Source organism: [Clostridium] celerecrescens 18A, from assembly GCF_002797975.1.
Classification (GTDB): domain Bacteria; phylum Bacillota; class Clostridia; order Lachnospirales; family Lachnospiraceae; genus Lacrimispora; species Lacrimispora celerecrescens.
On the sequence record NZ_PGET01000001.1, the window covers coordinates 4137044 to 4194714 of the forward strand.

The following is a 57671-nucleotide window of genomic DNA, read 5'->3' on the forward strand; positions in this document are numbered from 1 at the left end:
CCTTGCGGCTTGGCATAGCAATAAATAGCCCCTTCTCCCCTTCGATTACCTTGATATCATGAATTACAAATTCATTATCAAGAGTAATCGATACAATTGCTTTCATCTTTCCTTCTTTTTCGATACGTCTAACCCTCACGTCTGTAATCTGCATGTCAAGCTTTCCCCCGCATTTCCTTATAATGTGTATCTTTCGTTTTTCTCTAAGACAATTTTTATATTGTCTGGTGTTCCAATATGAGTGGTATTCGCCCGGATTGTATCCCGGCTTTCCACGATACAATTTTCAATAACCGTATTATCACCTATGTAAACGTCATTTAAAATGATAGAATTTTTAATGACACAGTTATTGCCTACATACGCCTTTTTAAACAGAACAGAATTTTCGACCACACCATTGACAATGCTGCCGCTGGATATCAAACTGTTCTTAACTGAGGCTCCAGGATTATACTTCGCCGGAGGCAAATCATCTATTTTAGAATAAACATCCGGGTACTGGCGGAAGAAATAATCCCTTACTTCAGATTTCAGAAAATCCATGTTGGTCTTGTAGTAAGATTCAACAGAAGCGATATTCCTCCAGTAAGTGTTCATCTTATAAGCATAAATCCTCTTTAAGTTCCGGTAACGTATCAGAATATCGCTAACAAAATCATAACGGTCTTCCATCGCACAGCGCTCAATGAGCTCAATCAGCTGCCGTCTGCGGATGACATAAATACCGCAGGATACGATATTAGAAGATGCGACCATAGGCTTTTCTTCAAAGTCCGTAATCCTTCCGTCTTCATTGGTTCTCACCAGACCGAATCGTGTGATATCCTCTCCCTCGGGAAGTTCCGTGCATACGACGGTGATATCAGCCTTCTTCTCAATATGATATTCCAGAACTTTACCATAATCCAGCTTATAGATGCCGTCACCTGCTGCGATGACCACATAGGGTTCATGGCTGTTCTTTAAGAATGTAAGGTTCTGGAAAAGCGCATCTGCAGTTCCCCGGTACCAGTCACTGCTTTCTGCGGTTATGGTTGGAGTGAATACAAACAATCCCCCCTGCTTTCTTCCAAAATCCCACCATTTGGAAGAGCTCAAATGCAGATGAAGCGATCTGGAATTATACTGAGTTAAAACCGCTACGTTCTGAATATGGGAATTCGTCATATTGCTGAGGGCAAAGTCAATGCTGCGGTAATTCCCTGCAATGGGCATGGCCGAGATCGCCCTTTTATTTGATAATTCCCGCATTCTCTTACTGTTTCCGCCTGCTAATACAATTCCTATCGCTCTCATCGTATGCCACCTGCCTTTATGATGTAGTCTCCGCCAGCCAGCTCACCGTCAGCATAATCCTCTGCTGTTGTTACACCGACAATTGCTGTATTCTTACCTACCTTCACATTTTCCGGTATGGTTGAATTCTCACCGACTGTTACCAGATCGGACTGATAGACCTTGGGATCATATTTGCTGGGGGCAAATTCCCCGAAACCCAGCTCAGAGTTCGCTCCTATCTTTACATTTTCAGCGATTATGGCCTTCTGGATCTTAACATTCTCTCCCAGTATGCATTCCCTCATGATAATGGAATCCCTGACCACAGCTCCCTTTTTAATGGTAACACCTGCACCTATAACGGAATTGTGGATTTCTCCGCAGATTTCTGACCCTTCTCCGATGATGCTTCTGTCTATAACAGCATCTTCCGACACATATTGAGGCGGAATGATGTCGCTCTTTGTATAGATCTTCCAGTACTCCTCGTAAAGGTTAAATTCCGGAATGATATCAATCAGCTCCATGTTGGCTTCCCAGTAAGAGCTTAAGGTTCCCACATCCTTCCAATAACCATTGTATTCGTAGGCAAATACCCGGTCCCCTGCCTCGAAGCAGTATGGAATGATATGTTTGCCAAAATCACAGCCCGGTACTTCAGACATCTTGATAAGTGCCTCTCTTAATACTTTCCAGCTGAATATGTAGATACCCATGGATGCCAGGTTGCTTCTTGGATTTACCGGTTTTTCCTCAAACTCCGTGATACGGTTGCCCTCATCGGTTATAAGGATACCAAAACGGCTGGCTTCCTCAATCGGCACCGGCATAGCAGCAATGGTGATATCAGCATTATTCGCCTTATGGTATTCCAGCATGACCTCATAATCCATCTTATAGATATGGTCCCCTGACAATATGAGGACATAGTCCGGATTGTAAGTTTCCATATATTCGAGGTTCTGATATATGGCATTTGCCGTTCCAGTATACCAATCACTGCCCTTGCTCTTTTCATAGGGAGGAAGGATCGTGACGCCGCCAACGTTCCGGTCCAGATCCCATGGGATGCCGATCCCGATATGGGTATTTAAGCGCAATGGCTGATACTGAGTCAGAACTCCCACTGTATCTACTCCTGAGTTGATGCAGTTACTGAGTGGGAAATCAATTATACGGTACTTGCCGCCAAATGATACTGCTGGTTTGGCCACTTTTTGCGTTAACACGCCTAACCGGCTTCCCTGCCCGCCTGCCAAAAGCATGGCAATCATTTCTTTCTTGATCACGTTATCACCTCTCGCTGTTGTAATTTTATTGTACTAGCATTATAACACATATTCAGAAAATAGTGAACAAAATTTTGAATTATTAGGATAATTTTTTGTGCATTTTCCGACATTTTTCATGCTTTTTTCGATTCTTTTACATTTTAAGCCATATCTTGCGTTTTTACACCCTTCCCCCTTGAATCAATGCTCGAAATACAGTATAATCTTACTAAGTATGCGAACATGTAAAAGGAGAAGCCACTATGGATTTAATCACTGTAAGACAAATATATAAAGACAAAGAATCACTTCTTAACACTCAGGTTACGATCGGAGGCTGGGTGAGAAGTTTACGGGATTCCAAATCATTTGGATTCATTGTTTTAAATGACGGAACTTATTTTGATACACTTCAGGTCGTCTATCATGACACTATGGAAAATTTCTCTGAGATATCCAAACTAAATGTAGGAACTGCTGTTATCGTAACCGGTACCCTGGTGCCCACTCCTGAGGCAAAACAGCCATTTGAGATCCAGGCAGATAAGATTATTGTTGAAGGAACTTCTACACCCGACTATCCCCTTCAGAAAAAGCGCCATTCCTTTGAATATTTAAGAACCATTTCCCATCTGCGTCCCAGAACCAATACCTTCCAGGCCGTTTTCCGTGTGCGATCTCTGATTGCTTATGCCATTCACCAGTTCTTCCAGGAAAGGGACTTTGTGTATGTACACACCCCCATCATCACCGGAAGCGACTGTGAGGGCGCCGGAGAGATGTTCCAGGTTACTACCATGGATTTAAACGATATACCAAAGACTAAGGAAGGTTCTGTGGATTTCAGCCAGGACTTCTTTGGAAAGCCTACCAACTTAACCGTAAGCGGCCAGCTCAATGCGGAGACCTATGCCATGGCATTCCGCAATGTTTATACCTTTGGACCTACATTCCGTGCAGAAAACTCCAATACTACCCGCCATGCGGCAGAGTTCTGGATGATCGAGCCGGAGATGGCCTTTGCCGATCTCGATGACAATATGGAGCTGGCGGAAGCCATGCTTAAATATGTGATCCGTTTCGTCCTGGAGCATGCACCGGAAGAGATGAACTTCTTCAATCAGTTTGTGGACAAGGAGCTGCTTAACCGCTTAAACCATGTTCTTAACTCTGAATTTGCCCATGTGACTTATACCGAGGCCATAGAGCTTCTGGAAAAGCACAATGAGGAATTCGACTATAAGGTATTCTGGGGCTGTGACTTACAGACCGAGCATGAGCGCTATTTAACTGAGCAGCTCTATAAGAAGCCTGTATTCGTAACAGATTATCCAAAGGAGATCAAGGCCTTCTACATGAAGCTTAATCCGGATAACAAGACCGTGGCTGCCGTAGACTGCCTGGTACCCGGAATCGGCGAGATCATCGGAGGGAGCCAGAGAGAGGATAATTATGACAAGCTTGTGGCACGTATGGACGAGCTTGGCCTTGAGAAAGAGGATTACGAATTCTACCTTGACTTAAGAAAATACGGATCTACCCGCCATGCAGGCTTTGGCCTTGGCTTTGAGCGCTGCGTGATGTATCTTACCGGAATGGGCAACATCCGTGATGTGGTTCCATTCCCAAGAACTGTCAACAACTGCGAGCTTTAAGCCTGTACCGCAAATTCCCTTCCCAAACGGCAGGGAATTTGTGGTTTCAGTTCAGCCATGCAGAGGACCAGCGAGGTAATGATAATGAAATTCATACATATTGCAGATGTTCACTGGGGCATGAGCCCGGACAGCGACAAGCCCTGGAGCAAGGAGCGGTATCAGGACATCAAGGACACCTTTGCAAAGGCGGTCAGCCAGGCAAAGGCCCTGGAAGCCAACTGCCTCTTTATTTCCGGAGACTTATTTCACCGCCAGCCCCTGGCCAGAGATTTGAAAGAAGTAAATTTTCTATTTACTACCATACCGGATATCCATGTGATCATCATTGCCGGAAACCATGACCGCATCCGGAACAACTCTGCCCTTCTAAGCTTCACCTGGGCTCCCAATGTATCTTATCTCATGGGAGGGGAGCTGGAAAGCGTTTACTTTAAGGACATCAATACCGAAGTTTACGGTTTCAGTTACCACTCAGCAGAAATCCCGGAAAACCGCCTTGATCATTTAAAGGTGCCCAACAACGGACGAATCCATGTCCTGCTTGGTCATGGGGGTGATGCCAACCACATCCCCTTTGACAAGGGCGCCATGGCCAATCTGGACTTTTCCTACATCGCCATGGGGCACATCCACCGGCCGGAGATCTTACTGGAAAACCGTATGGCATTTGCCGGTTCCTTAGAGCCGCTTGATAAGACGGAATCCGGACAGCACGGCATGATGGTGGGGGAGATCAATGAGGTGACCCGTATGGTGACTTCCTTAAAGTTCATTCCCCTTGCAAGGCTTCAGTATATCTCCCTGGCAGTTAATGTAACAACTGCCACTACCAATACGGAACTTGCCATGAAAATTACCCAGGAAATCCAGAACCGGGGATCGGAAAACATATTCCGGTTTCGAATCCGCGGCATGAGGGACCCTGACATTTCCTTTGACTTAGAGATGCTTTCCACCCGTTTTAAGATCATGGAAATCATTGACGAATCTGAACCTCAGTATGATTTTCCCGCATTGTTTGCCGAACATCCCAGCGACATGATCGGTTTCTTTATCCAGGCCCTTCAGAAACCAGAGATGAGCCCTGTGGAAAAAAAGGCCCTTCATTACGGCATCAACGCATTGCTTCGAACAACGGACGAAAGGAGCTGACCCCATGAAAATAATTGATATCTATATCAATGGCTTTGGGAAATTCCATGGCAGAAACCTTACCTTCCGGGATGGGCTAAACATTGTATATGGGAAAAATGAGGCCGGAAAATCCACCATCCATACGTTCATCCGGGGAATGCTTTTCGGTATTGAACGCCAGAGAGGCCGTGCATCCCGGAATGATCTTTACACAAAATTCGAGCCTTGGGAAAACAGCGGTACTTATGAGGGGCAGATACGGCTGGAGCATAAGGATCACATTTACCGGATCGAACGCACCTTCCAGAAGAATAAAAAAGAGTTTAAGATCGTAGATGAAACTGCCGGACGGGAAATAGAACCGACTAAGGCATTTTTAGATGACTTATTATGCGGTTTAAGCGAATCGGCATACATTAACACCGTCAGTATCGGCCAGCTTAAAAGCGCTACCGATGAGGGCATGGTTTCCGAACTTAAAAATTACATAGCCAACTTAAACACCACGGGAAACCTGGCCCTTAATATCACAAAGGCGGCCGCCTTTTTAAAATCACAGAAAAAGGAGCTGGAATCCCAGATGGTTCCGGAAGCGGCCCGGACTTATACCTCGTTATTAAGCGAAATCCGCAACACAGAAAAGGAAATCTCATCTCCGGAGTATGAAAACCAGATTCAGGAATACCATAAGCTCCGCTCCCATATCAGGGTATCCATGGAGGAACAGCAAAAGGAAAAGGAAGAACTTCTTCAAAAAGCCGCAAGGGGCAGGCAGGTACTGAACAGCAACCAGTTTTCCGACCAGGCATCTATTAACGCCTGTCAGGCAAAGGCCCAGGAAAATTATGATGAATATATGGAAGCCAGGGCGGCCTGCAATAAAAAACCGAGAAAGATCTTTTCTGTCCTTTCCCTGGTCATAGCCACCTTGCTGTTATGCGGCACGGGAGTGCTTTATTATCTGGGAGAAGCAAATTATTTCACCGCTTACTATGGACTTGACCTCCTCCTTTTGCTGGGTGTTTTTATCGGAACCGCCACGATCTTCTACCTGATCGGCCTGATCCTGTTTTTACGGTTAAGGCACAGCCAAAAGGACATGGAAATGAGCGCCAAGATTTTGCAGGAGATCCTGTCCAGGCATTTGGGAAATACTGAGATATCTTCAGATTCGATCCGTGCATTCCAGACAAAGATGGCAGAGTTCACCCGCTTATGCTCAGCGGTAGCCAAATCGGAAGCCGTCATCACTCAAAAAGCGAAAGAAATTGAGGATCTTTCAAAAAAGCAGGAAAATTGCGGGGAATCCATTGAAAAGCAGCAGAAAAGCCAGTGGGAGCTGGAGAAAAAGCTGGAGCACTTATCAAGCTGCAAAACCCAGGCAGAAGGACTTAAGCACATCCTGGCAGAGAACGACCGGATCCGGGAAGAAATATCCGCCATTGACTTAGCACTGGAAACTATGACCAGCCTTTCCTCCTCTATCCGTGATTCCTTTGGCCTGTATTTAAATAAAACAGCCTCTGACCTTATTGCCGGAATCACAGGGGGAATCTATACCAGTATGAGCGTAGATGAGAACCTGAATGTATTTTTGAATACAAAAACCAAACTGGTTCCTTTAGAGCAAGTCAGCAGCGGCACCATGGACCAGGTTTATCTGGCCCTTCGATTGGCAGCTGCCACCTTGATTCAGGATGGCACCCAACGGATGCCATTCATATTTGATGACAGTTTTGTACTATATGATGATGACAGGCTCCGGACTGCTTTAAGATGGCTGGTGAACACTTACTCCGACCAGGTTATTATCTTCACCTGCCATCAGAGAGAGGCCCAGATGCTGACCGCGAACTTAATCCCGTATCACCTGATAGAAATTTAACCTCATGATAATGTTCCAATAAAAAAGACTGTTATGACGGCTTTTAAGCCTCATGACAGTCTTTTTACGATTACTCCTATGATCTGTTCCTATCCCCGGCAAAACCGGCCAAAACGCCAGCCAGAAGCCCTACAATAGCCGGCCCGATCCAGCCAAGTCCCATATCATAAAGGGGAAGCATAGAAAGCCCGGGATTCAAAAAGCTAAGACCTGCCTGTTCCAGGGACAGAAGCACACTGGTGATTCCTGTGAGGCTAATGGAACAGACATAAACAGCCTTCCACTTCCTTCCGTCCGGAAAACCAAAGGACAGCAGAATGAGGACAATGGCTATGGGGTAAATAGCATTTAACACCGGTACAGAGACCTCTAATATCCTGGTAAGGCCAATATTGGAGATTACCAGACTCACCAATGCGAAAATAAATGCCCAGACACGGTATCCCACGTTGGGAACAATGGTGCAGAAATACTTGCTGCAGCAGCTGATAAGGCCGATGCAGGTGTTTAAACAGGCGATGAAAAAAATGGCGGCCAGCATCACAAGCCCCCCATTGCCATACAAAAAACGTACCGCTTGGTTTAAGGTCTGAGCTCCGTTTTCTCCCAGCCCCATTGCGCCGCCGGTGACGGCTCCCACATGGGCCAGAGCACTGTATACCATTAAAAGAACGCCTCCTGCAACGAAACCGGCCTGAATGGTTTCCTTTACGACGGAAGCTTCCTGCCGGATTCCCATTGCCTGAACATTCAATGAGATAATAATTCCAAAGTTCAAAGCAGCGATGGTATCCATGGTCAGATACCCTTCAAGAAATCCTTTTACAAATGGGTTGGACCCATAGGTCTTTGACGGAATCCCGTAAGGGCCTGCCGGATGGACAACACTGCCTGCAAATATCACCACGATCAGGGCCAAAAGGCAGGGAGTCATTATCTTACCCAGACGGTCTGTCAACTTATCCGGCTTCAAAGACACGACAAAGGCAATGGTAAAGAATACGGCGGAATAAAGGAACTGGGTGAGCGCTCCCGAGCTCCCTTCTTTTATAAAGGGGACCACCGCCATCTCAAAGGAGGTGCTGGAAGTTCTGGGAATTGCAAGACACGGCCCAATGGATAAGTAAATGAGCAGTGTAAAAATAAATGCAAATCTGGGATGAACATGGCCAGCCAGCTTATTTAAGCCGCCGGACTTAGCCACTGCAACCACACCAAGAACCGGAAACCCGATGGCTGTCACCGCAAAGCCTGCCATGGCAATCCAGATATTCGTACCTGCGGATGCACCCAAATAGGGCGGAAAAATCAGATTTCCCGCCCCAAAAAACATGGAGAAAAGTGTAAGGCCTACTAAGACCAGTTTCTGCTTCGGTAATCGTTCCATATGCCCGTTTTACCTGTCACCTGCGCGATAACGCTCAAGAAGCCGGTTAATTCTTTTCGTTGGATTTAAAAGCTCGCTTAAAGAGGCGTCATGGTTTAAATTATCTATGATAAGCGCAATATATTTACTCATATCAACATTGATATAGTATGGTCTGGATAAGAGATCAGGGGTCTGATAGACCAGATTGGTTGTAAGGATCCTGTCAATAAATCCATTCTCATAATATTCATCAAACTTTGCAAGACCATTGGTAAAAAGGCCAAAGGTGGAGCAAACGAATACTTTCCTGGCTTTTCTTCTCTTAAGCTCCTTCGCTACATCAAGCATGCTTTCTCCGGAAGAAATCATGTCGTCAACAATGATCACATCCTTGCCTTCTACGCTGCTTCCCAGAAATTCGTGAGCAACAATGGGATTGCGTCCATTCACGATCTGAGTATAATCCCTGCGTTTATAGAACATACCCATGTCAAGGCCAAGAACATTGGCAAAGAATACAGCACGTCCCATGCCTCCCTCATCCGGGCTGATGACCATCATATTGTCACTGTCAATATCCAGCTCTTTCTCTTCCTTCAGCAGGTACTTGATAAACTGGTAAATAGGCTGTACAGTCTCAAAGCCCTTTAAAGGAATCGCATTCTGTACTCTCGGGTCATGAGCATCAAAGGTTATGATGTTCTCAACTCCCATATTCACCAACTCCCGTAGGGCCAGCGCACAGTCTAAGGATTCCCTGCTGGATCTCTTATGCTGTCTGCTTTCGTATAAGAATGGCATGATCACATTGATGCGGCGGGCTTTTCCTGCCGATGCTGCAATAAGGCGCTTCAAATCCTGGAAATGATCATCAGGGGACATATGATTGGTCATTCCGCACAGGGAATAAGTAAGGCTGTAATTACACACATCCACCATGAAATAAAGGTCATCACCCCGTACCGATTCCTGCAGGGTACCCTTTGCTTCGCCGGATCCGAATCTTGGCGTGCTGCCTCCGATAATATAGGAATCTCTCTGATAACCGGAAAAAGCGATGGTTGACTTATGTTCGCTCTCCCGCTCCTGTCTCCATGACACCAGGTAGTCATTGACCTTATCTCCCAGCTCCTTGCAGCTTTTTAACGGTATCAGACCCAGTGGACCTACCGGAATGGTTTCTATCGTCTTTTCTTCGTAAAGCATTCTTCTCTCCTCCAACGTATCCTAATACAACGCAACGGTTCTTTTATAACATTATGTGCGGAAATAGTCAAGTTAATCGATGCATTTAGGACTCTTTATCTCTCATTGTAACCTTTGAAAGAACTTGATGCAACTGTTAATTTCTTACGTTTATAATCCAGTACAATGCTCCAGGATATCCTCATAATAGATGTTATTCCGCATAAAATGTATTATGTACCCAATAAATACAGGGAGGATTTATCTTGTTAAAAATTTTGGATAATAATTATTATGACTTAATAATTAGTAATACCCTGGTTCCTTCCTATGATACTGGAAATAATATCACCTTTTTAGATATAAGGGATTCTCTTCTGCACGTACCTGTCACTACCGTTGATCCCTGTGATTTAGGCCGTCATCCCTATAACAGTTTTCCCTTCCTCTACACACCGACCGCTACGACCAGCCTGGAAAAATCAGGCATCACAACCGTACAGAGAAATCCTTTTCTGGCTCTGTTTGGAAGAGGCGTTCTGGTGGCTGTCGTTGATACCGGAATTGACTATACTCATCCTGCATTTAAATATAATGATGGAACCTCGCGCATCTTCTCCATATGGGACCAGACAGTGCAGACAGGTACGGTCCCCGATACCTTTACATTTGGTTCTGAATACAGCAGGGATCAAATCAACGCCGCATTGAGTTCAGAGGATCCCCTGGCCCTTGTCCCCACAACGGACCCCGTCGGACATGGAACGGCCATAGCCAGTGTTTTAGCCGGTACCCCGAATGAGGCCGAATCCTTCAGTGGTGTCGTACCTCAAGCTGATCTAGTAATCATCAAATTGAAGGAAGCAAAACAAAACTTAAAAAATATCTTTTTTGTTCCGGAAAGCACTCTCTGCTATCAGGAATCCGATATCATACTTGGCATCCGTTATGCGTTTTCTATTTCAGAACGGTTTAACCGTCCTCTTGTGGTATGCGTTGCTTTAGGAAGCAGCCAGGGCGGCCATGACGGCAGAGCCTCCATTGACAGCTATATTGATTACCTCACCTTGCTGCCAGGAATCGATATCTGCGTTTCCGCCGGAAACGAAGGAAACAATCAGAGGCACTACTTTAACTCCACTAATGCTGCTCCTTACTATAATGATTTTGAACTAAGAGTAGGGGCCAATGATAAAATGCTCTCCATGGAGATCTGGTCATACGCACCGGCAAGGCTATCCGTAGATATCTCTTCTCCGAACCGAGAATCCACACAGCCTGTTTTTCCTACCTTCAATCAATGCAGAAGGTTCAGTTTTATATTTAACGAGACAGTCATCTATGTCAACAACTTCATATTTGAGGAAGCAAATGGAGATCAACTCATCCTGCTGCGTTTTAACAACCTCATTCCCGGAATCTGGTACCTGCGGGTACAGAATATTGAAAGTGAAGGCTTTGCTTTTCATTCCTGGCTGCCTTCTGGTGATTTGATTTCAAGAGATACATATTTTCTCAATTCAAACCCTGATACTACCATAACCTCTCCTGGAAATGGAAGGCATCAGCTGACGGTGACCGCTTATAACGATGCGACAAACAGCATCCTGCCGGAATCCAGCAGAGGCTACACAAGAATCGGTGAGATCAAGCCTGATCTGGCCGCACCAGGCTTCGAGCTTACCTGTGCGGTTCGCGGAGGCCAATATGGAACGGTAACAGGTACCGGCGCGGCTACGGCGCATGCGGCCGGAATCGTTGCCATGGTGCTTGAATGGGCCATTGTCAGAGGCAATTACCCCCGCATGACCGGAAATAATGTGAACCGTCTCTTAATTAGCGGTGCAGTACGCAGCAGCTCCTCTGTTTATCCAAATAACATTTGGGGATATGGGCAGGTGGAGGTAAACAGACTTTTTGAACGGCTTGCCAGCTTTTAAAGACCTCAGAAAACATAGAAAATCCAGGAGCCCGATAAATAAAAGGGCTTCCTGGTTTTTTATTTATTGATATGTTTCTTTCTGATGCGTATATCGTCTCCATAAAGGGGGATCACCGTATAGCGGCTGATCAGCCTTGATGTCACACGTTCTGTGTACCGGTCCCTCAGCTCATTTATGGGATGGTTTGTAGAAATAATCGTGGACCTGGTAGAATTAAGCCGTTCGTTGATGCAGTAAAACAATTCGGAAGATGTAAAGCTGTTATTAAGCTCTGTGCCCAGATCATCAATGATCAGAAGGTCGCAGTCCAGAATATAATGGTACATCCCTTTCATATCTTCTTCATCCTGGTAATCGAAGCGGTTTTTTGAAAACACCTCAAATAAGTCATTGGCCGATAAGTATATCACGGAATAATACCGGTCAATTAACTCCTTGGCGATGCAGTTTGTTAAGAACGTTTTACCGACTCCTGTAGGGCCTGTAAAAAGCAGATTTTCATGTTCCCCGGAAAATCCCTTTACAAAGCTTTTGCAGGTCTCCACAACCTGTCCCATATACTGTCTGACGGTCCTGTTAAGAACCGGGACTACCCTGGTATCATCAAAGTATTCATAAGAAAATGTATGGAAATTTTCGACGGCAATAATCTGTTCAATGTTTGACTGCGCATAAAGATATTTCATTTCAGATTGGCGGAAACAGTGGCACTTGGTCCCATCTGCGTATCCGGTATCTTTACAATCCGGGCACCGGTAGCGCATCTCCATATAGTCCGCAGAATAACCGGCTGCCTTCAAAAGTACACTTTTCTGTTCTCTTAAGTCTGCAATTTCATTCCTTAAGTCCTTAAGGGCTCCCTTGTCCCCTTCAAGCAGCCTGCGCGCACTGGCCACTGCACTGGTGCTGATGAAATCATCAAGCTCTTTAATAACCGGAATCCTGCGGTATACTTCCGCAATCCGCTCTTCCTGTTCATGTCGGTTTTTAAACTGCTGCTGTCCATATGCCCGCATGATAGCATTGTACTGTGAATTGCTCAGCGCCATAATTACCTCCATTCATCCTGCTGACCTTATGTAATATTACTGCCGTTCCGTTAATTGCTTTAAAACAAGGGCATCATAATCAATCTCTCTTTGAGGGAAATTCTGAAACTGGTTCTGTCCTCTTCTCCCCTTAGTGCCTTGAGCCTGTTTATTATCACCGTTTTTTCCTGTTTTATGTTCTCCGCTTCTCATTCGGTCCGCATACTGTTCGTCCAGCTTTTTGATCTCCTCCATGGAGCGTACACCGGCTTTTTTCCAGCCCTCTAATATTTTGTCCGCATACTGAAAGCTGGGCGCATGAGTGGCCGCCAGTGTCCGGTTACAGGCTTCAACAACCAGCTCCCTGGCAAATCCATAGGCGCGGAACCACCTGTCTATGAAGTCCTTCTCAAGATCTCCGGGTTTCCTGTCATTTAATCCAAAGGCTTTCATAACTGCAAAGGAATCCTTGGTAAAGGTAAGGGCAAAGCTCTTGGCATCCTCCACGGTCCGGAACCCTTTTTCATGCCAGCTGATAGCCACCGTTTCAATATAACGGATGCTGCTGTGACCGCCTTGCACACAGTATTCTACCACGTATTCTAAAAGCTCAGCAGGCATGTGCAGGCCGTCATATAGATAGGCGAACACCTCACACTCCCTTTGGGTGAATACCTTATTCATGTATTTCTGGGCTATATAAAGAAGCTGAGAGAAATCCTCATCTCCGGCCAGACCGCTTATTTTTTCTGGGGAGTAGACCATACGGCGGCCGGATGGTGCCGGTTTCGCTTGTTCCTCTGCGATTATTCCGGAACAGGCTGTTTCTGATGCTGCTGGAGATACCGTCTGTTTTAATGGAACTTCCTCTTTGAGGACTCCGGCATTCTTCCAGTATGATAAGGCCCGCGATACATCTGCTTCTGTATGGTTTAACGCATCCGCGATCATAGAAATGGTGATTTCTTCTCCTTCATGGCGCATTAAATATAAATATTCTTTTATGTATTCCCCATTGGCCGCAGCCATGTATTCGTCAATGAACTCATTGGTAATGACCGTAACGTTGATCTTGAAACTGCTTTTAATATTCAATGTCATAACCCTCACCTTTTTTATATAGCCAGTCCGCAGTGCAGCGAGAGAAGCCTGTGGCTTCTCTCGCTCACGGACTTTCGCCCTATGAAATAGGCCATGGGAAGATTTTCCTATGTGCAAGCACAACGAAAATTTCCCGTGCCCTATTTCGCACTGCTCATTGCTTTCGTGAATATCATACCACAGGTCGTATCAAAAGAAAATAGCCGTAGTTATCCACCATATGAATTGTGGATAATGTGGATAATGTGGAAACCAGGTATACATAAATAGAATTTCTCCTCCGAATCATGTCGATTTGCTGATAAAACCGAGATTTTTTAAATTGTTAGACTATAAATTATGTAAATTAAAAAATCCACATAGCTTCTTAACATAAAATGTTGAAAACTATGTGGATAATGTGGATAACTATAAGCCTAAAAGCTTTTCTCCCACTTTTACGATATCTCCGGCCCCCATAGTTATCAACAAATCACCGTGTATACAATTTTCTAAAATAAATGTCTCAATCTCATCAAACGATGAAAAATAATGGGCTTTAACGCCTCTTTGTTCGATTCTCTCTGCAATATCCCTGGAACTGATTCCTAAATCATCCGCTTCACGGGCCGCATAGATGTCCGCCAGAATCACCTCATCCGCCAGAGACAGTGCCTCTGCAAAATCATCCAGAAATGCTTTTGTCCTGGTATACGTATGAGGCTGGAATGCCACCCACAGCTTTTTATGGGGATAATGCTTTGCCGTTTCCAGAGTTGCCCTGATTTCCTGGGGATGGTGAGCATAATCATCAATAATGGTAATGCCAGACAGTTCTCCCTTTTTTTCAAAACGCCGGTTAGTGCCTGTAAAACGCTTCAGGCCTTTTTTAATCAGCTCCAAACCGATTCCCAGCTCCGTACAAACGGCTGCAGCTGCCAGGGAATTATACACATTATGCTCTCCCGGAACTCCAAGAGTTACGGTTTCCACAATATTTCCGTCCACCTTTAAATCATAAGTAGCCCTTGCTAAATCGTCAAAACGGATGGCTTCGGCCTGATATCTGCTTCCCGGTTCCTTTCCATATGTAATCACATTACATGGAAGTCCCTGGGTAATCTCCTCCCTGCTCTCTATGTCATTGTTTATCACCAGGGAGCCGTTTGGGGGAAGCTTTTCGGCAAACAAGCGAAAAGAGTGGCGGATATCCTTAATATCTTTAAAGAAATCCAGATGATCTGCCTCTATATTCAGGATCACCTCCATGGTAGGGAAAAAAGACAGAAAGCTATTGGTATATTCGCAGGCTTCTGTTACAAACAGACTTGGGCCTCCTACCCGGATATTGCCGCCAATGGAGTTTAAGATTCCGCCTACCGATATGGTGGGGTCTGTCTCAGCTGCCAAAAGAATCTCAGTGATCATAGATGTGGTGGTTGTCTTTCCGTGGGTTCCTGATACGGCTATGGAATTTTCATAATTTTTCATCATCTGTCCAAGGAGTTCTGCTCGGCTTAGTATGGGAAGCCCTTTTTCTTTAGCCCTTGCAAATTCCGGATTATCGGAATGGACCGCAGCGGTATAGACAACCACGTCAATTCCTTCTCTAATATTTTCTGCCCGCTGTCCATATGCGATCGCTGCACCCTTTGTCTCTAAATGGCGTGTCAGCTCTGATTTTTGGGAATCTGACCCAGTAACGGTAAATCCCTCGTCAATGAGAATTTCCGCCAAACCGCTCATGCTGATTCCGCCTATTCCAATAAAATGAATTGCCTCTGGTTTATGAAAATCAATTTGATACATGCTTTTTCCATCCTTAATTTTGTTTTCTGTAATAATGAATGCCTTCCTTTACTGTGTCCTTTCTTATTATATAAGAAAGCACAGAGAAAATCTACAATTTAATTATAATCAAAAAATATGCACCTTACAGATTTTATGTTCTGTAAAGTGCATTTTATGACACAGTCCTTATGATCCCAAGGCAATCTTTGGCATCTCTTCCACCATGTTGCCGCTGCTTACCTGCGGCATTCCTATTGCAGATACCATCAGATAAAGCATCTCCTTATAGCTTCGGAAAGGCTGCTCCACCCTGCCTTCCCGCCAGTAAATAATACCCTGCCATGTAGAATGTTCACGAAACATGACTTTTATTGAAAAAGTTGCAGTTTGCCCGCCTCTTCTGCACATGGAACAGGCTTCATTGGAAATCAGACGTCCATACTTGACTCCATACTTTGGAATTTTTTCCTTAGAAGCCCTAATATCCATAAAACTTCCCAGGGTTCCTGCCAGATCAGCCAGAACATCGTGCCTTTCTGTCAGGTCAGCAGGAATATTTTGATAATTTCCCATGATCCGTCCGGATTCATAATCATCAATGGCCACATGAAAGGAATTCATTGGTTCCCCTTCTTGTCCCATCAGGAAGTCACCTCTTAACATTTTGTTCATTAAGAGTATTAATTGAAGCATGCTTTCAAATGACTCCTGCCTGTCTCCATCCTCCCAATGGATTAACCCCTGCCAGCTGGCATGGTAACGATACTGTACATATATGCGGAAGGTACTACGTTTTCCCTTTCGTTCTTTCTCTTTGCTGATCCGCGTCACAAAATCTGGAGGATTTGTCCCGGGAAAGTGACGCATTTGAAATGTCTGTTTTGGACAACTCATGGAATCAAATATACGGTCCATATTTAAAATCATCTCCAGCATACTGCCGTATTGGATCCCCTGAGAATCATCACAATGAAACATAACCCCCTTAACGCTCCAATTGTCGCATTCATCCACTGCTACAGTGATATACCGGTCGGTACCGCGAACTACACTCACTCTTCCTTTTGTCATAATTTCCACCATCATCCTTGTGTTATGATATAATTATAAATAAAGGCGGTTACATTTTGGTCACATTTTCCATTTATATAACGATTGTAACCTGCCTTTTATGGAATACTTTTGCTATCGTATAAAAAAGAAAGCTTATTCAGGATGCTTATTACAAAACACCTGAACAAGCTCAAAAGTAGCTCTTAAATGCATGAAGCTAAGCTGCGGCACCGTAAAATTACATGGTCTTTATTTATCCGACTGGAAACGCCCGAATATTACATGCCTATAATTGTTCAGCACACCAAGCAGTATGTTGCCAAGGATTCCAATTACAAGAATTTCTCCTATCCCCACTGTCAGCATCGCATACCAGATAAAATCCTCTGAGCCGTAAGCGTACCGCAGAACCCATGGGATGATAATGGTATTTGCCAAAATCGGCGGAAGGCATACCAGCCACCTGTTTTTCCGAAGCTTATAGGAACCGATAGCTCCGATCAGGGTTGCAAGACTTCCTAATATCACATCCAGGGTTGCAGCTCCGCATAATAAATTTGACAGGAAGCAGCCAATGAACAGTCCAGGAATTGCTGCCGGAGTAAAAAATGGCAGAATACAGAGGATCTCTGAAATTCTAAACTGGATGGGGCCGAAGCTGATTGGTGCGAAAACCATGGTCAGCACAGTGTAGACTGCAGCAATCGCCGCTGAAAAAACCATAAAATAGGTTTTTTCTGAAGTTTTGTAATGCATATTCATTTCTCCTTTAGTTTTGTTTTAGGTGTGGAAGGTCTCGAACACACCGGTCGTTGAATGCAGTGGGCCTTGATATGTAGGAAAATCAAGGGGTCTGCGACCTTATTGCATAAAAAAGTGTAGCACAAAATACGTTAAAAGGCAAGTAATGACCCAAAATTTGTAACGGAAATTGTCCATTTTGCGAAGAATGTATTGAAGCAATTATGGATGATATAAAAAAGTTAAATTATATTGACATATTTTAATTTAAGGCATATGATAATATATAGAAAATATTCTATGTGAGGTTGTACTATGGAAGAAAAATACATTCAGAACGCTAAAGTTCTAAAGGCGTTGTCCGATCCAAAACGATTACGCATTGTTGATATGCTTTCTTGCGGAGAGCTTTGTGCCTGCAAGATTTTAGAAAAGTTTCATATCACCCAACCGACCCTATCCCATGATATGAGAGTCTTAATAGACTCTGGTTTGGTAAAAGCAAGGCCGGAAGGCAAATGGATATATTATTCATTAAATGAGGAACGCCTAAACGCTTTTTATCAGCAGTTAGGAGAGATATTCACTTCAGACCCTGATTGCATATGCTATCGTAAAGGTGGTGATATATAGATGCATTACTGTCACCGCACTGTCGGTGTCATATTCCCTAGTGGAAATTTGGCACCGATAAAAAAATTGTCGTAATATAGAAAAAATTCAATATGACAGGAGCATAATTATATGAAATCTGAAAAACAAACAGATATAGGCTTTTTTCAAAAATATCTTACCGTATGGGTTATTCTCTGTATGGTGATAGGCGTATTAACAGGAAAGTTTCTGCCAGCTATTCCCGCCTTTATGAATCAGTTTGAGTATGCAAAAGTTTCTATACCCATGGCCATTTTAATCTGGCTAATGATTTACCCTATGATGATGAAAGTAGATTTTCAAAGTATTAAAAATGTTGGCAAAAATCCCAAAGGACTGTTTGTCACATGGGTTACTAACTGGTTTATTAAGCCATTTACCATGTATGCAATCGCTTCACTGTTTTTCTTTGTGATTTTCAGAGCATTCATCTCGCCGGATTTGGCAACGGAATATCTGGCAGGCGCAGTACTTTTAGGAGCTGCGCCTTGTACTGCGATGGTTTTTGTGTGGAGCAGTTTAACGAAAGGGAATCCCGCTTATACCGTGGTACAGGTAGCAACCAACGACCTTATTATTTTAGTAGCCTTTGTTCCTATTGTAAAATTCTTGCTTGGCGTTTCCAATGTCGCTGTGCCGTGGGATACACTGATTTTATCAGTGGTGCTGTTTGTTGTAATTCCACTGGCAGGTGGAATGCTGACTCGAACATTGGTAATTAAAAAGAAAGGTTCCGTTTATTTCGACAATACATTTATCAAAAAATTTGATGGCGTTACAATGGTGGGACTATTATTAACATTGATACTGGTTTTTGCATTTCAAGGCGAAACCATAATCCGCAATCCTCTCCACATTGTTTTAATCGCTGTTCCTCTGATTATTCAGACGTTCCTTATTTTCTTTATCGCTTACTTTGCCGCCCGACTGCTGAAACTGCCCTACTCCATTTCCGCACCAGCCGGTATGATCGGCGCATCTAACTTCTTTGAACTCGCTGTTGCTGTGGCAATCGCCCTGTTCGGCACCAGCTCTGCCGCTGCGCTTGCTACTACCGTTGGGGTCTTGACCGAAGTGCCCGTCATGTTAATATTAGTAAAAATAGCAAACAGTACACAAACATGGTTTCCAAAGGAGAAAAGAAACAGAGACTCCCAGTGATAGACTCTCCTGCACGCTGCCTGTTAATCCGGAACGCTTCTTCACGAGACGCGATTCTAAAATAAATTCAATGAAAGAAGGTAACTTTATGAAAACAATGCAAATTTTTGAACCTGCTATGTGCTGCTCGACTGGACTTTGCGGAGTAGGGGTTGACCCCGAACTGCTTCGTATCTCTACTGTACTTGATACGTTGAAAAAGCATGGCGTAACCGTTGATCGTTTTAATCTTAACAGTGCACCAATGGAGTTTGTGAATAATAAGGCGGTGAATGACTTCATCAACGAAAAAGGGCCAGACGAATTGCCCGTTACCGTGATGGACGGAAAAATCGTTTTGACCGGCAAATACCCCACAAATGCGGAATTTACAGAGTGGTTGGGCCTGCCTGCCAATCTGCTGGGAAAACCAGCGGAAAAAGCGCAGGGAAACGAAGGCTGCTGCTGCAAAGGAGGCTGCTGCTAAAGTGAATTTATTTGACCCTTGTACTATCAAGCTTACAAAGTATCTCTTCTATACAGGCAAGGGCGGCGTGGGAAAAACCAGCGTTGCCTGCGCCACCGCTGTATCACTGGCAGACAACGGAAAACGAGTGATGTTAATCAGTACCGACCCGGCATCTAATTTGCAGGACGTCTTTTCCATGGAGTTAACAAATAAGGGGACTCCGATTCCCGACGTGCCTAATTTGGTAGTGGCGAATCTCGACCCAATTAAGGCGGCTGCTGAATATCGGGAAAGCGTCATTGCCCCCTTTCGCGGCAAACTTCCTGGAGCGGTTCTCGCCAACATGGAGGAACAGCTTTCTGGCTCCTGCACCGTGGAGATTGCGGCGTTTAATGAATTTTCAAATTTTATCACAGATGATAAGATACAGCAGGAATATGACCATATTATTTTTGACACCGCACCCACGGGCCACACTCTGCGCATGCTCCAGCTCCCGTCCGCATGGAGTAACTTTATCAGCGAGAGCACTCATGGTGCGTCCTGTTTGGGTCAGCTTTCCGGTTTGGAAAGCAAAAAGGCGATTTACAAGCAGGCTGTGGAAACTCTGGCAGATGGGAACCTGACCACATTAATCCTTGTTACACGCCCCGAGACAGCACCGTTTAAAGAAGCAGCACGGGCTTTTGGAGAACTTTCTTCACTAGGGGTTCTCAATCAAATGCTGGTTATCAATGGTGTACTGACGGAACACAGCGACTCACTTTCTTCCAACCTGTATGAGAAGCAGCAGACCGCACTTCATGCAATGCCGGAAAGTCTGCAAACGCTTCCGCTCCATATGGTGCCCTTACGTGCCTATAACGTCACAGGACTTGAAAATGTGCGTGCCTTACTGAATACTGACTATGTAACTGTACACAATGAAACGCTGAACTCAGTTCATGTTCCTGCGTTAAATCATGTGATCGACGAACTGGCAGCAAGCGGCAAGCGCGTTATTTTCACGATGGGCAAAGGCGGCGTTGGAAAAACTACTGTTGCCGCGGCTGTGGCGTTGGGCCTTGCAAAGCGTGGGAAAAAAGTTCATCTTACAACAACCGACCCCGCCGCACATCTGAAATTTGTACTGGACGAAAACTTCGGCGTTTCTATGAGCCATATCGATGAAGCCGAAGAACTGAAAAAATACCAGTCTGAAGTGCTTCATAAAGCTCGTTCGTCTGGTATGAGCGATGGGGATATTGCCTATGTTGAGGAAGATTTGCGTTCTCCCTGTACACAGGAAATTGCTGTGTTTCGTGCCTTTGCAGAAATAGTAGATAAAGCTGACAATCAGGTAGTTGTAATTGATACAGCACCTACCGGTCATACCCTGCTTTTGCTGGAATCCACTCAAAGTTACAATCATGAGATTCAGCGAACAAAAGGTGAAATCCCCGAATCAGTGAAGAAGCTTCTGCCAAGGCTGAAGTCTGATGAAACCGAAGTTCTAATTGTGACCCTGCCCGAAGCGACACCTGTTTATGAGGCATTGCGTTTGGAAGACGATCTGAAGCGGGCAGGTATATCCGCTCAGTGGTGGATTATTAATCAATCCCTGTACGGTACGGATACCACCAATCCCATGTTGGCAGCAAAGGCAGCAAATGAGGTCGAATGGCTTAATCGTGTTGATAAACATGCTGGCGGTAAATTTGCATTAATTGGATGGAGTGCTGATGAAATCAAAGGTGACCGTTTGTTAATGCTTTGAAAGGACGGATGATATGGTAAAGGCAGCATTTATTTGTGTTCATAATTCTTGCCGCAGTCAAATTGCAGAGGCATTAGGCCGCCATCTTGCAGGTGATGTTATGGAGTGCTATTCGGCAGGGACAGAAACCAAGCCTCAAATCAACCAGGACGCAGTGCGCCTAATGAAACAGCTTTACAATATTGATATGGAGGCAATGCAATATAGCAAACTCTTATCAGAAATTCCGCCCGTGGATATTGTGGTGACGATGGGATGCAACGTACAATGCCCATTCCTGCCATGTAAGCGTCGTGAGGATTGGGGACTAAGCGACCCAACAGGCAAGAGCGATCAGGATTTTATCGAAACAATCTGTGTTATTGAATCAAAAATCAGAGATTTGGCAAATGAATTAAGACGATAGGTAATACCGCCGTTGACTATAATCAACGGCGGTATTTAACGTATATTAAATAAGAAAAGGCATTAAACCCGTAAATACTTTTCTGCCGGGACCAGCCTTACTGATGATATCAAGTAATCTTTATTGTCTAATGACAATTTGCATCATATCGTAGAAAAGGAATTAGACATTTTTCCCAACATAAAGTATACTTAAATTCGCAGCCTTAAGCGAATTACAAAGGAGAAGTGATTATGAAAAGTATAAAAACAAAAATACTGCTTAGCATGGCTTTGACAGTATTTATTTCCCTGGGTGCAGTGGGTGGTACCAGTATTTATCTAAACTATTCCAGCATGATCGGAACCATGAACCAGACCATGACGGAACTGGCACGCACCGCCTCACAGCGAGTTTCCAAAGAACTGGATATTTATAAAAATATCGCCAATGAGGTCGGCAGCATTGACCGTCTTTCAAGCCCGGGAACCAGCGTGGCAGATAAAAAAGCCATCATGGACCAGAAGGCAAAAACCTATGACTTTCAGCGGGGAAACATACTGGGAGCAGACGGAGTCAGCTTATTTGATGGAAAAGACTATTCTGACCGGGACTATTTCCAAAAATCCCTAAAGGGCGAGACAGTGGTATCCGATCCCTTAATCAGTAAGATCACAGGACAGCTTACCATTATAATTTCCGCCCCATTGTGGGATAAGGGAATTCCGGATTCCAAAGTAGTAGGCGTCGTGTACTTTGTCCCTACTGAGACTTTTTTAAATGACATCGTTGGCAGCATAAAGATAAGCAAAGGAAGCAGTTCGTACATACTGAACAGAAGCGGCGGTATCATTGCCGATGTGGATATGGAGAAAGTAACCAATGTGACAAATACCCAGGAGCTCGCAAAGACAGATCCCGGTTTGGCCGCCCTTGCTGCTCTTGAAAAAGGAATGACTGAAGGAAATAGTGGCTTTGGCCGTTACAACAAGGGTGGTGTAAACGAATTCCTGGCTTATGCACCCATTGAAGGGACTGACGGCTGGAGCTTCGGCCTCAAAGCTCCCATGACGGACTTTATGGGAGCGACCATAACCGGAATCATCATTTCGGTAATACTGCTCATCACAGCATTGACTGTGTCCGGAATCATATCCGTTGTCCTAGCTGGAAAAATCGGAAATCCAGTAAATGCCTGTGCCGAACGCTTAAAAAGACTGGTACAGGGTGATCTGGAATCTCCGGTTCCTGTAATCAACAACCAGGATGAAACCGGTGTGCTGGCAGGAGCTACCCGGGAACTGGTGGACAGTTTAAAAATGATTATCGGAGATGTGGATCATATTCTCAATGAGATGGCAGAAGGCAGCTTAACGGTTTCTTCCAGCTGCGAATCCGCCTATGTAGGAGGATTTGGCGGGATTCTTCAGGCCATGACCCAGTTACAGTACAGGCTCAGAGATACTCTTTTAAGGATCAGCCAGTCCTCTGAGGAGGTAGCCTCCGGTGCGGAACAGGTATCCGCAGGGGCGCAGGCGCTCTCCCAGGGAGCAACTGAGCAAGCCAGTTCCGTAGAAGAGCTGGTGGCTACCATAAGCCTTATTTCTTCTCATGTGGATTTAAATGCCAAGAATGCAGAAGAAGCCACTCTCCAGGCAAAGGAGACTTCAGCCCAGCTGGAAAACGGAAAAGAACAGATGAAGAGAATGACCGATGCGATGAACGAAATCAATCATACCTCCAGTGAAATCGGTAAAATCATAAAAACCATCGAAGACATCGCCTACCAGACCAATATCCTGGCTTTAAATGCAGCGGTTGAAGCCGCCCGTGCCGGAGAGGCCGGAAAGGGCTTTGCCGTCGTTGCCGATGAAGTGCGTAGTCTTGCATCAAAAAGCGCAGAAGCCTCAAGAAACACCGCTTTCCTCATAGAAAGCTCTGCCCAGTCGGTAGAGAAGGGAACGGGAATCGCTGGTGAAACAGCGGATTCTCTGGAACGGATCGCAGCTTCTTCCGAAAAGATGGCTTCCTTGATATATGATATCGCCGAAGCCTCCCAGGAACAGGCAAGCTCCATTGCCCATGTAGCACTGGGAATCGACCAGATATCCGGCGTTGTGCAGACCAACTCCGCTACGGCGGAAGAGAGTGCGGCCACCAGCGAAGAGCTCTCCAGCCAGGCCCAGATTTTAAATGGCCTGATGGATCAGTTCCGGTTCTAATTCATATAAAACCGCTTCATAATGAATGATGAATGGCAAATTAATAATCATCATTCATTATGAAGCGGTATTATTTTATACAGATTATTCTTCCAGCTCAAGGGCCATCCCTTTATCAGAAAGAATGATCCTATATATTCCTTCCTGTCCGGAATTGATGACTTTTCATTAACCTCCTTTTTTTCTTTATCCTTATTGAAGTAAATTTTGCACGTAACCATCTACTATATTGACTAAAACGGGAAAGATAACTATAATTATTAGTAATTCCATATTCAGGAAATTTAAGAAAAGATATAATATTAAATTATTATGAAATATTATGTCAAATCCGACATTTATCCAAAAATTCATGGAACAAACGTATTATGGCAAAATAAATTCAAACCATGGAGGAACATTGTATGTTAAAAAAACGAAAGGTTGGAAACCGGCTGCTTGCTGCATTTCTCATCGTTGTATTGTTTTCAGGTTTAGCCGGAACCATCGGAATTCTGCTCATTCGGACCGTTAATGAGAAATATCATACTGAATTGCAGGATTATGGATTTGCCCAGGGTGATATCGGAAGCCTGGGACAGGCGTTTCAGGCTCACCGCGCAACAATTTTATACATAATTTTTTCGGAAGATCCTACTGAAACTGCCAATCAGAAGGAGAACCTAAACAAACAGATTGAAGTGATAAACGAGAAAATGGAACTGGTACAGGGGCTGATGAAGACATCCTCGGAAAAGGAACTTTACAACAAGCTAACAGAAAAGATGATATCCTATGAGGCGGTCCGAAGCCATACCATTGAGCTTGCAGCAACTTCTCCCAAGGAGGCCATGACTACGTTTCGAAGCCAGGCAGCTCCCCTGGCAGCGGAGATTGCTGATACGATCAATACCATGCTGTCAGATAAGTCAACAACCGGTGATTCAAGGTCTGTCGATCTCTCCCGTCTGACCTCCATATTCATCGCAATTATGGGCATCATTATACTCATTTCCATTGTTACATCCGTTATCATTGCAATCGCCATTACAAGAGGGATCACCCGCCCCATTGACGAACTGAAAGCGGTTGCAGACCGGATGGCCCAGGGAGATTTAAAATGCCTTCTGGAATATCGATCAGAAGATGAACTTGGACATCTCGCAGACAGCATGAGGACGATGATGGGGCGTTTATCCTACTATATGGATTATATCTCTTCCACCACAAGCCAGATGGCTCAGGGAAATTTTGATATTCCTCATGACCCTGAGGAATTTAAAGGGGAGTTCCGTTCCATACAGCTCGCCATACAGAATCTTACTGATTCCTTAAATGATGTCATGGCTAAAATAACCCAGTCCTCAGACCAGGTGGCCTCAGGAGCTGAACAGGTGGCAAGCAGCGCTCAGGCGTTAAGCCAGGGTGCGACCGAACAGGCATCCTCTATTGAAGAGCTGGCTGCTACCATCAATGATATTTCCAATAACATAAACCATAATGCAGAGAATGCAAAGGAAACAAACCAGCATGTGAGCAATACCGCATCAGAGCTGGAATATGGTAAAACTCAGATGCAGGATCTGACAAATGCCATGGAGGATATCAGCAATGCATCCTCAGAAATCGGAAAGGTAATCAAAACCATAGAGGACATTGCCTTCCAGACCAATATCCTGGCTCTTAATGCAGCCGTAGAAGCAGCAAGAGCAGGAGAGGCCGGAAAGGGTTTTGCAGTTGTGGCAGACGAAGTCCGCAACCTGGCCAATAAAAGCCAGGAAGCTTCAAAAAATACTACAGCATTAATTGAGCATACCCTGGCTTCCATTGAGGCTGGAAATCATATTGCCAAGGAGACTGCAAAATCCATAGAACGCATTGTCCAGTCTTCCAAAACAGCAGCAGACTTAGCATACCAGATATCCTCGGCATCAAAGGATCAGGCATATGCAGTTGCCCAGGTAACTCAGGGAATCGATCAGATATCAAGCGTGATTCAAACAAATTCCGCCACATCAGAGGAAAGTGCCGCAGCAAGTCAGGAAATGGCCGGACAGGCTCAGATACTTAAGCTTTTAATTGGAAAGTTTCAGTTAAAAGTCTAAAATAAAAAAAGGTGTCCAGAAGTCGAAATTATACTTTTGAGACACCTTTTAAATTTTCGTAAATATTCAGGCTGATTCAAAAACGACAATTATGTAGTCAGACCGAACCGTTCCTCCATAATCGCTCTTAGCCTGTCAACCGTCATTCCTGCATCAAGGCCGTTTTCATCAATGGTTATGTCGGCATATTTTTCATAATAAGGAACCCGTTCCTCATATAAGTCTCTTAAGGTCATTCCATCCTTTAAGACGACACCCCGGTCTACCAGATTTCCCAGCCGTTCTTCCACGCTTTCATAGCTAAGCTTTAAATAAACCACTGTACTGATCTCTTTTAAATGCTCCATAGCCTCTTTTCCATAGATCACGCTTCCGCCCGGTGCTATGACGCTATGACGGACATTAAGGCCGGCATTGATCCTGTTTTCCACAGCCAGGAACCCGTCCTGGCCCTCTTTTTCAATAATTTCCTTTAAAAGGCGGCCTTCCTGCTCCTGGATTACAATGTCCACGTCCACAAAAGAATATCCTAGGCGTTTTGCCAGCAAAACGCCTACTGTGCTTTTACCGGAAGCCGGCATACCGATCAGCGTAATGTTATTAAGCTTACTCGTCATTTGTTTTTCCTCCTGCCCATCGGCTTTTTTCCTGCCTTTTTCACAGAATAACCGAAACTTCCAAGCTTTTTCCCCAGTTCAAAATATTCCCCATGAGAATAGGAGATAAGTCCTGCCTCATTAAGGTGGAACTTCCCTTTTTCATCCATGTACCGGCTGTTTACGGTCACGCCAACCACCTCAGCCAAAAACAGGTCATGGCTTCCCAGGGGCTTGATTTCCACAACTCTGCAGGCTAAATTCACCGGGCATTCCTCTATTCCGGGTGCATTTACATGTTCCAGGGAACAAGGTGTCAGCCTCATTTGTGCAAATTTATCCACCTCCCTGCCGGACTTCACCCCGCAGTAATCGGCAGCCCGCACCAGATCCTTTGTCACCAGATTTACCACAAACTCTCTGGTTTCTTTTATGATCTTATAGGAATGCCGTTCCGGGCGGATGGATATGGACAGCATGGCCGGGGTGGAGCATATGGTTCCCGCCCATGCCACAGTAATGATATTGGGTTTTTCCCCTTCCCTCTGGCAGCTCACCATAACCGCAGGAACCGGGTAAAGCATGTTACCAGGCTTCCAGGTAACCCTGCTGTTTTTTATGGTCTTTATATTTTCATTTGCTTTTCTATATTCATTGGTTTCTTTTTTCTTCATTGATGACAGCCTCCTATTCCTGAACCGCAAGCATAATGCCAGGAATCAGCTGTTTCTTTCTGGATACCACGCCTGGAAGACTTACGATATGGTCTTCTGCCGTCCCTTCCTCTTCCTCTGCACGGAAAGCACCGAGAACCATCTGCTTTGCTCCCTGACCCTCACATAACAATACCGTAGATTCTGTCAGAATGTTGGTAAGCATGAAAAACATCATGTCTACGCCATGCTCTTTTCTTGCTTTTTTCATGTAAGGAGGCATCCGGTCCTTCAGTTCTTCCAGTTCGCTGGCGTTTAAGGAGCTGATCTGTCCGACTCCAAAGGACACTTTGCCAAGTGTGAATTTTTTAAAATCCTGATAAAAGATCTCTCCATCCGTCTTACCCTTTAGGTTACTTCCTGCCGCGAACATGGAGGAAGCGTATTTCTCCACCTGGATCCCTGCGATATCCGCAAGGACAAGAGCTGCCTTTTTATCAGACTCCGTACAGGTAGGGGAACGGAATAAAAGAGTATCCGAGATAATGGCGCTGCACAGAAGGCCCGCAATCTTCGGTTCGATTTCTATGTTATTTTCCATAAACATCTGATATACGATGGTAGCTGTACAGCCTACCGGCTGATTACGGAAGAATACAGGAGAAATAGTTTCTACGGTTCCGAGCCTGTGATGATCAATGATCTCCAGGATTTCCGCACTTTCCATGCCTTCCACTGCCTGGGTTTTCTCATTATGGTCTACCAGAATCAGGCGTTTTCCCTTTGCACCGAGCAAATTCCGGCGGGAAATCATTCCCATGTATTTTCCATCCTTATCAAGAATCGGGAAATCCCGGTGGCGCTTACTTGCCATGACATCTTTTATTTCATCAATATAATCGTCTTCATCAAAGGAAATCAACCCTTCGGTGGTCATGAAATAGCTGATAGGAATGCTCTGATTTACCAGACGGGCTGCCGTATATGTGTCATAAGGGGTGGTCATGACTGTGCAGCCACGCTCCTGAGCCAGCTTTTTGATCGTCATGGATACCGCTGCACCTTCGCATACAATGATGCAGGCCGCTTCCATCTCGATAGCACATAGCTGGGATTCATAACGGTTCCCCAGGATCACTAAGTCACCCTTGGAAATGTAATATTCCATCATATCAGGATTGGCCGCTGCGATAAGGACCTTGCCATGATTGAAATATTCGCTCTTTCCACCAACTACCATGGCTCCTTCTAAGGTTTCCACAATATTTTCATACTGGGTATTTGCCTTTGATAAAATGCTGCTGTCATAAACGTTCATATAGGACTTGGCAATATCACCTACCGTGATCAGTCCTTCCAGCATCCCATCCTCAGTTACCGTAGGAATGGTGACAACATTTGCTTCCTGCATCAGTTTCCAGGCCTTTTTTAAGGACAGGTTTTTCTTTACACCCTTTGTTTTACGAATATCGATATCACGGACCTGTGTCTTCACATTTTCCACAAGCTCCGGCGCTTCCACTTCAAAGTAATGGAGCACGAATTGTGTCTCCTCGTTGACGTGACCAGCCCTACCTGGCTGATATTCTTCTCCGGTCAGCTTTCTTTTTAAATTTGCATAACAGATGGCAGAACAGATGGAATCTGTATCTGGATTTTTATGGCCTATTACGATAGTTTTTCTGTTCTTATAATTCTCTCCCATACTTTCCTCCTTTTTTCATAATGTGTTTACAGGTCGTTCATATTCCGTTCATATATATTTTTTATACTAAATACATAGAAAATATATGAGTCAAATTGATTTAATCGTCAAATTGCACATAGATTTTTCATAATTGCCCCGATTGCCTGTCAATCGGGGTCTCCTCATTTTATGAGGCTTTTTCTTTGTGAAGTATTCCCATTATATCATAATTTAGTAAATTGTAAATAAGAGGGCGGGGCGTTATAGCCATTGACGAACTTAAAAACCAGAAAACAAAAGAAAGAGGGAGGAAGAGATGTTATAAAAACATCCTTCCTCCCATTGCTTTTCTGTCTCCATCTTATATCATATTTATATACCGGATTGCGTTTAAATGGGCATTATCCAGCTTTATAGTCTCCATGAAAGCTTCCTTCGCCCCCTTTCTATCTCCAAGCCCCATTTTTCCAAGCCCTATAAGATAGTTGCAATGGGCCTTGTTTTTCTTATCCAGGTCATCTTCATAAATCAGGAAATCGGGCAGGGATACTGCGAAATATTCGATCTTCATGTTATCAAACATATGCTGCTCTCCGTAATCCAGCAGTTTATAGAACCTGGACCTGGCCTCCACCGGTTTTCCCAGCTTTTCCTTAGCCAGACCCTGGTAATAAATCATATCCGCAGGCTGGTCATTGTAATACATCATGCCTGCCGGTTCCTCCGTTCCTACACTGGCCGCCTCATAACAGGCTCTTGCTGCCTCAGTCTTTCCCAGATTCTCCATGACCGCACCCAGATAATAATTGATATGATTGTCCTTTGTTCCTTCTAACTTTCCTTCTCCCAGATTCTCCGGATATTTCAGGGCCTTTGTCAGGTATTCTTCTGCCCTGCCCCATTCCTTTGCATCCATGGCCTGCCTGGCCAGCTCCACAAGAGAGACTACATACTGGGCAGTTACCTTCCCTTCCCCGCCTTCCCAAGGATGGAATTTATAGCTCATAATGAATTCATAAGCCTCTCCGTAATGTCCCAATAGATTTAAAAGTGTTGCATATTCAATCATCAGATCGTCACGCTTCATAAATACATCTCTGGCAGCTTCATATTTTTCCAGACGTTCTGCTGCAGGCATATCCAGCTTTTTATAAAGCTGATCCAATTCCAGAAAGATCCTTGCATCGGCCGGATTCAGACGATAGGCCTTTTCCATGGCCTCTTTTGCCCTTTCCCTGTCCTTTTCCTTGTTGTAATAAGCCAGTGATAAATTTCTCCACACAGTTGGGAACCGGGGATTTAACCGGGCGGACTGCTCCCAATAAGAAAGGGCAGTACGGTACTGAAGCTTATCATAATATAAATTTCCCAGATAATAATTGGCGTTGGCTCCTTCCGGATTCCTTTCCGCCGCAAACCTAAGCACTGAGATGTCCTCCAGCTTATTGGGGAAACAGTAATCCGTGCTGCACCCCTCCGCCTGCTTTAAAGCCTCTTTTAAAGTTTCTGATCCGTCTTTTCCCATAAGCATCAGATAGTAGGCTTTATAGTAATAGAGCATGGGCCATTTGCCGGAACACTGGTCCAGGGTCTGGACGGCAGCTTCGTATGCACCGAATTCCGCATAATGTCTGGCTGCCATTAAGTAGTTTTCGTGATAGCCTCTGGCCAGCCGGCTTATCTCCAGACGGATTTCCTCCTGACGTCCTGGCTCCAGATATGCTGCTTCCAAACGGGATATATAGTCAAAGGAGTCCACCTTCAAATTCTCCACAATAAGAGCTCTGGCTTCTGCCGTCCTGGTCAGCCGGCGCAGGAGATAGACGTTTAAGGCTCTGGCCTTTACATTATGTGAATTTCTCACCAGTCCCTTTTCTACAAATTCCAGTGCACTTTCATAATTTCCTCTCATGGATTCGATGCAGGAAAGATAATAAAAGCTCATTTCCTGCTGCTCACCTGACCACGTTGCCTTATAAAAAGCATCAAAGGCTTTCTCAATCTTTCCCTGATACAAAAGTGCCAGGCCCAGATTGTAATAAGGCTCAGAGTCATAAGGGTTGGGATTTTTCCGCACAGCCCGTTTTAACGCCATCCTGAAATACTCCTCCGCCTCCTCAAAGCAGCCTCTGCGCATAAGCAGGGAGCCATAGGCATTATTGATGCGGATATCTTCAGGATCCCTTTTTAAGCCCTCTATGTAATAAGGATCCGGTCTGTAAGTCGCATGGCGGTACTGCTCGATATGAAGCCCGGTAAGATACAACTCTTCATTTGTCATGATCTTTTCCGGATCATCGGCTGCTTTTGCAGGGCTTGGAAGCTTTGGAACCTCCTTCTTTAAGGGGGTATAGGAAACCAGCTCTCTATCGCCGGAAAGCACTTTAAAAGTCAGCCTTGTCTCATCCTCCACTCCGGTATGCAGCGTCTTTTCATAAGTATGGACAGGAGAAAGAAGGGTGGTTTCATCTAGAAGTGTCTCCTTGCCGTAAGTCAGCAGAATCCTCGCATCAGGATACTCCTGGGTTCCGTATGCAGCAATATGGATCTCACTTTCCCTTGTCTCTAAGTTTATGACGGCGTGAATGGAGGCGTTTTTCACGGGGCCAACGGCTTTATAAGGCATGAAATACTGGGTAAAGGTTTTTTCCTCCATTGGCTTTAACCAAGTGAAATCCGGCTGATTATCCGTGTAAACACCGGTCATCAGCTCAATGTAAGGTCCGTCCTCATCGGTAAGATTCCGGTCCCAGGCCTTTCCGAAATCCCCGCAGCCCCAGGTCCACTGCTTTTTTCCTGGCGAAATGTGATGGTCTGCCACATGAAGGATTCCCGCTCCCACCTGGTAATCATAGCCGCCTACAAAATTAAATTCACTTTTTTCAGCCATGTAAGAGGTCGGTACCGGAATATTCTTATAACGGGAAATATCAATGCCTTCACTGTAGTCATGCTTATAATAGACTCCCGTTGCAATGGGAAAACGGGATACATCCCTTTTTCCGTGATCCATAACAGCATGGACATCCGGCGGGAAGATGGACTGAGTGTGATCATTGACCGGAACCGCCGGGTTTGCCCACCATAAAAAGGTCTGGGGCATTGGCGTGGGGTTGTAAAGCTGGCCCTTTATCTCGATATAAGCTTTTCCGGGATGCAGGGTGAAGCTGGCCTCCCCCTTGGTTCCGTACATCTGGTCCACATCGCAGATCCGGCAGGTTTTAGAACCATCCTCATGTTCTATCAGCATATAGTCCACAGGAGAATAAGTGGTCGGCCGGTGGTGCTGGGGCCAGTTAAATTCAATCCCGCCGCTGATCCAAGGTCCGCAGAGCCCTACCAGGGCAGGCTTTATGACGTGGTTGTAATAGACGAAATCATATTGATTCGTTTTGTCAAAGGCCCGCTGGATTCTTCCTCCAAGCTCCGGGAGTATCATTACCTTCAAGTATTCATTTTCCAGCCAGACTGCCTGATAGGCTTTGTCCGTCCTGGTATCATGGATCTTCTCAATGGTAGGGTAAGGGTAGATTTTTCCCGAGCTTCCCTGATAAACACGGCTTTCCAGGAACATCGGATTTTTATCTGCTTCCCCCACCTCATAAGTGGGTATGACAATGGACTCCTCCCATATTTTTACTGCTTCCATTCTTAGACCTCCTTTTAAGTTCTTGCCTATACTATATAATCTTTTATCATGGTTTTCATTAGCTTTAGTTGCTTACTAGTTTATAAAAATTGCTCTAATTAAATTGACGAATTTCCGTTTATTCTCTATAATGGTTTCATAAAAGAAAGGAGGGCCCATATATGCTGTCTACAGAACGAGGGGTCATCTCAGGGTCAGACTATTATGTTTATACGCCCAGTGCCCAGGCTGAAAGAATTTTCTTATATCCCGTTAACATGGGACTTTTCCGGTACGAACCCGGATATTCCCTTCACCGGAATTCTTATGACAGCTTCCTCATCATGTTCATCCGGAGAGGAGAATGCCAGGTCGAGACAGGCGGACGAGTCTTTCATGCCGTTGAAGGGCAGGTAGTGATACTAAACTGCTTTGAGCCACACGCCTACTGGACGACAACGGGCTGGGAAGCAGAATGGATCCATTTTGACGGCTTAGGTGCGGCAGGATATTATGAGGCAATCCTGGATGGCGGCCCTCCGGTCATTACCCTGAGGGATACCTACCGCCTGGAAAAATATCTGCATAAAATTTATCTGCAGTTTCGGGAGTGTTATTCCATCAAAGAGGCCTGGCTGAACAATTACATTGTTAATATTCTAACGGAGCTTTTGGTCAACAGGGACTTTGAGCATTCAGAAAACGTCTCTTCCAGCATCATTGAGGACACCATTGCTTACATCAACGAACATCTAACCGATCCCCTTACTCTGAAGGACCTGGCGGATCAGGCTTCCTTAAGTCCCTTTTACTTCAGCCGGCTGTTTAAAAAGGAATCCGGATTTTCGCCTCATGAATATGTGATCGCAGCCAGGGTCAACAATGCCAAGTTCCTTTTAAAGTCCCTGGACATCTCCATCAAGGACATCTGCTTCAGCACAGGCTTTACCAGTGAAAGCAGCTTTTGCACCACCTTTAAAAAAGTCACGGGAATCACGCCTTCCGAATACCGTTTCTCTATCAGGAACTGAAAAAAAGAGCCCCTGCATTGCAGAGGCTGCTTTTTTTCATCACCGGGCAATCGGTTTATTCCGCTGCTTTCCCCATCACTTCCTTGTAATTTTCAGGGGTAACGATCACCGCGTCTACGGCTGTCTCTATAGGAACCTCTTTTCCGCTGATAACATCGTATAAAACATTGACCGAGCCTGCTCCTACCGAATCAGAGGAGAAATAGGCTGCTGCCTTCATGCAGGTTCCGTCGGCTCCCTTGTTGTTCCACTCATCCTTTGCCATATAAGCTCCAAGGCCTACTGCAGTTGCATTGGCATCTAATCCTGCGCTTTCCAAAGCACGGACAGCACCGATCGTACCTTCCTCATTGGCTCCTGTCACCAGCCACTTCTTGATTTCCGGATGGGCAGTGATGACTGATGTAGCAGCTACATTTCCCTTATCTGTAGTCCCGTCATGATCAGCTTTGAAAATCCTCTCTTCCGGAAAATCAGGGCAAACTTCCGTAAACTTGTCGAGTTCTCCTTCTGCCCTGGGAACGCAGGAGGAAACCGTATCCATGGTCAGAATCATCAACCCACATTCCGGATCTCCTGCCAGATTATTTTTATTTGCATAATCCGCCAGCCACTGGCCATTGGCCTGTCCGATCACATAAGCATTAATGCCCACCCATGGAGCGATCTTTTCTCCAGAATCCGTCTGGAGCGCATCATCGGCCGATACAATTGGGATGCCAGCTTCCTTGCATTTATCAACTACGGCCTGAGACATGGTCTGGTCTGGGATACAGGTAACGATTCCCTTTGCCTTATTTGCGATGGCATTGTCAATGGCCTTTAAGTATTCTTCCGGATTCATTTTTGCATCCACATAGATAAATTCATCGCCCTTTTCTTCCACTGCCTTCTGGGCCGCTGCCCCTTCGTCAATGAACCATGTCTGATCCCCGGCTTTGTAGATTCCATAAACGACACCCTTTGCCCCTGCTTCCGTCTGGGTCCCGCCTGTTGTTGTCTCTGCCGTACCTGCTGTCGTGGTCTCCGCCGGCTTTTCATCGTCAAATCCACTGCAGGCTGTTAACCCCATTGCCATTGCTGCTGCCAAAATAATCGCTGCTGTTTTTTTCATGATTTAAACCCTCCTGTTTTAATTTTTGCTCTATCTTCAGAAAACCTGACGGTTTCCCTTGGAACGTTATAAATTCTTCATGGATGCTGCCAGTAAATCCCGCTCTCTTTTCTGCTTTCTTAAATAGTCTGTTGCCAGGGCGAATAAGAGAAGCCCTCCCTTTGCCACAAACTGCCAGAAGCTGGGGACATTTACCATAGTTAGACCTGTATTAAAGGACTGGATCAGTATGATACCAAGGATGGTTCCTCCCATATTTCCAACTCCGCCGATGAACGATACTCCGCCCAGGATAACCGCCGTAATTGCGTCAAATTCCAGGTTCACATTAGCCGCCGGCTGGCCGGAATTCATACGGGCCGCGAAGATGACTCCGCCGATGGAGCAGAGGATTCCCATCATTACATAGCAGGTGGTAATGATCCGTTTGGGGTTTAATCCTGCTAGTCTGGCAGCTTCCATGCTGCCGCCGATGGCATATACGCTTCTTCCGAATTTCGTTTTGGAAAGAATGATGCCAAAGATAATGATACAGACTACCATGATCCATACGGAAAGGGGAATGTTTAAGATCCTTGCTTTTCCCAGGATTAGAAAGGTCCTGTTGCTGATGGAAACCGGCTTTCCGCCGCATATGATATAGGCAAAGCCTCTGATAATGGACTGGGTCACCAGGGTTGCAATAAAGGCCTCCAGATGAATCCGGTTCACCATAAAGGAATTGAAAAATCCGATGAGGATCCCGCAGCCAATGGTAAGAATCAGCGCAACCCCGAAAGGAACTCCCTTGCCTACTAAAAGAGCCGCCATAACACCGGAAAACGCAGCCACAGAGCCGGGGGACAAGTCATTCTGCCCTGCAATGATTAAATATGTATGGCCCACAGCCACCAGCCCTACAAGGGAAGCTGCCACCAGAATATTAATTAAGTTCGTAACCGAAAGAAAGTTCTTATTCAGAGAGGTAAAAAGCCCAAATACCACCACGATTGCCGCAAGCAGTACGATCTTGTCACCATTTATTTTGATTCTGCTTTTCTTATTTGTTCCCATTATTCCTGTACCTCCCCAATCATACCCAGACTCAGAAGCTTGCTTTCGGTCGCTTCCTCCGCCGCTATTTCTCCTGTGATTCTCAGTGATTTCATGACAATGATCCGGTCCGACAGACCGATCACCTCAGGAAGCTCGGAGGATATCAGAATGATCCCCAGCCCTTCCTTGGCAAACTTACAGATCATATGATAGAATTCTGATTTGGCGCCTACGTCAATTCCCTTGGTTGGCTCATCCAGGATGAGCACCTTTGGATTCGTGCTGATCCAGCGGGCCACAATACATTTCTGTTGGTTTCCGCCGGAAAGCTCCACGATCTTTTTGTCAGGAGACGGAGTCTTGATCTTAAAATCCTGGATTCCCTTTTGTGCCAGCTCCTCTTCCTTCTCCCCGTTTACAAACCCAAGCCTGTTGGAATTGGTATCCAGCATGGCGATGTTCATATTATCGCTGACGCTTAAATTCGAAAGGATCCCCTGAAGCTTCCGGTCCTCCGGAACGAGAACAATCCCATGCTCCATTGCTTCGTGAGGAGAGCGGTTGCGTATTTTCTTCCCTTCCAGATAAATCTCACCGCCTTTTACCTCGTCAGCTCCAATGATGGCTCTCATAAGCTCCGTCCTTCCAGCCCCTACAAGGCCGGAAAAGCCTAACACCTCTCCTTTTCGCAGTACAAAGGAATTCTCTTTCACATAGTCCGAGGATAAGTTTTTCACCTCCAGAAGTACATCTCCAATCACTTTATTCCTGTCTAAGCTTCTATAAATATCTCCCAGGTCACGGCCCACCATCATGAGGATCAACTCCGCTTCCGGCACCGTTCCAGTCTCCACCGTGGCCACGTAGCGTCCGTCTTTAAAAATCGCCACCTTATCCGTAATCCTCCGAAGCTCGTCCATGCGGTGGGATACATAGATGATGATCTTCCCCTCTTCCTTTAACTTCCCGATGATCCTGAATAGAGATTCGATCTCCGAATCCGACAGGGAGGCCGTAGGCTCGTCAAAGCAGATCACCTTTAGATTTTCTCTGGAATAGGCCTTCATAATCTCCACCATCTGCTGATAGGCAATACTTAAATCCTTTACCTTAGTGGCTGGACTGATGGGAAGGCCAAAATCCTCTATGATTTTTGCAGTCATCTCATTCGCCCTGCGGATGTCGATGAATCCCAGCCTGCTCACAGGCATTCTCCCCAGATAAATATTCTCCGCCACGGATAATTCCAATAGGATCTGCCGCTCCTGGTATATGACGGAAATCCCTTCCTCAATGGCCTCATGAGGTGACTGAAAATGCTTTTGGGCTCCATCCAGTAGATATTTTCCTGCGGTAGGCTGGTAATCTCCATTGAGTACCTTTAACAAGGTGGACTTACCAGCCCCGTTTTCCCCTAAAAATGCCAGAACCTCCCCGGAATACGCCTGAAAGGATACCTGGTCCAACGCCTTTACTCCGGGAAAATATTTGGATATATTCTGGAATTCCAATACGCTCCCCATGTCTTACCTCCTCTTTTTTATTCCAGCTTTATGTTTTAATAAGTTCATTATATCATCGAACCAAAATTCATCATTATGTAGGTTTGCTCTATCATTGCGAAAAATTGCTCTCATTTATTACTGACCCTCCTTTCAATCTGACGAAACGGCTTACCTGCGTTCAAAATTTTGCCATCAATCCTCTTTTTTACCACAAATTGCACCGAGGCTCTCTTACCGTATCTGTTCTTACAGCCTGTTAATTATCCGGATCCCATTGCTTTCTCTTGCTCTGTCATTTTGAAAAATTGCTCTCCTGTTTTTTTGCCCTTTCCCTTTCATGGACAAATCTTTATACTGGTTCTATTGGAGGACATGCGTATGAAAATCAAAACCAGAGAATTATGGAATCAGGCGGGAACCGCTTATACGGTTTATGATATGAGCACCAGCCTGGGCATGACGGTTTCCATAACAGCGCTTGGTGCGGCCATTCAACGGATTTCCATAAGAGATGAAAGCGGCAGGGATCAGCCAGTCACCCTGGGCTTTGAGAATATGGAACCATATGAAAGCTGTATCTGCTATGCAGGAGCCACCCTTGGGCCTAATGCCGGAAGAATTGGAGAAGCCTTACTTCCTGTTGGACCACAGATATGCCGGCTTTCAAAAAATGACGGGAAAAACCAGCTCCACGGAGGGTTAAATAACTTATCAGCCAGACTCTGGCAGGTAACTTCTGTGGACTCAGGCCTGGAATCGGCCTCCATCCTATTGACTGCAGTCCAGCCTGACGGCCTGGATGGGTATCCGGGCAACAGGATCTATCACGTCAGATATACCCTGGAAGACACTAACTGGCTTACCATAGAATATACCGCAGTGACGGACGCTCCTACCTATATCAACATGTCCAACCACACCTACTGGAATCTTTCCGGTGATTTTTCTGTCTCCGGATTAGAACAGGAGATCCAGATATTTGCAAATAACGTGTGCATAAATAATAAGGACCATCTGCCGGCCGATATCATTCCCGCCGCGGATACCGTTTTTGATTTCCGGTCCTCCAGGCAGATTCTATCCCTAATCCATTCTGTTAAAAGCCCTGTCTGCAAGGAGCAGCTTTCCATTGAAAAGGGATACAATAACGCCTACATCCTTAATAGAAATCAGTCGTTCCGTCCGCTGCGGTCTGCAAAACGGCATGCAGAGATTAATAAGGCCTGCATCCTGCGGGATCGGAGGACCGGACGAACCATGAAAGTAATGACGGATGCACCCTCCCTGGTTTTGTATTCTGGAGGATTTTTGCCCTATGGAATGACTTTGTGCGGCGGTACACCCTCCTCCGCCTCTTGCGCCATTGCACTGGAGGCACAGGATATTCCTGATGTAATGCATCTGCTGCCCGGCAATTACCGGCTCACTACCCCGGAACAGCCGTTTTTCAGGACCATCCGGTACCATATTTCATAGTTAAAAGCTTCATCCCTCTTGCCATACTCTCTTTGTTTATTATAATATAATTATCCATATAATAGTCAAATACCCGAAAGGAGAATGGCATGGAACTTAAGTGTAGTTGCTGCAATAGATTGTGCACTTCAAAAATCCCTCTTTTTGAGCCCCTTTCTATAGAGGAGCAGAAGGAACTGATATCAAGGGCCCGGCATCTGGATTACAAAAGAGGGGAAACGGTTTTTCATGAGTATGATCCGGCAGATAAAATACTGGTCATTCGTTACGGAAAGGTTAAGATCAGCCGCTATTCCCTGGAAGGAAAAGAATACGTTCTTGATATACTGGCAGAAGGCGATATCTATGGAGAGCAGAACATATTCGGCGGAAAAACCCTTGAAGCAAATGCCATTGCCCTGGGAGAATGCGGAGTATGTCTTATCTCCTTGACGGATATTCAGGAACTTATATTAAAAAAACCTGAAATCGGAGTCAAACTATTGAACGTGGTAGGAAAGAAGCTGTCAATCGCAAATGAGCTGGTGCAGCTATTATCTGTCAACGATGCCAAGGCCCGTATCGCTGGTTTTCTTTTATTCAGAAGCAGCCGGATCAAGGGGGAAACCATCGAATTGACCAGAGACGATATATCCGCTTATATTAATGTCAGAAGAGAAACCATAAGCAGAAAGCTCGGAGAACTCCGCAAAGAGGGCGCCATTGAGTTAGAAGGAAATCGTAAGATCCACGTCAGAAACAAAGATATTTTAAGAGATGTTTTTGAAAATGAAACATAAAAAATAAAAATTATAAAAATAATGATCTAAATCACATTTTTTATTCTCTTTTCCGGATATACTGGCCTTACAAACAAAAACAAATGTTTCTGATAAAACATAGAATTCAGAAAAGAGGAGAAGAACCATGATTACAGGTAAAATGAAAGTAACCGATGTGGTTAAGGCCTATCCGGAAGCAGTTGAGATCTTTAATGATTTTCATATTGATTATTGCTGCGGCGGAAAGGATGTCTTGGAAGAGGCCATACAGAAGCTGGGAATCGAATCAAAGAGCTTTATCGATCTGCTGAATAAAAAAATTGTGAATCAGCCTCAAAAGTCAAATAAGGGACAGGTGCTGGCTGTGGAACGGCTGACGGAAATGGAAGTTCCCGACCTTATTGATTATATTATTGAAACCCATCATTCGAAAGAAAGAATCCTGCTGGCGGAAATCGATGAGCTGATCAACAAGGTCTTACTGGCTCATTACGAACACCATCAAGCACAGCTTGTTCCCTTACACGGGCTATTTTCAGACTTGAGAAAGGAGCTCCAGGAACATTTCGCAAAGGAAGAAAAGCTTATTTTCCCCTATATGAAAAAAAGCTATGCAGGTGATAGGAACGCCGGATATGTGAAGGATTTAGAGGATGAACATGAAGCAGCCGGAACCCTGATAAAAGAAATCACTGCCTGCACCAATGATTTTACCGCGCCGGAAGATGGCTGTGCTTCTTACCGCCTGGCATTTAAAAAGCTTCAGGAGCTGATTAATGATGTGTATATTCACATATTTACTGAAAACTCACTGCTGTTTCCAAAATATGAAGGAGGAAATTGATTATGAAAAAACTTGTGAAAAATAATGTATATTGGGTAGGAATCATGGATTGGGAGCTGGAATCCTTTCATGGAGCGGATTACTCCATTAATCATGGCTCAAGCCAGAACGCCTATTTAATCAGAGAAGAAAAGACAGTACTTATCGACACGGTCTGGAAGCCCCATTCCACGGAATTTATAGATAATCTGGAAAAAGAGATTGATTTAAAGGAAATTGATTTTATTGTTGCCAACCACGGAGAAGTGGATCACAGCGGTTCCCTTCCTGCATTGATGGAGAAGATACCTGGTACACCTATTTACTGTACGGCAAACGGGGTGAAATCACTTACCGGTCAGTATCACCATCCGGAATGGAATTATCAGGTGGTGAAGACCGGGGATTTCATTGACATTGGAAATGGGAAGAAGCTGGTCTTTGTGGAAATGAAAATGCTCCACTGGCCTGACAGCATGGCTACTTACCTGACAGGGGATAATATCCTCTTTTCCAATGACGCTTTTGGCCAGCATTTTGCTGTGGAGGAATTATTTAATGACAAGGCTGACCAGTGCAGGCTTTGGGAGGAGGCTATCAAATATTATGCCAATATTCTGACTCCGTTTTCTCCTCTTGTGAAAAAGAAAATTGAGGAAATACAAGGTTTAAACCTGCCCATCGATATTATTGCTACCAGCCACGGTTCCATCTGGAGGGAGAATCCTTTGCAGATCGTGGAAAAATATTATGAATGGTCACAGAATTATCAGGAGGATCAAATCACCATTGTTTATGATACGATGTGGGATGGGACCAAACAGCTGGCCCACAAGATCAGTGCCGAAATTGCACGGATTTCCCCGGATACCAGGGTGAAGATTTATAATATTTCCAAGGTAAATAAGAACGATATTATGACAGAGGTGTTTAAATCAAAAGCAATTGCACTTGGCTCCCCAACCGTAGGGGGCAGCATCCTTTCTTCTGTGGGCGGATGGCTTGATTTCCTGAAGGAACTTAAGTATAAGGGCAAAAAGGCGGCAGTGTTCGGATGTTATGGCTGGAGCGGAGAGGGAACAAAGGTCCTTCGGGAACGGCTGACTGATGCCGGATTCTCGGTGGTGGATACGGAAGCCAAGTGCCTTTGGAATCCGGAAGAAGAGGACTTTCATAAGGCGGCGGAGGTTGCGAAGGCGCTTTGCCAGTAATGTTTGTTTTAGTGAATATAAAAAGAGGCGGATTCGAAAGAATCCGCCTCTTCACTCTTAATCCAGGATCAGCCTTGCTGCTCCATAAATTCCTGCATCATTTCCCAGCTTCGCCAGGACGATTCCGCTCTTATTTTTAGAAATCGGTGAGTACTTGTCAAAATGTTTATATAGTATATCAATTAAGAAGGATCCGGCTTTTGAAACGCCGCCCCCAATAACAAAGACTTCTGGGTCTGTTACCATGGAAATCTGGGCCAGGGCAAGACCCAGGTAATGGCCCACTACTTCCATAACCTCACAGGCCAGTGCGTCCCCTTCCTTGGCAGCATCCAGCACATCCTTTGCCGTTACGTTGTCTCCATATGTCCTTAAAACGGATGGGGTATCTTTTGCAGCCATTTTTCTCCTGGCTTCTCTTGCTATGCCTGTTGCGCTGGCAATCTGCTCCACGCAGCCTACGCCTCCGCAATTACAGCTTTCTGTTTCATCGTCACGGATATGGACATGACCGATCTCCCCGGCCAGGCCATGCTTTCCGGCAACGATCTTCTGATCGATGATCACGCCGCCGCCTACTCCGGTGCCAAGGGTGACCATAACGATATCATCATAGCCTTTTCCGCCTCCCTGCCACATCTCTCCAAGTGCTGCAACATTGGCATCATTGCCGCTTTTTACTGGGATGCCGTGAAGCATTTCACTCAGTTCTTTTTCTGGATACATATCACGCCAGCCTAAGTTTACGCAGACTTCTACATATCCGCTGGGCATGACTGGGCCTGGGACTCCCATGCCTGCACCTTTTACCTCTTCCAGAGGAATATTTAGCTCTTTAAGGGTTTTAAGTATGGAAGCGGCGGTGTCGCTTAGGATGTGTTTTCCGCCTTCTTCCTGTCTGGTGGGAACTTCCCACTTATGGATGAGCTCTCCTGTTATTTCAAATATTCCGATTTTTACAGATGTACCGCCAACATCTACACCGACACATTTCATTCCCATTTTACATACACTCCTTTTTACTTTCGTAACGTAAGTCCGCAGTGAAGCTGGTAAAACCGCATGTTTTACCAGCTCACGGGCATTCGCCCTATGAAATAGGCCATGAGAAGATTTTCTTATGTGCAGGCACAACGAAAACTTTCTCCTGTCCTATTTCTCACTGCTCATTGTTTAGATGGATTTTGCAGCCTCTGCTACTTTCTCTGCTGTGAATCCGAAATGTTCAAATAAAAGATTTGCAGGACCGCTGGCACCGAAGCCCTTCATGGTCACATACGTTCCATCCAGGCCTACATATTTGCCCCAGCCGAAATCACTTAATGCTTCTACTGCCACTCGCTTGCGGACGGCTTTTGGAAGAACGGATTCCTTATACTCTTCGGTCTGTTCCTCGAACAGATCCATACAAGGCATGGAAACCACACGTACCTTTTTGTCGGCAAGAAGCTTCTTCGCATTGACTGCCAGCTCCACCTCGGAACCGCTTGCAATCAGAATGATCTCAGGTGTGCCTTCACAGTCATCGATTACATAGCCTCCTTTTAAGGCTTCCTTGCTGCTTCCCGGCATAGGTGTTAAGTTCTGTCTTGTAAGAACAAGAGCGGTAGGGGTTTTCTTAGAGGTCAGTGCAGAATACCAGGCTGCTGCTGTCTCTGTCTCATCACAGGGACGGAACACATGGAAATTAGGCATTGCCCTTAACATGGCAAGCTGTTCAATCGGTTCATGGGTTGGTCCATCCTCTCCAACGCCGATGCTGTCATGGGTAAATACAAAGGTCAGCGGAACGCCCATTAACGAGGACAAGCGTGCCATTGGCTTTGTATAATCGCTAAATACGAAAAAGGTTGCTATATAGGTGCGAAGGCCTCCGTGAAGCATCATTCCGTTTCCGATCGCGGTCATGCCAAGCTCTCTTACGCCAAAATGCAGGTTGCGGCCGCCGCCGTTTTCCTTTGAAAAATCACCCATATCGGACATGTTGGTCTTATTGGAAGGAGCAAGGTCTGCAGAACCGCCGATTAAGTTTGGCATATAAGTCTTTAAACGGTTTAAAACCTGTCCGGATAAATTCCTGGTCGCATCTGCCTTTTCAGACCGTTTCCAGAAGTCTCCGCATTTTTCAATGGCCTTTTCTCCTGCATCCGGGTCATGGTATGCATTCCAAAGTTCTTCCATATCAGGATACTCCTGGCAGTATGCTGCAAACATTACATTCCATGCCGCTTCTGTTTCTGCCTTATCCTCTGCGATCTTCTGATAATGGCTGTACACTTCTTCAGGAACATAGAATGGCTCCATGGAAGGCCAGCCTAAGTTTTCCTTCAGAGCTGTCACATTGTCAGCTCCCAGAGGCTCTCCGTGAGCACTGGCTTTTCCCTGCTTAGCAGGACAGCCATAGCCGATCTGGGTCTTGATGGTAATAAAGGAGGGATGTTCCGTATCTGCTTTCGCTTCTTCAAGAGCTCGTCCAATGGCTTCTAGATCGTTTCCATCCTCAACGGTAATGGTCTGGAAATGGAAGGCTTCCATGCGCTTTTTCACATCCTCAGTGAATGCGATGTCCGTGCTCCCTTCAATGGAGATCTGGTTGGAGTCATAAAGAACGATTAATTTTCCCAGGCCAAGGGTACCAGCCAGAGAAAATACCTCAGAGGAAATACCTTCCATCATACATCCATCTCCGCCCAGTACATAGGTGTAATGGTCAACAACCGGATAATTCTCTTTGTTGAATACGGATGACAGATGTTTCTCGGCAATAGCCATACCAACTGCCATACCCATACCTGCACCCAAAGGTCCTGTGGTAGCTTCCACGCCTACGGTATGACCATACTCCGGATGTCCTGGAGTCTTGGAGCCATGCTGGCGGAAATTCATTACATCCTCTTTTGATAAATTCCCATAGCCAAATAAATGGAGCAGGGAATACAAAAGCATGGAACCATGACCTCCGGATAAAATAAAGCGGTCTCTGTTGGCCCAGTCCGGATCTGCCGGATTGTGGTTCATGTGGTTTGCCCATAATTCATACGCTGCTGATGCGCAGCCTAAGGGAAGTCCCGGATGTCCGGAATTGGCTTTTTGGATGGCATCCGCTGATAGGACACGGATTGCATTGACTGACATGGTATCGATGTTGCTCATTGGTATTGTCCTCCTATTTGTAATCTTATTTCTTTCATGTTTTGGGTGCCGGTTACGATCAGAGTATTGGGGAACCTGCCGTTTCGAATCTTAGATATCGGAAAATCAAATGTCCCGGCAAACTTAAGCCTTCCGGACATGTTATAGACTCTGCAAGAATCTTCATTATACAAAATTACATGGTCCCCGTCAATATCCGCATGGGTGTACTGATATTGGAAACCTTTGGAAAATACAAGATTCCCATTGGGCTTGTACACATCCAGCCGGTAGGGATTTTCTCCTTCCGGGTTGTTTACAATAAGCCCAACATATTTTTCCGAATAGAACACACTCCTTATCTCCTCTTCCACAGCTACCTGCCGGATCAGCTCCGGAGAAAGCTCATTCTTAGTGGAATAAAAAGAAACGCTGTTGTCAGCAAAGGCACAGGAGTATGTATCGTCAAGGAACTGGACCTGGGCGACAAGGGAAGAATCATAAGGCTCATCAAAACCGCCCACCAGTCTGTCAGGAACGCTTTTGCCGATTTCCGCAAAATTGTGGAAAGCCACCCTGCCGTTTAACGTTCCGTTTTTCAAATATGCATATGCACCGATCAGCTGGGTGCCATCAGGAGACAGGCTGATATCCACTGGATAACCGGAATCCCCTCCTAAAAGTGCCTTGATCTTTACATCAAGGGCGCTTCCATCCCTCTTAAAGAAATAAATATAATTTGATGTGGAGTCCTCCAGGATCGCGGCCACCACTCCGTAAGAGGACACCGTTGCTTTCACTACAGGAAGCACCGTGGTCGCTATACCAGTATTTCCTGATTTATCAAAGATATAAATGGAATTTCCCTGCTGGTCCGCAATAGCTGCATAATTCCCATTTACACATGCCCTGGGAGATTTCATTTCATAGCTTTGTATCCAGACCTCTTTCCCCTGGGAATCCAGATAGGAGGCACCGTCCTTGCTGTATTTTAACACATTGGAACCAAAGCTAAGATATCCCACATAGCTTCCCTCATTCATATCTTTACTCCAGGATACGCCATATTGGGTATACTGATAATGGGTAAAATATTCATAAACACCTATGGCTCCTGTTATAAGCACCAAAAACAGCACCAGCGCAATTCTGATCCTTCTTTTTTTCACCCTGGCGAGGGCTTTTTTTATGATCTCCTGGCTGTCTGCACCCTCCTGAGGAGAAGATGAAACAATCTGCCGCCGAAGCTGGTTTTTTTTAATCTCTCGATTCATAGAGTTCCTGTCAATCATGCTCTTTTCTCCCAAAAATGCCCATATATACTGGTAGTATACATCATTTCAGGAATAAACGCATTATATTTTTCTATGGAAGAAGTAATTTCTGGCCGGCTACAATCTTATTTTCATCATCCAGCCCGTTAAGCTCACAGATTTCTTTTAATTTATTTACCGTATGGTATTCGGCGATACAGATGCCGTAAAGGGTTTCTCCCTCTTGTACTACATGAACCCGCGGAGTGGCCTTTGCAGACGCCTCTGTTTCCTGAACGGCTGGCTGAGTTGCTGCCTGTGTCGCCGCCTGTGTCGCCGCCGGAGTCTCCTGGGGCATTGTTTCCGCTGCTTTGCTCTCCGCCATGGTCTCCGCCTGGGATTGTTCCGGCATTGTTTCAGACATGGTCTCCTTACTTACTGCAGTGGTAGGATAAACGCCTCCCTCAGCCTCTTCCACGACTACCTTGGATTCGCCGTTACTTCCTTTTTCCGTGCCTTTTTTCCCAATTAAAATCTGTTCCGCCTTTGCCGGGATGGCCGATGCGATCACACTTTCCATACTCCGCATCCGTTCATAGTTGTTAAACATAACAATTCCGCCAGCTAATATGACGATTGACATGGCCATACACATGCCCCGGAGAAGCCCTACCGTCTGATGCCGGTCCGTAACTTCCACCTTATGCTCGTCCATCCGCTTGCGGAATTCTTCGATTACCTTATCATTTGTATCGGTTTCGATACGTTTTACATCCTTTCGCAGCACCATATAGTCCTGCATCATCTGATTACGCTCATAATAAATGCTGTATCCTTTAAGCCTGTAAAATCCGTCCTCCGAAGTTATGTAAACTGTTTCGTCGCCCTCAGCTCCACTGCTTAAATACATCAGCCTGTTGGGTCCCCCAAAATATTGAATATGCTGTTTCCAATAATTGATAGGACTTAGATCATCTCCCGGCCTGCCGCACAAAAACCAGCCCTGTATGGACCGCTTTGGAAAAAGCTGCTCCATATTCCGATAGGCCCTTTTCCAGGACAGCTCTGAAAACACTACCCGGCCTCCGGCCTCCGTCACATCCTCCATTTCCAAAGCTCCGTCAATGAAGATATATGGCGTTCCGTCATTAAATTCCATGCCGCCTAACAGAAGACCAACCCGGAGTTCTTGTCCACCCGCAGGATACAGACGTTTCAAATACGTATTTACATAATCTTCCATATACAATTTTACAATCTGATCCCTTTCCCCGATCTGCCTTATATTCTTCGGCAGCTTCGGGAACGGATTATATAATTCACCCATTGGCTCACCTCGCTATTCTTTTTAATCCAATGAATCATAGCATGTAATGGGTGAAAATCGTGTCAAAGCAGGGCAGTGTTTTCCCATAACTTTTCGACAAGATAAATACTATAGCTGATGCAGTCAGCCATGCGCATAACAACGGAAAGCCGGATGCTCTGCAGCATCAGAGGGTCATAATTTCCACAGCTCCCTACGATCCCGGTAATAAAAATATCTCCTACGGCACGAAGCTCCTTGCTGACACCAAGGCCTGGCTTTAACGCTCCTTTTCCCAGTGTTACATAGCCGATATGCTCCATACTCCCGACAGAAGCATCCACTGCCACCACTACATGATTCGGATAACGAAGCTTTAAAATGGTCTGGTAAGTATCCAGATTCATGGCATGGACCGGACGTTCCAGTGTTCCCAGAATTTCTAAATATTCCAGCTCCTTTTCCTTCAGCTTATAGCCAATGAGCGGTCCAAGACTGTCTCCCGTAGAGCGGTCGGTTCCAATGCACAAAAACAGCACTCCTGCCACCTTTCCGTTTTCCTGCTCCATTCGTATCATGTCGTAAAGCCTGGAAGCAAACTCCTCTGCCTGGAATACCTGCTTTGTATCATAATAAAAAACGTCCCGGTTTCCGCGGATCGCAATTCTTTCCCATAATTTCATAATATCCTGCCTTGCTGTCCATATTTTCTCTGTTCTATTATAAGCCGCCATTTATGGAATTATTCATTTACAGGGACATGAAATATCATTAGAAAATTGCCTTCATGAAGGGGATTATATTAAAAAAGGTGCAGGAAAAAGGCAAACAAACACTTTTATCCTGCACCTTGATTTTATTCTTTAAGACTCTTATAAAGAGTTTTTGCTTCACTGATGGAGGAAGCCTTGCCCATCCGGATTATATCTGCCAGTTCATCAAGCCTATCCGGAACCATAAATTCTTTTCCAATATAAGACGCATAGTTATCATTGATAAACAGGGTCTGCTCCTTTACCCTGATTTCCGCCTCACTGGCATTAGCTGCTGCCGCTTCATATTCTTCCTCAAGCTTTGCAATCTTTTCCCTGCTGTTGCCGGCAATCTCATCGGACAGGATGGTCTTTGTCACTTTATCAAAGGTATTTAAGGCTTCCCGCTTCTTATCGGCAATATTGGATAAGTCCTGATCGATCCGTGCGATCTCATCATCGTATTTCTCCAGATTGTATACAGCTTCATCACGGTCTCTTTTTATGGAGTGGACGATAACCTTGATCTTTCGTTTGTTGGACTTCATAAGGTCTCTGATGGACCTTCCTTTTCTTAATGCGCTCTGATGCCTTACCTTGGTAAGATTATTGATGAGGATGTAAATGCCCCCAAAAAACAAGATGGCCGCAAAGTAAATCCCCATGAGATAAAAAGGAGATTTCTCCGGAAGCAGCAGATAGATCCCGCAGGGGATTGCAAGAAAGAACAAGAAAATATTTAAAAGCAGCACAAGGAACTCAGAAAATCCCCTGGGAAGATACAGAGCATAATACCAGCCGCTTTTACAAAGACCTGGAACCCGGTCCTGCTGGAAAACTGACTTCATCTGCAGCATTAGCTCCCGGTTGTTTGCCTTAAGCTCTGCCGTTTCCTCTTGGATCCGTTCCCTGACTCCCTGGGTTTTCGCCTTCTCCCGCTTACCTCTCATCCGTTTTAAGCGGTCCTGTTCCCTGGCTATTTCCTTGTCATAGGTGTCGTTAATTTCCTCGATCCGTTTCTTAACCGTAAGGCTGATGGTATCTGTCACAGCCTTCCTTTCTGCATCCAGTTCCTTCTCCAGACGTTTCTCCTCCAGCCGGAACTTTTCCAATAAACTCCTGCTTGCAGATAGCTCCTGAACGGCCCTGCAGGCCTCTCCAAGAAAACCAACCTGATCTGTTATGGGTTGCGCCATCTTAAGTCTTCCTCCTTCGGTTTTTCCTACAAAGATTCTATCATATTTTTCATTGTTTTACAATGTCCGCCAATTTCCTTCTTGCCTTTTTCTGTGCAATAATGCTATAATCGTTGCATTATAAAAGCAACTGATGGCATCCCCTTATTTTAGAAAGGAAAATTCGTTTATGTTTCGCATGTGGGCAAAAATAATGAAAGATACCAGGATCATGAAAGACACCGTCATCTGCATCTCCGACTACAGCCTTTCCAGAACTACTATGGTCTTTCAGGCGCTTGACGACATCTGCCTCCAGTTCGATCTTGGAAAGCCTATGTGGCTTGATGCTACCATCCATGAATTTCAAAAACATTCCAAGGCCCGGTTTACCCAGGATAATTTTATAGAGCACATTGATTTTGATTTTCTTGAAATTCAGGTCATAGAAGAATAAGTGAAAGAAGTGTTTGTACACCATATGGCATAGTCAGTTTTGACTATGCCGGTTTTGTATAGTTTTTAGCAAAGGTTACGAGCAGATTGATTCTGTCATTCTGCATGGTTCTTCTCCTATCCTGGCTAAGTTTAGTTTGTATTCTTCAATGCCGCTATATTGCGGATTCCGTAAAGAACAAGAGAAACAAACATCATAATGATGCAAATTGCTATAAGCATATCCGATAATATCCCGGGAATGTCATTCCATATCACATGAAGGATCATCATGGCATAAAGCAGAATAGTGGCTGCTTTTCCATGCCAATTGGCCCCAAAAACCTGCCCCGTATTCCGGATCACCAAAAAGCCTGTGATTGCTGCAAATATCTCTTTCAGAATCAGAAGAACAAGCGGCGCCATCATAAAGGGGAAGCGGGTGACAAGGCAAAAGAGCATCGCCCCCTGGGTCAGCTTATCAGCTATTGGGTCTAATACCTTACCCAAATTGCTGATCATTTGAAAACGTCTTGCAATAAAACCATCCACAACATCTGTCAGGCCAGACAGAATCAGAAGGCTTCCTGTCCATAAATAATCCTGCTTCACGTAGTATAGCCAGACAAGAAGCGGTATCATGCATATGCGCAAGACGGAAAGCATATTGGGGATTGTCAGGATCCTGTTTTGGGGTTCTCGATTCATAATTCTCCTTTCTGCTTTGTTTCATTACTCCATATTTATTTCTTCACGCAAAAGGGTGATGTACTTCCCCATCAATGCGATGAATGTCTTAAGCTCCTCCTCCGTCATCTTTTCAATGGCTCTCGTTTCCGCTTCATATATATGCAGTACCTTATTTTCACCAAACGCTTTTCCTGCTTCGGAAAGACGGATGATTTTCCGGTTGCGTGTTCCAGGAACTGTTTCCAGAAATACATAGCCTTTTTTTGTTAGATTTGCAATTACGGAGTTGACAGTCTGTTTCGGCAAAGACCATATATCACAGATGTTTTGCTGGGAATACTCACCTCCCAAAACCAGAAGGGCATACCATACCCAAAGTTCACTGTCAGAAATTCCGTATTTTAAAGCAGCATTGCGATAGATGGCTGTAAGTTCCTTTTCCTGTTGGTTTAAAATTCCTTGTTGCTTTTTGATCTGTTCATTCATTCCAGAATCTCCTCTATCATAAAGTATCCGATATCGGACACTTAAAGATTAGTCTGAAATCAGATCCTTGTCAAGCAGATTTAATAAATTCCCAAAAAATGCTGTTCCTTTCGCACAATCACGAAGAAACAGCATCTTGAAAGAGCTGGCAGCCTTTAATTCTAACCTTTCCATTTACTGACACTTCCCCGAACCATCAATTTTGTTGGTAAGGAAATATGCATACTGATCTCACGGCCGGAATATATCCGTTCCGCCAGTATACTTACTGCCTGAGAACCCATAAAATCCATATAAATGTGAACGGTCGTAAGAGGAGGAATCAAATATTTAGCAATGGAAATATCATTAAATCCAATCACACTGATATCCTCAGGAATACAAAGCCCTGCCTCCTGTATGGCTTTATAGCAACCAACGGCTAAAGAATCGTTTGCTGTAAAGATAGCGCTTGGCCTGTCTTCCATAGCCAAAAGTTCCTTTCCAAGCCTATATCCATGCTTGGGGGTATAGCCGCCTATTTTAATATATTCCTCATTTAAAATCCCTCTCTCTTCCATGAAAGAACGATAAATAGGAACTCTTAAATCCACCACTTCTTTCCCATCCACATCCACATCACGGCCTCCAATAAATGCGATCTTTTTGTGGCCTTCCTGTAAAAAATAACTGAGCACCTTCTTTACAGAGTGTCTTAAATCTGTTACCACGGAATCAAACAAATCAAGGTCACCCAATGCATCCACAAAAACAGCCGGCTTATGAAAGGATTTCACCTTGTTTACCATGGATTCACTAAAGGTCCCAAGGCAGATCAATCCGTCCAGATTCGATGTGCTTTCCACAGAATCCCCTAAATTGACCGGAAACTTTTTAAACCCTTCCTCTTCTAATTTCCTCTCTATTGCAATGCGTACAGATAGATAAAAGGTATCTTCTAATTCTTCTTCCAGGGAATAGGACGATATCATGCCAAGCTTTAATTTCTTTTTATACTTCTTCTTGTCCCGCATCTGATATTCTAATCGTTCTGCGGCCTCAAACACCCTTTGTTTCGTCTCGTCCTGTACATTTAACGTGTCATCAAAATTAAGGACACGAGATACGGTTGCAGCAGAAACACCTGCCATTTCAGCTATTTCTTTAATTGTTGCCACTATTTTTTCCTTCCTCGCTTCTTATATTGTCCTCATTTTATCATATCTGAATTTGTGCCGCAACTATCATCATACGTCTGTCACAATATCAGATTTGTTATAGTCCGGCCTTGTTTCCATCAAGACTCTACGATTCTCAGCAGATCGGAGAATGTGTTTAATTGATAGGTTGCTATATTGCAGGAGATCCCATCTCCAATTGCCCCGCAGTCCATATTTCCAGCTTTGGCCGCCTCTAATCCGGCTTTGGCATCTTCTACCACAAGGCAGTCTTTCGGGTCCTCTGAAAGGAACCTGGCTGCTTTTAGAAACACTTCCGGGTCAGGCTTGGAATTAGTAATATTATTTCCGTCAGAAATAGCATCAAAATTCCCATAAAGGCCAAGACGCTCTAAGATAAATCCTGCATTCTTACTGGAAGAGCCAATGCCAAGCTTCAGCCCTTTTAAGCGGAGGGCATCCAGTGTTGCCTTTACTTCGCCGGATAGATCCTTCGGGCTCATATGCTTCAATAATTCCTTATAGATTTCATTTTTCTTTTCTGCCAGAAACGTCTTTTCTTCCTGGTTTAAGTTCCCGTGATAATTCTCTAAAATGATCTCAAGACTTTCCATGCGGCTAATTCCCCGCAACCGGTTATTGATTTCTTCATCAAAATAAACGTCAAGTTCATCTGCGACCTGCTTCCATGCCTGATAATGGTATCTGTCCGTATGACAGATCACCCCATCCAAATCAAAAATAACTGCTTTATATTTCATAAGGAATTCCTCCTATTCTACTTGTCCGGCTTCTGAAAGATTTGATATTACAACTGCTCCCAAGATGATCAAGCTGCCCGCCAACATACGGGGAGTGACAATTTCCCCAAGAATCATAATAGAAAACAGTGTTCCAAATACGGATTCCAGGGACAGAATAATAGCCGCTTTTGTTTCATCTACATATTTCTGGCTTGTGGTCTGAAGCAGGTAGCATACCGTTGTGCTGATCACTCCTAAATAAAGAACGCTTAATATTCCTTTCCCAGTCACGTGAAATTGTGTCTCTCCAAAAGCCATTAAGCTGATGATAGATAAAAAGAATGCGGTTATCATCTGAATAAAGTTCAATACAGTCGCTCGGTATTTCTTTACAAATTCACTTGTAAGGAATATTTGAAATGCAAACCCAACAGCGCAAATAAGAGTCAGTCCGTCCCCAATACCTAATGAAAAATTTCGGTCTAATGACAGAAGGGCCACACCTGCTATGGACATCACTGCCCCGGCAATCCCTCTTGCTCCTATCTTCTTTCTTAAGATAAGAAATGAAATAAACGGAACAATCACCACATTTAAAGCTGTTAAAAAAGCATTTTTAGAGGGTGTGGTGTATTGAAGCCCCACAATCTGAAATGCAAATCCGGCAAAGAGGGCGAGTCCCATGAGCCCCCCTGCCTTTACTTCTGATTTTGTGATTCCTTTTAAGGAACGGATGCTGATCAGCCCCATTAAAATAGTTCCTAATAGAAACCGGACCGCCATAATCTGAAATGGTCTCATACTCTCCAGAGCCATGTCGCTGGCAACAAAGCCGCCGCCCCATATGATGGTTACTAAGATAAGCCCCCCGATAGCAAGCCTCTTTTTCATGAACATATCCTCTCTATTCCCTGGATGCCTTTATGATCTGCCCATTCACCTTCACTTCCAGGGTTTCCCCGTCCAGTACCTTCACTAAGACGCTGTTATCCCTGCTGATGGTGATCTTTAACCAGGAATTCAGGTAGTGGAGGCTAAAGTCCAGTCCCTCCCATTCCTTTGGCATGTGAGGGCAAACAGTCAGCATACCGTCTTCCCCAATGGAAACTCCGGCAAATCCAAATACCACGGTCTGCCATACTCCTCCGGTATTGGCAGCGTGAATCCCTTCCCTTGTGTTTTTCTGTAAGTTCAGCAAATCCAGGAAAGCGGCTCTTTTCAGATACCGGTACGCCTTGGAATCGTCTCCTACCTTTAATCCCATAACAGAGTAAATGCTTGGGCTTAAAGAAGATCCATGCAGGGTACGTTTCTCATAATACTCGTAATTTTGACTTATCTCATCTTCTGAAAATTCTTCACCCATTAAGTGAAGAAGCATGACCACATCCGCCTGCTTAATTATCTGTGTCTGTCTTGCCTTCTTGGTCTTTAGGGCTTCCGGACGAATAGGCCAGTCATTTTCGTCGTATTTTTCAATTACCACATCATCCAGCTTAAAGTAACCTTCAAACTGCTCTAAAAGGCTCGTGCCTTCTTTTCTCGGTAGGTACATCTTATCCTGAACGATCTCCCAATATTTGATTTCTCCGTCCGTTAACCCTGTTTTCCGGATTATCCTATCATATTCTTTGGCGTGCTCCTTCTTAAGGGTATCAATTAAGGTAATCACATAGCGCAGATTCCATTTCGCTAAATAATTGGTATAGAGATTGTTATTTACCGGTTCATGCCATTCATCAGGACCGGTTACCTGGTTAATCTCATAGCGGTCCTTTTCTGCGATATACTCACACCGGCTGGCCCAAAACCTTGCTGTTTCTGTTAAAATCTCCATTCCCTGATTCAGTAAAAAATCTTTGTCTCTGGTTATTTTCACATAATTATAAATGCCATAAGCAACTGCTGCCGACACGTGATGCTCATAAACAGCTACATAACAGCGGTAACAGGAACCATCCGGCTCAATGGTCCAATCAGGGCACTGCTCTGTGCCGTCATCTGCAGATTCCCATGGATATTGCGCTCCTTTATAGCCGTTTTTCCTGGCATTTTTCCTTGCTGCTTCCAGCAGATGATACCGGTAGGATTCCAGATTTCTTGCCGTTTCAGGGAAAATGTATGCAAAAAAGGGAAGCATGAAAATTTCCGTATCCCAAAAGGCATGGCCGCCGTATTCTTCGCCGGAAAGGAGCTTTGCGCCCACATTGACTGTTGCATCTCTCTCATTGCCCGTGCTCATTAAATGGAAAATATTAAAACGGACTGCCCGGTCCAGCTCAAAGTCACCTGCTATACGGATATCCGCGGATTTCCACATCTCCTCATATACCGCCCTATGGGCTGCAAGCTCTTCTTCAAAACCTGTTTCCAAAAACCCATCTATTTCATCTTTTACCAACCCATGAAGTGCATATCTGGCTGCATCTCGTTCTGTATACATGGATACATATTTTATGATTTCTATGGTTTCCCCTTCCACAGCATCAAAATCACCAAACTCCACCCCTTGTTCCCCAAAGGCGTGGAACATTCGGTTTTTCAGTATTCCCCTGTTATTTTTATAGGCTTCGATGCGGCATCCGGATCCTATATGAAGGTGATTGTCCCTGGTCGCAACTTCCATATAAATACCGTCTTTATCCAGCGCTTCATTTGCTGTCATATATGTATGTTTTACTTTAAAGCGAGGGGCATCATAGAAGTTAATAATCGTACCGTCAATGATATTTTCCACTTCTATGATTCCGCTGTAATTTAACGGTGTGACATATAGTTTAATTCCCATGCGATGTACATTGGCACGGCTCACAAACCGGATTCCTTCCACCAGGGTTTCTCTTCCCTTTTTATCCCGCAATATATAACTTTTTGCAAGAAGGGCCTGTTTCATATCAAGGACTCTGGTAAAATTAAGAATCTGGCAGTTTTCTATTCCAATCAGCTCTTTTTCAATGGTAAGCTTTATCCCAAGCCAATTGGGAAGAGCAGCAAGCTCCCTCATAAAGGTTTCTGACTTATCAAATACACCATTAATATATAAATAGGGGAGGGTTATTTTCCCGCCTTCTTCATAACTTCCCCTGATTCCCAGATAACCATTGGATAAACTGAATAAACTTTCATATTTCAGATTATCTTCCGGTTCATATTCCGGCTGAAGAATCAGCCAGTCATCGGAGCTTAATATCTCTTTTAATTTCTCTGAAAATCTCTCTTTTATCATTCTTCGGCTGCTCCTTTATTTCTTTCTAGTCCAAATAACGTTTCTTTGCTTCCTTCTTTATTTCTCTGTCATCAACCACCTGCAGCACAAATGCCATAGAAAAGTCCTGAAGCTTTCCTTTAAATTCTTCCATCTGTTCCTCTCCGCAGCTATTGCTTCCAAGGCCGGACTGTAAATAATCCAAATGGATTTCAACATGGTCTGCCGGTTGTATCTGGAATGGGTGCTTTGCCTCTTCCAGGCTTTCATCTGTATAATTTGCCAGATTCAGTCCCAAGGGTGCTTCCATTTTACATAACAGGCTCTTATTCCCATCTCCTATTCCAAACCATTTTACCTCTTCCCTATGACCATTTTCCTGGGGGAATACATAGTTGGTTCCCATTTCATCCACTGAGCTGGAATAAATCCTCATTGTGCTGGCGGCTTTGCTGTCTGAATAGTTTTCTCCGGGTCCAAGGCCATACCATACGGCCTTTTGCAGGGACCGATTCCCCTTCATAACCACACCAATTCTGGGCAGGAAAGAAGGTTCCAGTTTTCCTCTCTGAATGGCCTTGCCCTGTAAGTTCACCTTAACCTGACCGCAGGAATAGATGGTATATTCATAGTCACATTCAAAGCCCCAGGACTGATTTAAGCATCCAAAATATTTTCCAATTGAAACAACCACTTTATCCGCCCCTGTTTCATAGGTAAAATATTCTGTCTGCTCACTGGATTTCTGAATAAAGTATTTATTCAGCCAATCCTCTTTTTTATACATGTCATTATCAATGGTGGCACGGTATACGCTCATCACCGGACCTTCGCTTAAATATTCCTCATCATCGGCCGAAACAGACAGCAGTTTCCCAAATATTTTATGGAATGTTACTGTAACTGCCCCATTCCCTACCTGTAGGATATCCGCTGTTTCAGATACGTTCAATGGTTCTCCCTTGGGATGTTCCACCAGTACATCACAACTTATATCCAACGGAAACTGTACTTTTGAAATTTCATGCCCGGCTTTTGCAAAGTTCGTATCCTCTTTCTGGCAGACCGTAATATTCAGATAGTAATCGGTATTTGCTTCTGGCATGAATGGAAGAAAAGGTATGGTTACCTTCTCCGCTTCATGAGGAAGGGCCGTCATGTGAGAAATGCATCCTTCCTGAATGATATGTTCTTCTGTCTGGATCTCCCATCGCAAAGAAACATGGCCTAAAGTCAGGAAATCATAATAATTTCTTACAAGAATCTGCCGTCCTGCACCTATTCTTGTAATTTCCACCGGAGCAATGACCTGTTTATATTCCAGCATGGCAGGGGACGGGGTTCTATCCGGCATTAACAGCCCATCGATGCAGAAATTCCCGTTGGTGGGGAAATCCCCGTAATTCCCCCCATAGCGGTAGTAAGACTCCTTTTCATCTTCCGTAAGTATTCCATGGTCATACCATTCCCACAAAAATCCGCCTTGAAGCCGTTTGTATTTGCGGTACATCTCCTGATATACCTTTAATCCGCCCGGTCCATTTCCCATTGCGTGTCCATATTCACACATAACGTGGGGTTTATTCCCTTTAAAATCTGATTCTCCGATCTCTTTCAGCCTTTTCAGCCTTGTGTACATGGTAGAATACACGTCTGTCACTTCTGCTTCATAATCTCCCTCATAGTGG

At 44.8% G+C, this 57671-nt stretch carries 48 protein-coding genes (2 of these 48 running past the window's edge); 17 read left to right on the plus strand and 31 right to left on the minus strand.

Annotated elements, in window-relative coordinates:
• The 3 genes in view from spoVG to H171_RS18840 are tightly spaced (at most 23 nt apart) and all read right to left on the minus strand, a layout consistent with a single transcriptional unit that may run on beyond the window.
• A protein-coding gene (spoVG, locus tag H171_RS18830) for a septation regulator SpoVG (protein ID WP_054791292.1) crosses the window boundary here: on the minus strand, positions 1 to 154 show its 5' portion. It extends 131 nt beyond the left edge of the window; 154 of the gene's 285 nt are visible here — the first part of the coding sequence; the start codon lies at positions 152 to 154; the stop codon falls past the left edge of the window.
• 23 nt (positions 155 to 177) lie between these two features.
• Complete coding sequence (gene glgD / locus H171_RS18835; RefSeq protein ID WP_100306495.1) at positions 178 to 1299, minus strand: glucose-1-phosphate adenylyltransferase subunit GlgD; 1122 nt, start codon at positions 1297 to 1299, stop codon at positions 178 to 180.
• Positions 1296 to 2570 carry a glucose-1-phosphate adenylyltransferase gene (locus H171_RS18840; RefSeq protein ID WP_100306496.1) on the minus strand — a complete coding sequence of 425 codons (1275 nt, stop codon included), beginning with the start codon at positions 2568 to 2570 and terminating at the stop codon, positions 1296 to 1298. The genes glgD and H171_RS18840 overlap by 4 nt, the downstream gene beginning before the upstream one ends.
• A gap of 245 nt (positions 2571 to 2815) precedes the next feature.
• Here H171_RS18840 and asnS point away from each other — a divergent pair, with 245 nt between their 5' ends.
• The 3 genes from asnS (at position 2816) to H171_RS18855 (ending at position 7229) form a co-directional block, all read left to right on the plus strand.
• On the plus strand, positions 2816 to 4207 hold the full coding sequence (gene asnS, locus H171_RS18845; RefSeq protein WP_100306497.1) for an asparagine--tRNA ligase: 1392 nt from the start codon (positions 2816 to 2818) through the stop codon (positions 4205 to 4207).
• An 84-nt stretch (positions 4208 to 4291) separates the two neighbouring features.
• Positions 4292 to 5362 (plus strand): metallophosphoesterase family protein, encoded by a 1071-nt coding sequence (locus H171_RS18850; RefSeq protein ID WP_100306498.1) that lies wholly within the window; start codon positions 4292 to 4294, stop codon positions 5360 to 5362.
• A 4-nt stretch (positions 5363 to 5366) separates the two neighbouring features.
• Positions 5367 to 7229 carry an ATP-binding protein gene (locus tag H171_RS18855; protein ID WP_100306499.1) on the plus strand — a complete coding sequence of 621 codons (1863 nt, stop codon included), beginning with the start codon at positions 5367 to 5369 and terminating at the stop codon, positions 7227 to 7229.
• A 76-nt stretch (positions 7230 to 7305) separates the two neighbouring features.
• On the opposite strand, the gene brnQ is transcribed toward H171_RS18855, so the two are convergent.
• Both brnQ and H171_RS18865 read right to left on the minus strand, forming a co-directional pair.
• The gene (gene brnQ / locus H171_RS18860) at positions 7306 to 8616 is read right to left on the minus strand and encodes a branched-chain amino acid transport system II carrier protein (RefSeq protein WP_100306500.1); all 1311 of its coding nucleotides are present in this window, start codon (positions 8614 to 8616) and stop codon (positions 7306 to 7308) included.
• A gap of 9 nt (positions 8617 to 8625) precedes the next feature.
• On the minus strand, positions 8626 to 9804 hold the full coding sequence (locus H171_RS18865) for a ribose-phosphate pyrophosphokinase (protein WP_100306501.1): 1179 nt from the start codon (positions 9802 to 9804) through the stop codon (positions 8626 to 8628).
• A 245-nt stretch (positions 9805 to 10049) separates the two neighbouring features.
• Here H171_RS18865 and H171_RS18870 point away from each other — a divergent pair, with 245 nt between their 5' ends.
• Positions 10050 to 11723, plus strand: a complete 1674-nt coding sequence (locus H171_RS18870; protein ID WP_100306502.1) for a S8 family peptidase — start codon at positions 10050 to 10052, stop codon at positions 11721 to 11723.
• A 59-nt stretch (positions 11724 to 11782) separates the two neighbouring features.
• Here the strand turns inward: H171_RS18870 and H171_RS18875 are convergent, their stop codons facing one another.
• The 5 genes from H171_RS18875 to H171_RS18895 form a co-directional block, all read right to left on the minus strand.
• Entirely contained in the window at positions 11783 to 12775 is a 993-nt protein-coding gene (locus tag H171_RS18875; protein ID WP_100306503.1) for an ATP-binding protein, read from the minus strand.
• Positions 12776 to 12811: 36 nt separating this feature from the next.
• A complete protein-coding gene (locus H171_RS18880; RefSeq protein ID WP_100306504.1) occupies positions 12812 to 13855 on the minus strand; it encodes a DnaD domain protein in 1044 nt (347 codons plus the stop codon).
• Between the two features lie 408 nt (positions 13856 to 14263).
• Positions 14264 to 15643, minus strand: coding sequence for a UDP-N-acetylmuramate--L-alanine ligase (murC, locus tag H171_RS18885; protein WP_100306505.1), 1380 nt, complete (start codon positions 15641 to 15643; stop codon positions 14264 to 14266).
• 168 nt (positions 15644 to 15811) lie between these two features.
• Entirely contained in the window at positions 15812 to 16696 is an 885-nt protein-coding gene (locus tag H171_RS18890; protein WP_100306506.1) for a hypothetical protein, read from the minus strand.
• 231 nt (positions 16697 to 16927) lie between these two features.
• Positions 16928 to 17434, minus strand: coding sequence for a QueT transporter family protein (locus tag H171_RS18895; RefSeq protein ID WP_100306507.1), 507 nt, complete (start codon positions 17432 to 17434; stop codon positions 16928 to 16930).
• Between the two features lie 300 nt (positions 17435 to 17734).
• On the opposite strand from H171_RS18895, the gene H171_RS18900 reads away from it, so the two are divergent.
• The 7 genes from H171_RS18900 to H171_RS18930 all read left to right on the plus strand — a co-directional run bounded on the left by H171_RS18900 (position 17735) and on the right by H171_RS18930 (position 26129).
• Positions 17735 to 18052 carry an ArsR/SmtB family transcription factor gene (locus H171_RS18900; RefSeq protein ID WP_100306508.1) on the plus strand — a complete coding sequence of 106 codons (318 nt, stop codon included), beginning with the start codon at positions 17735 to 17737 and terminating at the stop codon, positions 18050 to 18052.
• 111 nt (positions 18053 to 18163) lie between these two features.
• The gene (gene arsB, locus H171_RS18905) at positions 18164 to 19234 is read left to right on the plus strand and encodes an ACR3 family arsenite efflux transporter (RefSeq protein WP_100306509.1); all 1071 of its coding nucleotides are present in this window, start codon (positions 18164 to 18166) and stop codon (positions 19232 to 19234) included.
• A gap of 88 nt (positions 19235 to 19322) precedes the next feature.
• Entirely contained in the window at positions 19323 to 19700 is a 378-nt protein-coding gene (gene arsD, locus H171_RS18910) for an arsenite efflux transporter metallochaperone ArsD (RefSeq protein WP_100306510.1), read from the plus strand.
• A gap of 1 nt (position 19701) precedes the next feature.
• Positions 19702 to 21438, plus strand: a complete 1737-nt coding sequence (arsA, locus tag H171_RS18915) for an arsenical pump-driving ATPase (protein WP_100306511.1) — start codon at positions 19702 to 19704, stop codon at positions 21436 to 21438.
• A 13-nt stretch (positions 21439 to 21451) separates the two neighbouring features.
• Positions 21452 to 21844: an arsenate reductase ArsC gene (locus H171_RS18920; protein ID WP_100306512.1), complete on the plus strand. Its 393-nt coding sequence runs from the start codon at positions 21452 to 21454 to the stop codon at positions 21842 to 21844.
• A gap of 233 nt (positions 21845 to 22077) precedes the next feature.
• Positions 22078 to 24045: a methyl-accepting chemotaxis protein gene (locus tag H171_RS18925; protein ID WP_100306513.1), complete on the plus strand. Its 1968-nt coding sequence runs from the start codon at positions 22078 to 22080 to the stop codon at positions 24043 to 24045.
• 404 nt (positions 24046 to 24449) lie between these two features.
• On the plus strand, positions 24450 to 26129 hold the full coding sequence (locus H171_RS18930; protein WP_166433635.1) for a methyl-accepting chemotaxis protein: 1680 nt from the start codon (positions 24450 to 24452) through the stop codon (positions 26127 to 26129).
• 89 nt (positions 26130 to 26218) lie between these two features.
• Here the strand turns inward: H171_RS18930 and H171_RS18935 are convergent, their stop codons facing one another.
• The 4 genes from H171_RS18935 to H171_RS18950 all read right to left on the minus strand — a co-directional run bounded on the left by H171_RS18935 (position 26219) and on the right by H171_RS18950 (position 32714).
• A complete protein-coding gene (locus H171_RS18935) occupies positions 26219 to 26746 on the minus strand; it encodes a shikimate kinase (protein ID WP_100306515.1) in 528 nt (175 codons plus the stop codon).
• Entirely contained in the window at positions 26743 to 27309 is a 567-nt protein-coding gene (locus H171_RS18940) for a flavin reductase family protein (RefSeq protein WP_242977104.1), read from the minus strand. Before H171_RS18940 ends, H171_RS18935 begins: the two co-directional genes overlap by 4 nt.
• A 103-nt stretch (positions 27310 to 27412) precedes the next feature.
• Positions 27413 to 29083 carry a putative manganese-dependent inorganic diphosphatase gene (locus tag H171_RS18945; protein WP_100306517.1) on the minus strand — a complete coding sequence of 557 codons (1671 nt, stop codon included), beginning with the start codon at positions 29081 to 29083 and terminating at the stop codon, positions 27413 to 27415.
• Between the two features lie 343 nt (positions 29084 to 29426).
• The gene (locus H171_RS18950; protein WP_100306518.1) at positions 29427 to 32714 is read right to left on the minus strand and encodes a DUF5107 domain-containing protein; all 3288 of its coding nucleotides are present in this window, start codon (positions 32712 to 32714) and stop codon (positions 29427 to 29429) included.
• A gap of 161 nt (positions 32715 to 32875) precedes the next feature.
• Between H171_RS18950 and H171_RS18955 the strand changes: the two genes are divergently transcribed.
• Positions 32876 to 33724, plus strand: a complete 849-nt coding sequence (locus tag H171_RS18955) for an AraC family transcriptional regulator (RefSeq protein WP_100306519.1) — start codon at positions 32876 to 32878, stop codon at positions 33722 to 33724.
• A gap of 55 nt (positions 33725 to 33779) precedes the next feature.
• On the opposite strand, the gene H171_RS18960 is transcribed toward H171_RS18955, so the two are convergent.
• From H171_RS18960 to H171_RS18970, 3 genes are all read right to left on the minus strand, one after another.
• The gene (locus H171_RS18960) at positions 33780 to 34838 is read right to left on the minus strand and encodes an arabinose ABC transporter substrate-binding protein (protein WP_100306520.1); all 1059 of its coding nucleotides are present in this window, start codon (positions 34836 to 34838) and stop codon (positions 33780 to 33782) included.
• A 66-nt stretch (positions 34839 to 34904) separates the two neighbouring features.
• On the minus strand, positions 34905 to 35891 hold the full coding sequence (locus H171_RS18965; protein WP_100306521.1) for an ABC transporter permease: 987 nt from the start codon (positions 35889 to 35891) through the stop codon (positions 34905 to 34907).
• The gene (locus H171_RS18970; RefSeq protein ID WP_100306522.1) at positions 35891 to 37396 is read right to left on the minus strand and encodes a sugar ABC transporter ATP-binding protein; all 1506 of its coding nucleotides are present in this window, start codon (positions 37394 to 37396) and stop codon (positions 35891 to 35893) included. Before H171_RS18970 ends, H171_RS18965 begins: the two co-directional genes overlap by 1 nt.
• 360 nt (positions 37397 to 37756) lie before the next feature.
• On the opposite strand from H171_RS18970, the gene H171_RS18975 reads away from it, so the two are divergent.
• The 4 genes from H171_RS18975 (at position 37757) to H171_RS18990 (ending at position 41649) form a co-directional block, all read left to right on the plus strand.
• Positions 37757 to 38854, plus strand: coding sequence for an aldose epimerase family protein (locus tag H171_RS18975; protein ID WP_100306523.1), 1098 nt, complete (start codon positions 37757 to 37759; stop codon positions 38852 to 38854).
• An 89-nt stretch (positions 38855 to 38943) separates the two neighbouring features.
• Entirely contained in the window at positions 38944 to 39633 is a 690-nt protein-coding gene (locus H171_RS18980; RefSeq protein ID WP_100306524.1) for a Crp/Fnr family transcriptional regulator, read from the plus strand.
• A gap of 127 nt (positions 39634 to 39760) precedes the next feature.
• Positions 39761 to 40459, plus strand: a complete 699-nt coding sequence (locus H171_RS18985) for a DUF542 domain-containing protein (protein WP_100306525.1) — start codon at positions 39761 to 39763, stop codon at positions 40457 to 40459.
• 2 nt (positions 40460 to 40461) lie between these two features.
• Positions 40462 to 41649, plus strand: coding sequence for an oxygen-binding di-iron domain-containing protein (locus H171_RS18990; RefSeq protein ID WP_100306526.1), 1188 nt, complete (start codon positions 40462 to 40464; stop codon positions 41647 to 41649).
• Positions 41650 to 41706: 57 nt separating this feature from the next.
• Here H171_RS18990 and H171_RS18995 read toward each other — a convergent pair whose 3' ends face one another.
• The 6 genes from H171_RS18995 to H171_RS19020 all read right to left on the minus strand — a co-directional run bounded on the left by H171_RS18995 (position 41707) and on the right by H171_RS19020 (position 49288).
• Complete coding sequence (locus H171_RS18995) at positions 41707 to 42651, minus strand: ROK family glucokinase (protein WP_100306527.1); 945 nt, start codon at positions 42649 to 42651, stop codon at positions 41707 to 41709.
• Positions 42652 to 42822: 171 nt separating this feature from the next.
• Entirely contained in the window at positions 42823 to 44802 is a 1980-nt protein-coding gene (tkt, locus tag H171_RS19000) for a transketolase (protein WP_100306528.1), read from the minus strand.
• The gene (locus H171_RS19005; protein WP_100306529.1) at positions 44799 to 46073 is read right to left on the minus strand and encodes a DUF5711 family protein; all 1275 of its coding nucleotides are present in this window, start codon (positions 46071 to 46073) and stop codon (positions 44799 to 44801) included. The genes tkt and H171_RS19005 overlap by 4 nt, the downstream gene beginning before the upstream one ends.
• A gap of 73 nt (positions 46074 to 46146) precedes the next feature.
• Positions 46147 to 47361: a LysM peptidoglycan-binding domain-containing protein gene (locus H171_RS19010; protein ID WP_100306530.1), complete on the minus strand. Its 1215-nt coding sequence runs from the start codon at positions 47359 to 47361 to the stop codon at positions 46147 to 46149.
• 62 nt (positions 47362 to 47423) lie between these two features.
• Positions 47424 to 48023, minus strand: a complete 600-nt coding sequence (gene yyaC / locus H171_RS19015; RefSeq protein ID WP_100306531.1) for a spore protease YyaC — start codon at positions 48021 to 48023, stop codon at positions 47424 to 47426.
• Positions 48024 to 48196: 173 nt separating this feature from the next.
• Positions 48197 to 49288 carry a hypothetical protein gene (locus H171_RS19020; protein ID WP_100306532.1) on the minus strand — a complete coding sequence of 364 codons (1092 nt, stop codon included), beginning with the start codon at positions 49286 to 49288 and terminating at the stop codon, positions 48197 to 48199.
• Positions 49289 to 49457: 169 nt separating this feature from the next.
• Between H171_RS19020 and H171_RS19025 the strand changes: the two genes are divergently transcribed.
• Entirely contained in the window at positions 49458 to 49724 is a 267-nt protein-coding gene (locus H171_RS19025; protein WP_100306533.1) for a hypothetical protein, read from the plus strand.
• Positions 49725 to 49855: 131 nt separating this feature from the next.
• On the opposite strand, the gene H171_RS19030 is transcribed toward H171_RS19025, so the two are convergent.
• The 8 genes from H171_RS19030 to H171_RS19060 form a co-directional block, all read right to left on the minus strand.
• A complete protein-coding gene (locus H171_RS19030) occupies positions 49856 to 50410 on the minus strand; it encodes a CDP-alcohol phosphatidyltransferase family protein (protein WP_100306534.1) in 555 nt (184 codons plus the stop codon).
• A 24-nt stretch (positions 50411 to 50434) separates the two neighbouring features.
• The gene (locus H171_RS19035; protein ID WP_100306535.1) at positions 50435 to 50878 is read right to left on the minus strand and encodes a MarR family winged helix-turn-helix transcriptional regulator; all 444 of its coding nucleotides are present in this window, start codon (positions 50876 to 50878) and stop codon (positions 50435 to 50437) included.
• 48 nt (positions 50879 to 50926) lie between these two features.
• The gene (locus H171_RS24750) at positions 50927 to 51052 is read right to left on the minus strand and encodes a hypothetical protein (RefSeq protein WP_278283107.1); all 126 of its coding nucleotides are present in this window, start codon (positions 51050 to 51052) and stop codon (positions 50927 to 50929) included.
• Complete coding sequence (locus H171_RS19040; RefSeq protein WP_100306536.1) at positions 51040 to 52035, minus strand: LacI family DNA-binding transcriptional regulator; 996 nt, start codon at positions 52033 to 52035, stop codon at positions 51040 to 51042. Before H171_RS19040 ends, H171_RS24750 begins: the two co-directional genes overlap by 13 nt.
• A 119-nt stretch (positions 52036 to 52154) precedes the next feature.
• The gene (gene pgmB, locus H171_RS19045) at positions 52155 to 52796 is read right to left on the minus strand and encodes a beta-phosphoglucomutase (protein ID WP_100306537.1); all 642 of its coding nucleotides are present in this window, start codon (positions 52794 to 52796) and stop codon (positions 52155 to 52157) included.
• A gap of 12 nt (positions 52797 to 52808) precedes the next feature.
• Positions 52809 to 53669 (minus strand): DMT family transporter, encoded by an 861-nt coding sequence (locus tag H171_RS19050; protein WP_100306538.1) that lies wholly within the window; start codon positions 53667 to 53669, stop codon positions 52809 to 52811.
• 13 nt (positions 53670 to 53682) lie between these two features.
• Positions 53683 to 56004, minus strand: a complete 2322-nt coding sequence (locus tag H171_RS19055) for a glycoside hydrolase family 65 protein (protein ID WP_100306539.1) — start codon at positions 56002 to 56004, stop codon at positions 53683 to 53685.
• A gap of 25 nt (positions 56005 to 56029) precedes the next feature.
• A protein-coding gene (locus H171_RS19060; RefSeq protein WP_100306540.1) for a glycoside hydrolase family 2 TIM barrel-domain containing protein crosses the window boundary here: on the minus strand, positions 56030 to 57671 show its 3' portion. It continues 1349 nt past the right edge of the window; only the last 1642 of its 2991 coding nucleotides appear in the window; its start codon lies off the right edge, out of view — the gene reads right to left on this strand; the stop codon is at positions 56030 to 56032.

Coding starts and splice junctions, on each gene's coding strand:
- glgD (WP_100306495.1), bottom strand. CDS start 1,299: ATGAGAGCGATAGGAATTGTATTAGCAGGCGGAAACAGTAAGAGAATG.
- asnS (WP_100306497.1), top strand. CDS start 2,816: ATGGATTTAATCACTGTAAGACAAATATATAAAGACAAAGAATCACTT.
- H171_RS18850 (WP_100306498.1), top strand. CDS start 4,292: ATGAAATTCATACATATTGCAGATGTTCACTGGGGCATGAGCCCGGAC.
- H171_RS18855 (WP_100306499.1), top strand. CDS start 5,367: ATGAAAATAATTGATATCTATATCAATGGCTTTGGGAAATTCCATGGC.
- brnQ (WP_100306500.1), bottom strand. CDS start 8,616: ATGGAACGATTACCGAAGCAGAAACTGGTCTTAGTAGGCCTTACACTT.
- H171_RS18865 (WP_100306501.1), bottom strand. CDS start 9,804: ATGCTTTACGAAGAAAAGACGATAGAAACCATTCCGGTAGGTCCACTG.
- H171_RS18875 (WP_100306503.1), bottom strand. CDS start 12,775: ATGGCGCTGAGCAATTCACAGTACAATGCTATCATGCGGGCATATGGA.
- H171_RS18880 (WP_100306504.1), bottom strand. CDS start 13,855: ATGACATTGAATATTAAAAGCAGTTTCAAGATCAACGTTACGGTCATT.
- murC (WP_100306505.1), bottom strand. CDS start 15,643: ATGTATCAAATTGATTTTCATAAACCAGAGGCAATTCATTTTATTGGA.
- H171_RS18890 (WP_100306506.1), bottom strand. CDS start 16,696: ATGACAAAAGGAAGAGTGAGTGTAGTTCGCGGTACCGACCGGTATATC.
- H171_RS18895 (WP_100306507.1), bottom strand. CDS start 17,434: ATGCATTACAAAACTTCAGAAAAAACCTATTTTATGGTTTTTTCAGCG.
- H171_RS18900 (WP_100306508.1), top strand. CDS start 17,735: ATGGAAGAAAAATACATTCAGAACGCTAAAGTTCTAAAGGCGTTGTCC.
- arsB (WP_100306509.1), top strand. CDS start 18,164: ATGAAATCTGAAAAACAAACAGATATAGGCTTTTTTCAAAAATATCTT.
- arsD (WP_100306510.1), top strand. CDS start 19,323: ATGAAAACAATGCAAATTTTTGAACCTGCTATGTGCTGCTCGACTGGA.
- H171_RS18920 (WP_100306512.1), top strand. CDS start 21,452: ATGGTAAAGGCAGCATTTATTTGTGTTCATAATTCTTGCCGCAGTCAA.
- H171_RS18925 (WP_100306513.1), top strand. CDS start 22,078: ATGAAAAGTATAAAAACAAAAATACTGCTTAGCATGGCTTTGACAGTA.
- H171_RS18930 (WP_166433635.1), top strand. CDS start 24,450: ATGTTAAAAAAACGAAAGGTTGGAAACCGGCTGCTTGCTGCATTTCTC.
- H171_RS18935 (WP_100306515.1), bottom strand. CDS start 26,746: ATGACGAGTAAGCTTAATAACATTACGCTGATCGGTATGCCGGCTTCC.
- H171_RS18940 (WP_242977104.1), bottom strand. CDS start 27,309: ATGCTTTACCCGGTTCCTGCGGTTATGGTGAGCTGCCAGAGGGAAGGG.
- H171_RS18945 (WP_100306517.1), bottom strand. CDS start 29,083: ATGGGAGAGAATTATAAGAACAGAAAAACTATCGTAATAGGCCATAAA.
- H171_RS18950 (WP_100306518.1), bottom strand. CDS start 32,714: ATGGAAGCAGTAAAAATATGGGAGGAGTCCATTGTCATACCCACTTAT.
- H171_RS18955 (WP_100306519.1), top strand. CDS start 32,876: ATGCTGTCTACAGAACGAGGGGTCATCTCAGGGTCAGACTATTATGTT.
- H171_RS18960 (WP_100306520.1), bottom strand. CDS start 34,838: ATGAAAAAAACAGCAGCGATTATTTTGGCAGCAGCAATGGCAATGGGG.
- H171_RS18965 (WP_100306521.1), bottom strand. CDS start 35,891: ATGGGAACAAATAAGAAAAGCAGAATCAAAATAAATGGTGACAAGATC.
- H171_RS18970 (WP_100306522.1), bottom strand. CDS start 37,396: ATGGGGAGCGTATTGGAATTCCAGAATATATCCAAATATTTTCCCGGA.
- H171_RS18975 (WP_100306523.1), top strand. CDS start 37,757: ATGAAAATCAAAACCAGAGAATTATGGAATCAGGCGGGAACCGCTTAT.
- H171_RS18980 (WP_100306524.1), top strand. CDS start 38,944: ATGGAACTTAAGTGTAGTTGCTGCAATAGATTGTGCACTTCAAAAATC.
- H171_RS18985 (WP_100306525.1), top strand. CDS start 39,761: ATGATTACAGGTAAAATGAAAGTAACCGATGTGGTTAAGGCCTATCCG.
- H171_RS18990 (WP_100306526.1), top strand. CDS start 40,462: ATGAAAAAACTTGTGAAAAATAATGTATATTGGGTAGGAATCATGGAT.
- H171_RS18995 (WP_100306527.1), bottom strand. CDS start 42,651: ATGGGAATGAAATGTGTCGGTGTAGATGTTGGCGGTACATCTGTAAAA.
- tkt (WP_100306528.1), bottom strand. CDS start 44,802: ATGAGCAACATCGATACCATGTCAGTCAATGCAATCCGTGTCCTATCA.
- H171_RS19005 (WP_100306529.1), bottom strand. CDS start 46,073: ATGATTGACAGGAACTCTATGAATCGAGAGATTAAAAAAAACCAGCTT.
- H171_RS19010 (WP_100306530.1), bottom strand. CDS start 47,361: ATGGGTGAATTATATAATCCGTTCCCGAAGCTGCCGAAGAATATAAGG.
- yyaC (WP_100306531.1), bottom strand. CDS start 48,023: ATGAAATTATGGGAAAGAATTGCGATCCGCGGAAACCGGGACGTTTTT.
- H171_RS19020 (WP_100306532.1), bottom strand. CDS start 49,288: ATGGCGCAACCCATAACAGATCAGGTTGGTTTTCTTGGAGAGGCCTGC.
- H171_RS19025 (WP_100306533.1), top strand. CDS start 49,458: ATGTTTCGCATGTGGGCAAAAATAATGAAAGATACCAGGATCATGAAA.
- H171_RS19030 (WP_100306534.1), bottom strand. CDS start 50,410: ATGAATCGAGAACCCCAAAACAGGATCCTGACAATCCCCAATATGCTT.
- H171_RS19035 (WP_100306535.1), bottom strand. CDS start 50,878: ATGAATGAACAGATCAAAAAGCAACAAGGAATTTTAAACCAACAGGAA.
- H171_RS24750 (WP_278283107.1), bottom strand. CDS start 51,052: ATGGAAAGGTTAGAATTAAAGGCTGCCAGCTCTTTCAAGATGCTGTTT.
- pgmB (WP_100306537.1), bottom strand. CDS start 52,796: ATGAAATATAAAGCAGTTATTTTTGATTTGGATGGGGTGATCTGTCAT.
- H171_RS19050 (WP_100306538.1), bottom strand. CDS start 53,669: ATGAAAAAGAGGCTTGCTATCGGGGGGCTTATCTTAGTAACCATCATA.
- H171_RS19055 (WP_100306539.1), bottom strand. CDS start 56,004: ATGATAAAAGAGAGATTTTCAGAGAAATTAAAAGAGATATTAAGCTCC.